Consider the following 57671-nt stretch of genomic DNA (forward strand, 5'->3'; position numbering starts at 1 on the left):
GACCTTCTTCACGCCGACGGTGGAAGGCTATGTCAACGTCTTCACCACGCGCACCCGGCTTTCGACCGAGCAGTTGCAGGCGCTGGGCGAGCCCACCACCTGGTACGACAAGCTGGTGCGCAAGGACGGGCTCGTCATTTCCGGCCCCTCGCGCTTTGCCGAACGCTTCACCAATTCCGTCATCATCGGCTTCGGCTCGACGGTGCTCTGCATCGTGCTCGGCACGGCGGCTGCCTATGCCTTCTCGCGCTTCAAGGTGCCGCTGAAGGACGATCTTCTCTTCTTCATCCTCTCGACGCGCATGATGCCGCCGATCGCCGTCGCCATCCCGATCTTCCTGATGTTCCGCTCGCTCGGCCTCAGCGACACCCATGCCGGCATGATCCTGCTCTATACGGCGGTCAACCTGTCGCTCTCGGTCTGGCTCTTGAAGGGCTTCATCGACGAGATCCCCGTCGAATACGAGGAGGCGGCGCTGATCGACGGCTATACCCGCTTCCAGGCGTTCTACAAGGTCGTGCTGCCGCAGGCGGCGACCGGCATCGCCTCCACCGCGATCTTCTGCCTGATCTTCGCCTGGAACGAATATGCCTTCGCCGTGCTGTTGACATCCGGCAACGCCCAGACGGCCCCGCCCTTCATTCCCACCATCATCGGCGTCAGCGGCCAGGACTGGCCCGCCGTCGCCGCCGGCGCGACGCTCTTCCTCGTGCCGGTCATGGTGTTCACCATCCTCCTGCGCAAGCATCTCCTGCGCGGCATCACCTTCGGAGCAGTCCGCAAATGACACGATTTTTCAACGGCCTCCTGCATTTCCGGCGCAGCGCCTGGGAAATGCTGGCCTCGGTGCTGATCGCGGCGGGCGTCGTCATGCTCATGCAGCCCTTCGCGCTCACGCTCTATTCCTGGTCCTTCGTCGTCACTCTCCTCGGCACGGTGATGTTCATCATCGTCAGCCATTTCCCGGAATAGGCCGATGGCGCAGATAAAAATCCAGAACGTCCGCAAGGAGTTCGGCGCCTTCACCGCGGTGCGCTCCTCCTCCTTCACCATCGAGGACGGCGAGTTCTTCATGCTGCTCGGCCCCTCCGGCTGCGGCAAGACGACGACGCTGCGCATGATGGCCGGCCTCGAACTGCCGACCTCGGGCGAGATCTTCATCGACGGCGAGGAGGTCGGCATGAAGCCGGCCAGCCAGCGCGACATCGCCTTCGTCTTCCAGATGTTCGCGCTCTACCCGCACATGAACGTGCGCAAGAACATCTCCTATCCGCTGGTCAGCCAGGGCATGAAGCGCGAGGAGGTGAAGACGCGCGTCGCGGAGGTCGCCCGCATCCTCAGAATCGAGCATATCCTCGACAAGCCGGTCGGCGGCCTTTCGGGCGGCGACCGCCAGCGCGTGGCGCTCGGCAGGGCCATCGTGCGCCGGCCGAAGGCCTTCTTCATGGACGAGCCGCTCGGCGCGCTCGACGCGGAATTCCGCGAGCACATGGCGGAAGAACTGCGCGCGCTGCACGACCGCATGGGCGCGACCACCGTCTATGTCACGCACGACCAGCTCGAAGCCATGCAGATGGGCGACAAGATCGTCGTCATGAACCATGGCGTCGTGGAACAGTTCGGCCGGCCGCAGCAGATCTACGACTGGCCGGCGACGAAATTCGTCGCCCAGTTCATCGGCTCGCCCTCGATGAATTTCCTGGAGTTCGAAGGCATGATCGGCATCGGCGGCAGCAGCGTCGATCTCGGCGGCGTCACCGTCGCCGTGCCCGCCGCGCGCGAAGGCCGCGACGGCCGCCTGACGCTCGGCGTCCGGCCGGAACATGTGAAGTTCCGCGACGATGCCGCCTATCGCGGCCGTGTCAGCGCCGTCGAATATCTCGGCACGACGCAGATCGTCACCCTTTCGACGGAACACGGCGAGGTGAAAGCCCGCATCTCCTCGGCGCAGCTGGTGCGGGAGGAGGAGCTTGTCGGCCTCGATTTCGACGCGCGGACCCTCTCGCTCTTCGATGCGGAAAGCGGCAAGGCCCTCCTCTCGGAAGGCAATGAAGGAGTGCTCGGACATGGCTGAGGTCGTGCTTGAAAACGTCACGAAACGCTTCGGCGGCACCGTCGCGCTCGACAACGTCTCGCTGACGGTGCCGGACGGCTCCTTCGTCGTCCTCCTCGGCCCGACCGGCGCGGGCAAGACGACGGTGCTGCGCATGGTCTCCGGCCTCGACGCGCCCGACGGCGGCGAGGTCTTCATCGGCGGCCGGCCGATGAAGGGCCTGTCGCCGGCCGAGCGCAATGTCGCCATGGTCTTCCAGCAATATTCGCTCTATCCGCACCTCACCGTCCGCCAGAATCTGGAGTTCCCCCTGAAATCCCCGCTCCTGAAGACGCCGAAGGCGGCGATCGACCGGAAGGTCCAGGAGGTCGCGGAGGTGCTGCAGATCGCCCACAAGCTGGAGAACAAGGCGACGGCGCTTTCGGGCGGCGAGATGCAACGCGTCTCCATCGGCCGCGCGCTGGTGCGCAATCCCGAGATCTTCCTGATGGACGAGCCGCTGAGCTCACTCGATGCCAAGCTCCGGGCGGACCTGCGCATCGAATTGAAGCGCATCCAGGCGAAATCCGGCGCAACGCTGCTCTACGTCACCCACGACCAGATCGAGGCGATGACCATGGCGACCCATGTCGGCGTGCTCAATGAGGGCAAACTGGTGCAGTTCGGCTCGCCGCGCGAAGTCTACGAAGAGCCCGTCAGCGTCTATGCCGCGACCCGCCTCGGCCAGCCGCGCATCAACGTGCTGCCGGCCGACCTCTTCGCCGGCGCGCCATCGGGGGCGAAAAGCATCGGCCTTCGCCCGGAGCACATCGCGCAAGGGGAGGGGGAGGAGGCGCTGGTCAAGCGCGTCGAGCATCTCGGCGACCAGACGCGCCTGCACCTTTCCTTCAAGCGGCACGACCTCATCACCGTCACCGACGCCCACACGCCGCTGAAAGGCGGCGAGACCATCCGCATCCAACCGTCGCGGCCGCTCTATTTCGACGCGGCCGGCATGCGTTTAGCCTGAGGAGAGAACAACCATGGCGCAATTCATCAACAAGCGCGAAGACGTCGTCACCGAGGCGATCGACGGGGTGCTCGCCCTTTCGGGCGGCGCGCTGACCCGGCTCGACGGCTATCCGCATATCCGCGTCGTCAAGCGCAGCGACTGGGACAAGTCGAAGGTGGCGCTCGTCTCCGGCGGCGGCTCCGGCCATGAGCCCGCCCATGTCGGCTTCGTCGGCAAGGGCATGCTGACCGCCGCCGTCTGCGGCGACGTCTTCGCCTCGCCCAGCGTCGATGCCGTGCTCGCCGGCATTCTCGCGGTGACCGGCCCCGCCGGATGTCTCCTCATCGTCAAGAACTATACCGGCGACCGCCTCAATTTCGGCCTCGCCGCCGAGCGGGCGCGTGCCTTCGGCCTCAATGTCTCGATGGTCATCGTCGGTGACGACATCGCCCTGCCCGACCTGCCGCAGGCCCGCGGCGTCGCCGGCACGCTCTTCGTGCACAAGATCGCCGGCGCGCTCGCCGAACGGGGCGCCGACCTCGACACGGTCACGGCGGCCGCCAGGAACGTCATCGCCGGCACGCGCTCCATCGGCATGTCGCTCGACACCTGCCGCGTGCCCGGCTCGCCGAAGGAGGACCGCATTCCCGAGGGCAAGGCCGAGCTCGGCCTCGGCATCCATGGCGAGGCGGGCGTCGAGCAGATCGATTTCGCCGGCGCGCGCGCCTCGGTCGCCACCATGGTCGAGCGGCTTGCCGCCGTCATGGGCGAGGGACCGCATGTCGCGCTGATCAACAATCTCGGCGGCGCGTCCGTCTTGGAAATGTCGGTGCTCGCCCATGACCTGCTCGGCTCCTCGGTCGGCGCGCGGATCACCCATGCCATCGGCCCCGCGCCGCTGATGACCTCGCTCGACATGCAGGGCCTTTCCATCTCCGTCTTCCCCGCCGACGCGGCCGAGCTGGAGCTCCTGAAAACCCCCGTGCCGATCGCCGCCTGGCCCGGCGTCTCGGAAGTCCGGCCGATCGCGGTCGCGGCCCTGCCGGACGGCCTGACGCCGATCACGCCGATGCCCTCGAACCACGAGGCGACACGCGCCTTCGTCATCAACTGCTGCAACGTGCTGATCGCCGCCGAACAGGACCTCAACGCGCTCGATGCCAAATCCGGCGACGGCGACACCGGCTCGACGCTGGCGGGCGCCGCCCGCGCCCTGATCAACGCCATCGACCGCCTGCCGCTCTCCGACCACACGCAGCTCCTGCGCGCCATCGGCCAGGAGCTGAGCCAGACGATGGGCGGCTCCTCCGGCGTGCTGCTCGCCATCTTCTTCGCCGCCGCCGGCGACGGCGCCTCCAGCGGCCTGCCGATGCGCGAGGCCCTGCGCGCCGGGCTCGCCCGCATGCAGGAGATCGGCGGCGCCAGCATCGGCGACCGCACCATGGTGGACGCCCTCTCCCCCGCCCTCGAAGCGCTCGGTGAGAGCGTGGCGGCAGCCGCCGGCGCGGCCCGCGAGGGCGCGAACTTCACCGCGACGCTGACGCGCGCGAAGGCGGGGCGGGCGGCCTATATCAACGCGAAGCAGCTTGAGGGGCATGTCGATCCCGGCGCGGAGGCGGTCGCCCGGCTGTTCGAGCATCTGGCGGCTTGAGGGGCGTCGAAAAAATCAAGGCTGGGGCGGCGATGGTGCCGCTCCGGCCTTTTCGTTTGCGGTGAAGACCCCCTCTGCCTGCCGGCATCTCCCCTTGAGGGCAGGCGAGTTGCATATGGAATGAGGCGACGCGTCTTGCCCCTTCTCCCCCGCGGGGAGAAGGTCGCGGCAGCGGGATGAGGGGGTGGCGCAGATGTCGGACGGTGTGCAAGCCCCCTCATCCGGCCCTTCGGGCCACCTTCTCCCCGCGGGGGAGAAGGGGAAAGCAGCAGCGTGCTGCCATATGCAATTCGCCTGCCCTTGTGGGCAGGGGCCTTCCGCTTTACACCGCCTGCGTCTCTCCCTCCATCGTCGACTTGCCATGCTGCACCAAAGGACGGTTGCCCGCCAAACGCCGCAGCAGCACGTAGAAGACCGGCGTCATGAAGATGCCGAAGAAAGTGACGCCGATCATGCCGGAGAAGACGGCAAGGCCCATGGCGGCGCGCATTTCCGCGCCCGCGCCGGTGGACAGGACCAGCGGCACGACGCCCATGATGAAGGCCATCGAGGTCATCAGGATCGGGCGCAGGCGCAGGCGGCTCGCCTCGATCGCGGCCTTGATCGGCGTCCTGCCCTCGAATTCCAGCTCGCGCGCGAATTCGACGATCAGGATGGCGTTCTTCGCCGACAGGCCCACCAGCACCACGAGGCCGATCTGGGTGAAGACGTTGTTGTCGCCGCCCGTGTACCAGACCCCGGCGAGCGCGGCGAGCACGCCCATCGGCACGATCAGGATGATGGCGATCGGCAGCGTCAGGCTTTCATATTGCGCGGCGAGCACCAGGTAGACCAGCAGCAGCGCCAGCGGGAAGACGACGATGCTCGAATTGCCGGCGAGGATCTGCTGGTAGGTGAGGTCCGTCCACTCGAAGTCGATGCCGGGGGGCAGCGTCTCGGCCGCGATCTTCTCGACGGCTTCCTGCGCCTGGCCGGAGGAGAAGCCGGGGGCCGGGCCGCCGTTGATGTCGGCGGCGAGGAAGCCGTTGTAGCGCGTGGTGCGCTCCGGCCCGGTCGTCGCGTCCACCTTGAGGAGGGCGGCGAGCGGGATCATCTCGCCCGTCTGCGAGCGCACTTTCAACTGGCCGATGTCCTCCGGCTTGGCACGGAACGCCGAATCCGCCTGGACGCGCACGGAGTAGGTGCGGCCGAACGCGTTGAAGTCGTTCACATAGAGCGAGCCGAGATAGATCTGCAGCGTCTCGAACACGTCGGTCACGCGCACGCCGAGCTGCTGGGCCTTGGAGCGGTCGAGGTCGGCGTAGAGCTGCGGCACGTTGATCTGGAAGCTGGAGAACAGGCCCGCCAGCTCCGGCGTCTGGTAGGCTTTCGCCAGGAACGCCTGCGTCGCTTCGTTGAGCGGCCCGTAGCCGAGGCCGGCGCGGTCCTCGATCTGCAGCTTGAAGCCGCCCGTCGTGCCGAGGCCGTTGACCGGCGGGGGCGGGAACATGGCGATGAAGGCATCCTGGATGGCGCCGAACTTCTGGTTCAGCTGCATGGCGATCGCCCCGCCGGAAAGCTCCGGCGTCGTGCGCTCCTCGAAGGGGGCGAGCGAGGCGAAGACGATGCCGGAATTCGAGCCGATGGTGAAGCCGTTGATCGACAGGCCCGGGAAGGCGATGGCGTGCTCGACGCCCGGCTGCTCCAGCGCGATCTCGCTCATCTTCTTGATGACCTCTTCCGTGCGGTCGAGCGTCGCGCCGTCCGGAAGCTGGGCGAAGCCGATGAGGTACTGCTTGTCCTGCGCCGGCACGAAGCCGCCCGGCACGGCGTTGAACACCGCATAGGTCGCGCCGACGAGGGCGAGATAGACCGCCATGACCAGGGACTTGCGCGTGACGAGCCCGCCGACGCTGCGGCCGTAGCCGTTGCCGGCGGCGCTGAAGGCGCGGTTGAAGCCGCGGAAGAACCAGCCGAACAGGCCGTCCATCACGCGCGTCAGCCAATCCTTCGGCGCATGGTGGTCCTTCAGGAGAAGGGCGGCGAGCGCCGGGGAGAGCGTCAGCGAGTTGATGGCGGAGATGACCGTCGAGATCGCGATGGTGAGCGCGAACTGGCGGTAGAACTGGCCGGAGAGGCCGCTGATGAAGGCGAGCGGCACGAAGACGGCGACGAGCACCAGCGCAATGGCGATGATCGGGCCGGAGACCTCGCGCATCGCCCGGTAGGTGGCTTCGCGCGGGGACAGGCCGTTCTCGATGTTGCGCTCGACGTTCTCGACGACGACGATCGCATCGTCCACCACGATGCCGATGGCGAGCACGAGGCCGAAGAGCGTCAGCGCGTTCACCGAGAAGCCGAAGGCATACATCACGGCGAAGGTGCCGATGATGGAGACCGGGACGGCGAGCAGCGGGATGATCGAGGCGCGCCAGGTCTGGAGGAAGATGATGACGACGAGCACGACGAGCGCCACGGCCTCGAGCAGCGTGTCGACGACCTTGTCGATCGAGGCGCGCACGAATTCCGTCGTGTCGTAGACGATCTCGTATTTCACGCCCTCGGGCATGGCGATCTGGAGCTGGTCCATCGTGGCGCGGACGTTGTCGGCGATCTCGATGGCGTTGGAGCCCGGCGCCTGGAGCACGGCGACGGCGACGGCCGGCTCGCCGTCGAGCAGCGAGCGCAGCGAATAGTCGGCCGCGCCCATCTCGATGCGGGCGACGTCGCGCAGGCGGGTGATCTGGCCCTCCGCGCCGGTCTTGACGATGATGTTGCCGAATTCCTCCGGCGTGCGCAGGCGCCCCTGCGCATTGACGTTGAGCTGGAGGTTGACGTCGTTGGCGGTGGGCGAGGCGCCGATGATGCCGGCGGCGGCCTGCACGTTCTGCTCGCGGATGGCGTTGGAAATGTCGCTGGCGGCGAGCGCATGCTCCGCCGCCTTCTGCGGATCGATCCAGACACGCATCGCATAGTCGCCCGCGCCAAAAACCTGGACCTGGCCGACGCCCTCGATGCGGGCGAGGCGGTCCTTGATGTTCAGCGTGGCGTAGTTGCGCAGATAGGTGATGTCGTAGCGGTCGGTCTTCGAGACGAGGTTCACCACCATGATGAAGTCCGGCGAGCTCTTGACCGTGGTGACGCCGAGCGCGCGCACTTCGGCCGGCAGGCGGGGTTCGGCCTGCGACACGCGGTTCTGCACGAGCTGCTGGGCCTTGTCCGGATCGGTGCCGAGCTTGAAGGTGACCGTCAGCGTCAGCACGCCGTCGGAGGTCGCCTGGCTGTTCATGTAGAGCATGTCCTCGACGCCGTTGATCTGCTCTTCGAGCGGTGTCGCGACGGTTTCGGAAATGACGACCGGGTTTGCGCCGGGATAGGTGGCGCGCACGACGATCGAGGGTGGCACGACCTCCGGATATTCGGAGATCGGCAGGGCGCGCATGCCGATCAGGCCGGCGACGACGATGAGGATCGACAGCACCCCGGCGAAGACCGGGCGATCGATGAAGAAACGGGAGATGTTCATGGCAATACCCCTCTCCAGGGACGAACGGGCCCATCCGGCGGGCGATGCGCCGCCGGCGGGCATGGAATTGTTGGTATTGGCGGCCTCTAATCTTGGCCGTTTGCCGTAGCACCCCCCTCTGGCCTGCCGGCCATCTCCCCCTCAAGGGGGGAGATCGGATGGAGCAGCCTCTCGCCCATCTCCGACGTCGCGGATTGAGCGGGGTTCTTGCCTCCTGCCAATCTCCCCCCTTGAGGGGGAGATGGCCGGCAGGCCAGAGGGGGGTGTCATGGCACCGTTGGAATATGCTTATGAGACGCCGCGGCTGCGGCGGCCCGCCTACTTCGCCGAAGCGACGTTCTCCTGCACCTGCGGGTCGACGACGACGCCGGGGCGGATGCGCTGCAGGCCGTTGACGACGATGCGGTCGCCGCCGGAAAGGCCGCTTTCCACGACACGCTCGTTGCCGGACAGGCTGCCGAGCACGACGGGCCGGTAGGCGACCTTGTTGTCCTTGTCGACGACGAAGACGAACTTCTTGTCCTGGTCGGTGCCGATCGCCTTCTCGCTGACGAGGATCTTGCTCTCGGCCTTCGGCTCGCCCATGCGGATGCGCACGAACTGGCCGGGGATCAGCCTGCCGCCGGGATTGTCGAAGACGGCGCGCACGGTGATCGTGCCGCTCGCCGCGTCCACCTCGTTGCCGATGAGCTGGAGCTTGCCGCGGATCGGCGTGCCCTCGTCGGCGAGCGTGCCGACCTCGACCGGGATCTGGTCGATCGGCGGCAGCGCGTCCGTGGAGGCCGGCAGGGCGGCAAGGGCTCTTGCGACCGTCTCCTCGCTGACATTGAAGCCGGCATAGATCGGGTCGACCGAGACAAGCGTCGTCAGCGCCGGCGAGGTCGAGCCGGCGGCGACGAGGTTGCCGGTGGTGATCTCCACCTTGCCGACGCGGCCGGAAACCGGCGCGCGCACTTCCGTATAGCCGAGCTCCAGCTTGGCGGCGTGCAGCGTGGCCTCTGCCGTCTTCAGCGCGGCGCGGGCCTCGGCCAGCGCGTTCTGGCGCGTGTCCACCTCGCTTTGCGAGATGCTGTTGCTCCTGGCGAGGCGCTGGCCGCGCTCAAGCTCGGTCGTGGCGAGCTTGGCCCGGGCCTCGGCCGAGGCGTACTGGCCCTCCGCCTGCGTCACCGCGGTCTTGAAGGGCTCCCGGTCGATGGTGAAGAGCAGGTCGCCCGCCTTCACCAGCGCGCCTTCGCGAAAGTTCACCGCCTCGATGGCGCCGGCGACGCGCGAGCGGATCTGCACGCGGTCGATCGCCTCCAGACGGCCGGAAAATTCCTGCCAGGTCACCACGTCGCGGTTTTCCACGACCGCGACCGTCACCGGAACGGCGGGCACTTCCGCCGTCACGGTGGCTTCGGCCTGGGCGACATTGCCCGGCAGTTGGAAATAGAGGGCTGCGGCGGAAACGGACACAGCCAGTCCCAGGCCGGCGCCCGTCAGGGCCCAGCGTTTGCGCTTCGACGTCATTTTCTCGTTCTCCTTGCGGCCCCCCTGGGCCGCGGGTTCAAATTAAATTAGTGAATGCTTATATCCCGAACAAAACCCGAAAACTGGCGGCCGACCTCCTCTTGCCAGGGGGAGGGCCGGTTGGGAGACCAGCCGGGGGTTTCGCCTTCGCTCCCGCCGTAAATCTCCGGCCAGCCTGCTCCGGCGGGAAGCACATGCTGGCGAACCTTCACGCCCGCCGCCCTGAGGCAGTCGGCGTAACCGAGGGCTTCGTCGCGCAGCGGATCGTCCTCTGCCGACATGACGAGGGCGGGTGCGACGCCTGCAAGCCGCGAACAGAGGCAGGGCGCCGCATAGGGGTGGCAGACGCCGCCGCTGAGATAATGGCTCCAGCCGTCCGCCCAGCGCTGGTGCATGCCGAGCGCCTCGGACTCGCGAAAGGAGGCGGTGCCCATGAAGGGATCGAGCAGCGGCGAGAACAGCACCTGGCCGTCCAGCTCGTTGGCGAAATGGTCGCGGGCCTTCAGCGCGACGCCGGCGGCGATGTTGCCGCCGGCCTCCTCGCCGCCGATGATGAGCGGCGACTTGCGGTCGCCGAGGCCGGCGCGCTTCTTGGCGAGATAGGAAAACATGGAAAAGCCGACTTCGAGCGGCTTGGGAAAGACACCGCCGCCCGGCGCGCCATAATCCAGCACCGCGACGATGGCGCCCGTGGAGGCGATGGCCTCGGCGACGGGGGAGGGGCGAAGGCCCTCTTCCAGGAACGCGCCGCCATGGAAGTAGAGGAGGATCGGTGCGCCCTTGGCGAACTCCGCTCCCTGATAGACGCGCGCGGACACGGGGCCGATGGCCACCTTGTCGAACGTCATATCCTTGATCTCTACCGACATTGCCGTGTCCTCGGGCCCCCTGGAATTAGGATGGGGCCTCACCATTTATATCGTGCCTGATCTCTGCGATATAAGTGCGCTAAAATTGACTTCACTATCCAGATTTTCGAACAATAGCAGCTTCCAACGTGGGAATGTTCCATGGATCAGCTTTCCGCAATGCGTGCCTTCCTCCGCGTGGTGGAGACCGGCAACTTCACCCGGGCCTCCGCCGCGCTCGGCATGCCCAAGGCGACGGTGAGCAATCTCATCCAGAACCTCGAGACCCACCTCCAGACCAAGCTGCTCAACCGCACGACGCGCCGGGTGGTGGTGACGACGGACGGGGCGCTCTATTACGAACGGGCGATCCAGATCGTCGCGGAGATCGACGAACTGGACGGCAGCCTTTCCCATTCCCATGCAAGCCCGCGCGGGCGCCTGCGCGTCGAGATGGCGGGGGCCTTCGCCGACCTGCTGGTCATCCCGCGGCTCGGCGATTTCCACAGGAAGTACCCCGACATCCATATCGACCTCGGCGTCGGCGACCGGATGGTGGATTACCTGGCGGAGAATGTCGACTGCGCGCTGCGCGGCGGGGCGCCGGGCGACCAGTCGCTGATCGCCCGGCGCGTCGCCGAGATCGACGTCGTGACCTGCGCCGCCCCTGCCTATCTCGAGGCGTTCGGGGCGCCGGACCATCCGCTGGACCTCGGCGGGGAGCACCATTGCGTCAACTATTTCCTGGCGCAGGCCAATCGCATCATGCCCTTCGCTTTCGAGAAGGATGGCGAGAAGGTCGAGGTCAACGGCCGCTACATCGTCTCGGTCAACGACGCGCGCAGCTATCTTGCCGCGGCGCTCTCCGGCCTGGGCGTCGCGCCGCTGCCGCGGTTCATGGCGACGGAGGCGCTGGCAAGCGGTGCGCTCGTGCCGGTGCTGCCGGGCTGGCGCTGCGAGCCGATCCCGCTCTATATCGTCTATCCGCCGAACCGGCACCTCTCCAACAAGGTCCGCGTCTTCGTCGACTGGCTGGTGCGGCTTCTCGCCGACGCCGAGCTCGGCGCGCCGGCAAGGGCTGCGGGGCGGATGAAGGGGTGATCCTGCGGGCTTGAAGCAGGCTTGTGGTGCGCGGGGACTACCCCCCTCTGCCCTGCCGGGCATCTCCCCCACAAGGCAGGCGAATTGCATATGGAATGAGGCGACGCGTCTTGCCCCTTCTCCCCCGCGGGGAGAAGGTCGCGGCAGCGGGATGAGGGGGGCGGCGCAGACGTCAGACGGTGTGCAAGCCCCCTCATCCGACCCTTCGGGCCACCTTCTCCCCGCGGGGGAGAAGGGGAAAGCAGCAGCGTGCTGCCCCTCACCAGCGTTGCGGTTTGAGCAAGTTTTCGCATCTTGCCGATCTCCCCCCTTGAGGGGGAGATGCCCGGCAGGGCAGAGGGGGGAGGTCGCAACCCGCCCGCCGCTCTCCCGCAATGGCCTCAGTGCTGGTCGAGCACCCGTGTCAGGGTGAGGGCGGCGATGGTGCAGATGGCGCCGGAGATCAGGTAGCCGCCGATGAAGACGATGCCGAAGCTGGTGGCAAGGCCGAGCGCCACGAGCGGGGCGAAGCCCGCGCCGACGAGCCAGGCGAGGTCCGAGGTCAGCGCCGCGCCGGTGTAGCGGTAATGCTGCGTGAAGCGCGAGGAGACGGCGCCGGACGACTGGCCGAAGGTGAGGCCGAGGATGAAGAAGCCGATCAGGATATAGGCATCCTGCCCCTTGCCGCCGGCATCCAGCAGGAAGGGCGCGGAGAAGGAGAAGATCGCGATGAGGATGGCGCCGGCCATCAGCTGGTTGCGCCGGCCGATCCGGTCGGCGATGACGCCCGACAGCACGATGCCGACCGCGCCGACGGCCGCGCCCGCCACCTGCACCCAGAGGAATTCCTGCACCGACTGGCCGCCGGTGAGCGTGATCCAGGACAGCGGGAAGATGGTGACGAGATGGAACATGGCGAAGCTTGCGAGCGGCACGAAGGCGCCGAGCACCACGTCCATGGCGTGCTTGCTCAGCATCTCGAAGACCGGCCGGGCCTGCAGTTCCTGCGCCTCCATGGCCGCGCCGAACTCCTTGCTGGCGACGATGCGCAGGCGCGCGAAGAGCGCCACGACATTGATGGCGAAGGCGACGAAGAACGGATAGCGCCAGCCCCAGGCGATGAAATCCGCCTCGGACAGGCTGGTGACGAAATAGGCGAAGAGGACGCTGGCGAGCGCGAAGCCGATGGGCGCCCCGAGCTGCGGGATCATGGCGTACCAGCCGCGGCGGTTCTCCGGCGCGCTGAGGTTGAGCAGCGAGGCAAGCCCGTCCCAGGCGCCGCCGAGCGCAAAACCCTGGCCCAGCCGGAAGAGTGCGAGCAGCGCGACGGCCCAGTAACCGATCGTCTCGTAGCCCGGCAGGAAGGCGATGGAGGCGGTCGAGCCGCCGAGGATGACCAGCGCCACCGTCAGCTTGGTGCCGCGGCCGTAGTTGCGGTCGATCCACATGAAGACGAAGGAGCCGACCGGGCGGGCGAGGAAGGCGAGCGGGAAGAGCGCGAAGGACATCAGCGTCGCGGCGACCGCGCTGCCGGCGAAGGGGAAGATCAGCTTCGGGAAGACCAGGATGGAGCCGAGGCCGTAGACGAAGAAATCGAAGAATTCGGAGGTGCGCCCGATCACCACGCCGATGGCGACGCTGCCGGGCGAAAGCGGCTTGTCGTCGTCATGCATGCGGCGGGCGTCCCGCTCGAGGCCCGAGGACGAAGGGTTAGCGACCGAACTCATGAATTTCTCCGAGCGATGTGCGCCATGTCGTTAGAGTGTTGACTATTCGGCGTCCAATATCAAGAATTAGGCGAAACGTGCGCGCTGCGGCAGGGTTGCGTCCGAACCTTCGACCCGTCGCAGCGGGTGTGCGAGACCCGCGACGATTATTGCGCTAGATCAATTTTGCGGCGGCGGACAGCCCAAAAGTTTCTACCGCACTGCGACAGAATGCTGCGCTGCGACGAAGCACCTCACTTCCAAGCGCGACGATGCCCGCTTATTGCCGACTAGACAGAACGCAAGTTGAGGCCGCAATGCCGAAGCCATTCAGTTTAGCCCGAGTCTCGATCCTCCCCCTGATGCTGGTCCTGCTTTCCGGATGCAACATGGTCGTCATGTCGCCTTCCGGGGACATCGCCACGCAGCAACGGGACCTGATCGTCATCTCCACCATCCTCATGCTGGTCATCATCATCCCGGTGATCGCCATGACGCTCTATTTCGCCTGGCATTACCGCCAGTCGAACACGGCGGCGAAATATGATCCGGAGTGGCACCACTCGACGGGCCTGGAAGTCGCCATCTGGTCGGCCCCGCTCGCCATCATCATCGCGCTCGGCGCCATCACCTGGGTCAGCACTCACAAGCTCGATCCGTACCGGCCGCTGGAACGGCTCGACGCGGCGCGGCCGGTGACGGAGGAGATGAAGCCGATCACCGTCGAGGTGGTGGCGCTCGACTGGAAATGGCTGTTCTTCTACCCGGACTACGGCATCGCCACGGTCAACGAGATGGCCGCCCCCGTCGACGTGCCGATCAACTTCAAGCTCACGGCCTCCTCCGTGATGAACTCCTTCTACGTGCCTGCGCTCGCCGGCATGATCTACACAATGCCCGGCATGGAGACGAAGCTGCACGCCGTCATCAACAGGCAGGGCGAATACGAGGGCCTGTCGTCCAACTACAGCGGCGACGGCTTCTCGCACATGCGCTTCAAGTTCCACGGGCTCGACCAGGCCGGTTTCGACGCCTGGATCGCGCGGGTGAAGCAGAACGGCACGGCGCTCAACCGCGACGCCTACCTGAAGCTCGAAAAGCCGAGCGCGAAGGAGCCCGTGCGCTACTATGCCACCGTCGACGACGGGCTCTACGAGGCCGTGCTCAACATGTGCGTGCGCGAAGGCCAGATGTGCATGAAAGACATGATGCATATCGACATGACGGGCGGGGCGGGCAAGGAGAGCCACGAGAACAAGGCCAAGCTCGAACACGACAACCGCCATGCGAAGGACGAGGCGCCCGCCGCCACCTTCCCCGAGACCGGCAATCCCGCGCGCAGCGAGGAACCGGCCGAGGGCGTGGAGGAGAACCCGGCCACGATGAACCACGACGCGCACCAGTCGCACTAGCTTTCATTGCGCCCGCCGGCCGCGGCGGGCGCGCAAGGCCCTCGAATGCACCGGGCCGCCTACGAAACGATATTGGACGATCCCATGTTCGGCGACATCAGCCTCACGCAATTCCTCTTCGGACGGCTCACCTGGGAGGCAATCCCCTACCACGAGCCCATCCTCGTCGTGACCTTCGCGGTCGTGGCGCTGGGTGGCATCGCGCTTCTCGGCCTGATCACCAAGTTCAAGCTCTGGGGCTATCTCTGGCACGAATGGTTCACATCCGTCGATCACAAGAAGATCGGCATCATGTACATCATCCTCGCCATCATCATGCTGCTGCGCGGCTTCGCCGACGCCATCATGATGCGCATCCAGCAGGCGATCGCCTTCGGCGGCAACGAGGGCTACCTCAACCCGCACCACTACGACCAGATCTTCACCGCGCACGGCGTGATCATGATCTTCTTCGTGGCGATGCCCTTCGTCACCGGCTTCATGAACTATGTCGTGCCCTTGCAGATCGGCGCGCGCGACGTCTCCTTCCCTTTCCTCAACAATTTCTCCTTCTGGATGACGACGGGCGGGGCGGTCATCATCATGATGTCGCTGTTCGTCGGCGAGTTCGCCCGCACCGGCTGGCTCGCCTATCCGCCGCTCTCGGGCGCGGACTACAGTCCCGGCGTCGGCGTCGATTATTACATCTGGGGGCTGCAGGTCGCCGGCGTCGGCACGACGCTGTCGGGCATCAACCTCATCGCGACCATCGTGAAGATGCGCGCGCCGGGCATGACCTTCATGAAGATGCCGGTCTTCACCTGGACGTCGCTGTGCACCAACATCCTGATCGTCGCGACCTTCCCGATCCTCACCGCCACGCTCGCCCTCCTGTCGCTCGACCGCTATGTCGGCACGAACTTCTTTACCAACGACCTCGGCGGCAACCCGATGATGTACATCAACCTCATCTGGATCTGGGGCCATCCGGAGGTCTACATCCTCGTTCTGCCGGCCTTCGGCATCTTCTCCGAGGTGGTGGCGACCTTCTGCGGCAAGCGGCTCTTCGGCTACACCTCCATGGTCTACGCGACCTGCGTGATCATGATCCTCTCCTATATCGTCTGGCTGCACCACTTCTTCACCATGGGCTCGGGCGCCTCGGTGAACGCCTTCTTCGGCATCACCACCATGATCATCTCGATCCCGACCGGCGCGAAAATGTTCAACTGGCTGTTCACCATGTATCGCGGCCGCATCCGCTACGAGGTGCCGATGCTGTGGACGGTCGGCTTCATGGTGACCTTCGTCATCGGCGGCATGACGGGCGTCATGCTGGCCATCCCGCCGGCCGATTTCGTACTGCACAATTCGCTCTTCCTCATCGCCCACTTCCACAACGTCATCATCGGCGGCGTGCTGTTCGGGCTGATGGCCGGCGTCGTCTACTGGTTCCCCAAGGCCTTCGGCTACAAGCTCGATCCCTTCTGGGGCAAGATGAGCTTCTGGTTCTGGCAGATCGGCTTCTTCTTCGCCTTCATGCCGCTCTACGTGCTGGGCCTGATGGGCGTCACCCGCCGCGTCAGCCAGTTCGAGGACCCGTCCCTACAGATCTGGTTCGTCATCGCCGCCTTCGGCGCGGCGCTGATCGCGCTCGGCATCGCCTCCTTCGTCATCCAGCTCGTCGTCAGCTTCCTGAAGCGCGACGAGCTGCGCGTCACCTCCGGCGATCCCTGGGACGGGCGCACGCTGGAATGGTCGACCTCCTCGCCGCCGCCGGACTACAACTTCGCCTTCACCCCCGTCGTGCACGACCATGACAGCTGGTACGACATGAAGAGCCGCGGCTACGAGCGCCCGCTGGAAGGCTTCAAGCCGATCCACATGCCGAAGAACACCGGCACGGGCGTCGTCCTGTCGGCCATCAGCGTCGTGCTCGCCTTCGCGCTGATCTGGTACATCTGGTGGCTGGCGGCGCTCTCCTTCATCGCGCTCATCGCGGTGTCGATCGCCCACACCTTCAACTACGACCGCGACTTCTTCATCCCCGCCGAGACCGTGACGGCGACCGAGGACGCGCGCACGAAACTGCTTGCGGAACGGACCTGAGCCCATGAGCGCGACCCAAGTCCACGATACCGGCGAAAAGCCGACCTTCTACCTGACGGAAGAGCATCATCCGGAAAACAGCACCATGCTGGGTTTCTGGCTCTACCTGATGAGCGACTGCCTGATCTTTGCCGTGCTCTTCGCAACGCATGGCGTGCTCGGCCGCAACTATGCGGCAGGCCCGTCGCCGGCCGATCTCTTCGACCTGTCGCTCGTCGCCATCAACACGGCGATGCTGCTCCTCTCCTCCATCACCTACGGCTTCGCGATGCTCCAGATGGAGCGCAACGCCAAGATGGAGACGCTCGTCTGGCTCGGCATCACCGGCGTCTTCGGCGCGGCCTTCCTGGCGCTGGAGCTCTACGAGTTCTACCACCTGATCCATGAGGGCGCCGGGCCGACGCGCTCGGCCTTCCTGTCGTCCTTCTTCACGCTGGTCGGCACGCACGGCCTGCACGTCACCTTCGGCATCATCTGGCTGGTCACGCTGATGGTGCAGGTCAGGAAGCACGGCCTCACCCATGAAAACCGCCGCCGGCTGATGTGCCTTTCCATGTTCTGGCACTTCCTCGACGTCATCTGGATCGGCGTCTTCTCCTTCGTCTATCTCCTGGGAGTCCTCGGATGAGCGCCCACCCCGCCCACGAAAACGCCGCCGAGGCCCACCACGCCCATAGCCATGGCCACGATGCCGGCCACGGCTCGTTCAGGGGCTACATGATCGGCTTCGTGCTCTCGATCGTCCTGACGGCCATTCCCTTCTGGCTGGTCATGGGCGACGTCATCGACAGCAAGCTCTTCACCGCCGTGCTGGTCATGGGCATCGGCGTGGTGCAGATCGTCGTGCACATGGTCTACTTCCTGCACATGAACCCGCGCTCGGAAGGCGGCTGGACGCTGATGGCGCTGATCTTCACCCTCATCATCGTCGGCATCGCCATTGCCGGCTCGCTCTGGGTCATGCATCACCTCAACACGAACATGATGCCGATGACCCACGAGATGATGAAGACCATGCCCTGACCGAGGGATGTTATGGACAGGCAGGCACGGGACGGAGACGTCTCCCTCGGCCCCTCATCCGGCCTGCCGGCCACCTTCTCCCCGCTTGCGGGGCGAAGGGGATATGCCGCGCCGGTTTCCCCGAGAATTGCCCTTTCGTGGGCCGCGTCCCCTCTCCCCGCTTGCGGGGAGAGGGTCAGGACGAGGGGCACTTTCCTGATGAGATGCCCGGCAGGGCAGAAGGGGGCGGCCTAGCCCATGTCCGAGCCCTCCGCCCGCGCCCGGCGCCTCCTCACCGGCTTCCTCCTCGTCCTCGTCGCCGTCTTCCTCGCGCTCGGCACCTGGCAGGTGCAGCGCCTGTTCTGGAAGCTCGACCTCATCGCCCGCGTCGAAAGCCGCGTCCACGCCGACCCCGTGCCGGCCCCCGCCCGTGCCGAATGGCCGGCCGTGAGCCGGGAGAAGGACGAGTACCGCCGCGTCACCGCCACCGGCCTCTTCCAGCACGACAAGACGGTTTTGGTGCAGGCCGTGACGGAGCGCGGCGCCGGTTTCTGGGTGCTGACGCCGCTCCTGCTGCCGGATGAGACGGCCGTGCTGGTCAACCGCGGCTTCGTGCCGGCGGACCGGCGCGATCCGGCCGCGCGCGTGGCAAGCGAACTGGCCGCCGGTCCCGTCACGGTGACGGGGCTGCTGCGCCTCAGCGAACCCGGCGGCGCGTTCCTGCGCGCCAACGATCCGGCCGCCGACCGCTGGTTCTCCCGCGATGTCGCTGCGATTACCGCCGCGAAGGGCCTTTCCGGCGCGGCGCCCTATTTCATCGATGCGGATGCGACGCCCAATCCCGGCGGCCTGCCGGTCGGCGGGCTGACGGTCGTCGCCTTCCGCAACAGCCACCTCGTCTACGCGCTCACCTGGTATGCGCTGGCGGCGATGAGCGCGGCCGGCGCCTGGGCCGTCCATCGCCGAAGGCTCGGCTGACGCTCAGTCCAGGCTTTTCGCCAGGATGCGGGCGAGGGCGGCGACCTCCCTTTCCAGGCGCTCCGGCGTGATCCCCACGAAACGGCCTTCCAGGCTGACGGCGATGACGCCGTGCACGGCGGAGAAGAAGGTGCGGGCGCGGATGGCGATGTCCTCGGCGGACGCGCCCGGCATGCGGCCGGCGAGCGGCCCGGCGATGAGGCCGATCAGGAAGGCATGTTCGGCAAGGTGCCAGTCCGGCACGGGCACGCCCTCCGGCATGCGGTGCTCGAAGAGGGCGGCCCAGAGGTTCTTCTCGGCCTGCGCGAAGCCGAGATAGGCAAGCGAGAGACTGAGGAACGTCTGCTCGATGGTGGCGTCCGGCGGGATCGCGCGTTCCAGCGCCACCTCCAGCCGCTTCAGCGTGCCGGAGTTCACGGCAAGGATCAGCCCGTCGAGATCGTCGAACACCGTGTAGAGCCCGCCGAGCGCCGCGCCCGCCCGTTCGGCGATGTCGCGGGCGCGCAGGCCCTTCAGGCCCTGGTCGCGGATCAGTTGCGTCCCGGCCGTGACCAGCCGCGTCCGCAAGTCCTCCTTCTTCGCCTGCCGCTTCGCCGCCATCGATCCCGTTCTCCTATTTTTGAACGTTGTTCATTTTCTATATTGAACATCGTTCATTTTTATGCGACAAGATTATTGAACATTGTTCATACAGGGAGAGAGAAAAATGTTCAAACAGATCCTGACATTGGTGCGCGGCCGCGCGCACGAGGCGGAGGAAGCCTTCGGCGACCGCCATGCCCTTCCCGTCCTTGCCCAGCAGATCCGCGACGCGGCCCGCGGCGTCGAGGCGGCGCGCCGGGCGGTGGCCGTCGCCATCGCGCAGAACCGGCTGGAGGCGGAAAACGCCGAACGCCTCGCCGCCCGCATAAAGGATCTCGAAGCCCGCGCCATCGCCGCGCTCGAGAAGGGCCGCGAGGACCTTGCCATCGAAGCCGCCGGCTCGATCGCCCGCCTGGAGACCGAATTGCAGAATGCCCGCCAGGTCGAGGCCGAATTTTCCGGCGGCATCGACCGTCTGAGACAGGCGGTGCGGCAGAGCGAGATGCGGCTTTCGGCGCTGCGCCGCGGCGAGCGGCTCGCCTTGGCGCGCGACCGCACCCGCCGCCTCGCCCACGACGCGCCGGGTGAAAACACGCTTGCCGATGCCGAGGCGACGCTTGCCCGGCTGGAGCGGCGCCAGCGCGAGGCGGAACTGACCGCCGAGGCCCTCGGCACGCTGGAGACCGGCCCGGACCCGGCCGCGCTCGCCGAAAAGCTGGCCGCCGCCGGCTGCGGCCGCCCGCTGGTGACAAGCGCCGACGAGGTGCTCCAGCGCCTGCGCAGCCGCATGAACGCCCACTGACAAACGGAAGGGACCACTGCCATGAACGACAGCCTGATGAAACATTCGCCCGCCTGGACGACCTTTTCCTATGCCAGCTTCGGCCTTGCCGCCTTCATGCTGGCGCTCGGCCTCTATCTCATGCCGCTCGATCTCTGGGGCAAGGGCTATCTCGCCATGGGCATCCTGATGCTGGTGCAGACGACGGTGAACGTCACGAAAACCCTGCGCGACAACCAGGAAGCCGAGAAGCTGCTGCGCCGCATCGACGATGCCAAGACGGAAAAGCTGCTGCTCGGCATCAAGAGCGACGAGGCTTGACCGGAAAATCGGCCCTGCCGCCCGATCGGTGAACGAAGCGGCAAGGCTTTTTCCCTAGAGCAGTTCCAGCAAAAGCGCGCAGCGGTTTGCGTCCGGAATTGCGTAAGACAAACAGACAGGGCGTTTTCGCGAAAGCGGAGATGCTCGAGAAATCCCGCAGGATGGGAGACACGCCGTGCAACAGAACCTCATGACCTCCCGGCGCTTCGCGCCGCTCTTCTGGACCCAGTTCCTGTCGGCCTTCAACGACAACTTCCTGAAGAACACGCTGGTCTTCCTCATTCTCGCGACGATGGCGGCGGAGGAGGCGGGATCGCTGGTGACGCTCGCCGGCGCCGTCTTCATGGCGCCGTTCCTGCTGTTCTCCGCCCTCGGCGGCGAGCTTGCCGACAAGTTCGACAAGGCCGTCATGGCCGAGCGGCTGAAGCGGGTGGAGCTCGCCGCCGCCGGCGTCGCGGTGGTCGGCCTCGCCTTCCACTCCGTCGCGGTGCTGATGGTGGCGCTCTTCCTCTTCGGCGTCATCTCCGCCTTGTTCGGCCCGGTCAAATACGGCATCCTGCCCGATCATCTGGAGCGCAGGGAGCTGCCGCGCGCCAATGCCTGGATCGAGGGCGCGACCTTCATCGCCATCCTCGGCGGCACGCTGGTCGCCGGCCTTGCCGCCGCCGATGGCGTCAACCCCTGGCTCTTCGGGCCGATGATGCTGGGCCTGGCGCTTGCCTGCTGGCTGTCGAGCCGCTTCATCCCCCGCGTCGGCGCGAAGGCCCCGGACCTTGCCGTCGAGCGCAACGTCTTCCGCTCCACCGGCCGCCTCGTCAATGCGCTGCGCGGCGACAAGCGGCTGTGGCGCGCCGCGCTGATGGCCGCCTGGTTCTGGCTGGTCGGCGCCATCGTGCTCTCGCTGCTGCCGCCCATGGTGAAGGGCAATCTCGGTGGCAGCGAGACGGCCATCACCGCCTATCTCGCCGTCTTCGCCGTCGCCGTCGGCGTCGGCTCGGCCATCGCCGCCTGGATGTCGGCCGGCCGCATCGTGCTCCTTCCGGCCCCGCTCGGCACGCTGATCATGGCGCTGTTCGGCCTCGATCTCGCCTGGAGCGTCGGCCATGCCGGCGCCGCCGCCCCGGCCGAAACGCTCGCCGCCTTCTTTTCCGGCCCCTATGCGATCCGCATCGCCATCGACCTTGCCGGCATGGCGATCGCCGGCGCCTTCCTCGTCGTGCCCACCTTCGCCGCGCTGCAGGCCTGGGCGGAGGAGGACCAGCGCTCCCGTGTCATCGGCGCGGCCAACGTGCTCTCCGCCGGCTTCATGACGGTTGGCGGCGGCCTCGTCGCGGCCCTGCAGGCGGCGGGCGCCTCGACGCCGATGCTGCTCGCCGGCCTCGCGCTCGCCAATATCGCCGCCGCCTGGATCATGCTGAAGACGCTGCCGACCAATGCCTTCCGCGATTTCATCTCCATCCTCTTCCGCGCCTTCCTGCGGCTGGAGGTGGACGGCCTCGACAACCTGAAGAAGGCCGGCAAGGCGCCGATCATCGCGCTCAACCACGTCTCCTTCCTCGACGGCGCGCTGGCTTTGGCCCTCACCGACGAGGAGCCGACCTTCGCCGTCGACTACACCATCGCCAAGGCCTGGTGGGTGAAGCCCTTCCTCAAGATGTGCAACTTCCTGCCGCTCGACCCTTCCAAGCCGATGGCGACGCGCACGCTGATCAAGACGGTCAACAACGGCGAGCCGCTGGTCATCTTCCCGGAGGGCCGCATCACCGTCACGGGCGCGCTGATGAAGGTCTATGACGGCGCCGCCATGGTGGCCGACAAGACCGGCGCGATGGTCGTGCCCGTGCGCATCGACGGGCTGGAGAAGAGCTATTTCTCCCGCCTCTCCTCGCTGCATGTGCGCCGCCGGCTGTTCCCCAAGGTGAAGGTGACGATCCTGCCGCCGGTGCGCCTTTCCGTGCCGGCCGAGCTGAAGGGCCGCAAGCGCCGCATGGCGGCGGGCGCCGAGCTCTACCAGGTCATGTCCATGCTGATGTTCAGCACCACGGACACCGGCACCACCGTGCTCGAAAAGGTCATCGAGACGGCGAAGGAACGCGGCATGCGGCGCCTTGCCGTGCAGGATCCCGTCACCGGCTCGCTCACCTATGGCAAGCTTTTGATCGGCGCCGCCGTGCTGGGCGCGAAATTCAGGGCGCTCTACCCGCAGGACAAGACCCTCGGCGTGCTGCTGCCCAACGCCAACGGCTCGGTCGCCACCCTCCTCGGCGTCATGTCCGCGGGCAAGGTGCCGGCCATGCTGAACTTCACGGCCGGCGCGGCGAACATCCTCTCGGCCTGCAGGGCCGCCGAGGTGCGCCGCGTGCTCACCTCCCGCGCCTTCGTCACCCAGGCCAAGCTCGGCCCCGTCGTCGAGGAGCTGGCCAAGGCGGTGGAGATCGTCTGGCTGGACGACCTGCGCCAGACCATCGGCGTCAGGGACAAGGCGCTCGGCTTCCTGCGCAGGGGCCGGCCGCTCGCCAGGCGCAAGGCGGACGACCCGGCCGTCGTGCTCTTCACCTCCGGCTCGGAGGGCACGCCGAAGGGCGTGGTGCTGACCCACCGCAACATCCTCTCCAACGCCGCGCAGGCCGCCTCCCGCATCGATTTCCATTCGGGCGACAAGGTGTTCAACATCCTTCCGGTCTTCCATTCCTTCGGGCTGACGGCGGGCACCATCCTGCCGCTCGTCTCCGGCGTGCCGGTCTATTTCTACCCCTCGCCGCTGCACTACCGGATCATCCCGGAGCTGATCTATTCTTCCAACGCCACCATCATCTTCGGCACGGACACCTTCCTCAACGGCTATGCCCGCACCGCGCATCCCTACGATTTCCGCTCGATCCGCTACTGCTTCGCCGGCGCCGAGCCGGTGCGCGCCACCACGCGGGCGCTCTACATGGAGAAGTTCGGCGTGCGCATCCTGGAAGGCTACGGCGTCACCGAGGCGGCCCCGGTCATCGCGCTCAACACGCCGATGTTCAACAAGGCCGGCAGCGTCGGCAAGATCATGCCCGGCATGGAATACCGGCTCGATCCCGTTCCCGGCGTCGAGGAAGGCGGGCGCCTCTTCGTGCGCGGCGCCAATGTCATGGCCGGCTATCTGCGCGCCGAAAACCCCGGCGTTCTGGAGCCGACGCCGGACGGCTGGCACGACACCGGCGACATCGTGACGGTCGACGAGGAGGGCTTCATCACCATCCGCGGCCGCGCCAAGCGCTTTGCCAAGATCGGCGGGGAAATGGTCTCGCTCGCCGCCGTCGAGGCGCTGGCCGGCGAACTCTGGCCGGGAAGGCTCTCCGTCGTCGTCTCCCTGCCGGATGCCAAGAAGGGCGAGCGCCTGGTCCTCCTCACCGACGCCCCGGACGCCACCCGCGCCGCCTTCCTGCGCTTCGCCAAGGAGAAGGGCGCGATGGACATGATGGTGCCTTCGGAGGTGACGGTCGGCCCGGTGCCGGTGCTAGGTTCCGGCAAGGTGGATTTCGTGACGGCGCAGAAGCTGCTGGCGGAACGGGCGAAGGCGGAAGCGGCGGCCTGAGGCTTCGGCGGTCGGCCGCGGAGCTGCCCCTCATCCGGCTATCTCCTTCTCCCCGCGCGCGGGGAGAAGGAGATAGCCGCACCGGTTTCCCGCAAGCAAAACCTTCATGCTTGCGGAAAAGCATGGCCCAAATGCCCTTCTCCCCTTCTCCCCCGCGGGGAGAAGGTGGCCCGAAGGGTCGGATGAGGGGGTGGCTCATGCGGATCGTTTGCGCCTTCGACACCCCCCTCATCCGCCTGCCGTCCCCTTCTCCCCGCGGGGGAGAAGGGGACGGGGCAGCGGTTTCCTTCCAGAGGCGATCTTCTTGCATTTACGGGGAGAAGGTGGCGGTGGGCGGATCAGGGGTGGGCCTTCAGGCGTCGAGCACAAGTTCCCCCGCCGGCAAGCGATATTTCGGCAGCATGACAGGCGCCGGGCCGACGCGCAGCACGTTGACCAGCCGGTGGTTCGCCGGCAATGCGAAACGCCGGCGCAGGGTCTCGGCGGCCTCTGGCACGTCGGCGAGAACCGCCATCGGCCAGCCGGCAAGGCCGAAGCGGGTGAAATCCAGCCAGAACCGATAGAAGGCCCGGCCCGTCGCGACCGGGCTTTCGTCTTGCGGGCGGTGGAACAGCAGGCAGGCCGCCGCGGTCATCGTCCTGCCGGCCTCGGAAACCAGCGTCCTGGCAAGGCCGAGGCGGTCGGCGAGGGCGAAGAGCGGCGAGGCGAGCACCATGCCCGCCACGGCGCCCTCCAGCCGGCCCATGTGCAGGGCCTCGAGATTGAGGCCGTCGAGGGCATAGGCGGGGTGGCGCGGCGAAAGGCGCATCCAGAGGACGAGTTCGTCGCGGAAGGCGCGCCCGCGCATGACGGTCAGGCTCGCCTCGTCGTTGAGCGCGGCGATGAAGGCGAGGGTGTCCTTTCCGCCGGCGAAGGCCACGTCGTCCTTCCGCCCAGCCCAGCCCTCGAGGCTTGCCGGCGTCTCCGGCGGTGCGGGCGAGAAGGCGCCGCGCCAGGTGAAGCGTTTCTCCGTCCATGCGGCGAGCGGCGAGGGCGCCGCGTCCCTGCCCGGGGTGATGCGGGCGGCCAGCCGGTAGCCGGGGCGCCATTGCGCGTCTTCCGGCCAAAAATCCTCCACCGCGGCCCCGAGACCGCGCCCGGCGAGCGCCATCACCAGCCCCTCCAGCGCCGCGCCGCAGGAAAGGCCCATGTCGCGGTTCGTCGGATCGCCGACGGCAAGGCGCCGGGAAAGATCGGCGAGGACGAGGATGCGGCCCTCCGCGTCCAGCGCAAAGCGCGCCGGCTGGGTGTTGTGCGTGGAGGGCGCGCGGTTCGCCTCGGCGGCGAGGGTTGTCAGCATGGTGCGGTCGATCACAGCGTCCTCCCGAAAAGATGCAGCCGGTGCAGCGGGCGGGCGCCGGCCTTTTCGGCCTGGCGCAGGCTCGCGGCATTGGCGTCGGCGATCCAGGTGCCGCCGGCGGTCTCATAACCGGCGGCTTTCATTTCGCCGAGGATGTGGGCGAGCATCAGCGGGTTGAGGCCGCGACCCTGATAGGCCGGCTTGACGCCCTGGAAGATGACGACGGCGCGGCGGCGCCGGAGGCGATGCTTGAGGAGATGCCAGGGCGCGGAAAGGCCGAGGCGCGACCCCATCGCCGTCAGCATCGGGTTGACATCGGGAATGGCGATGACCGCGCCCGCCGGCGCACCGTCCTTTTCCGCGACGGCGGAGATACGCGGGTCCATGATCCACTTCATCTCCTTCGCCTGGAATTCGTATTCCGCGCGGCTGACGGGCACGAACATCGGGTTGCCGGCAAAGCTCTCGTTGAGGATGAGCCGCGAATCCTCCAGCCGGCGGTCCAGCGTTTTCCGCCGGATCGGCGAGAAGGAGAAACCGTCGGCGCGCAGCGCCCGCATCTCCGCACCGTCGAGAATGCCGCCGAGCGGCGCGGCGCGGATGTCGATCTCGAAGGTGGTCATGGGAAAGGACGGCGAGTAGCCGCGCTTTTCCAGAAGGCGCGGCAGGTGCGGCGGTCCCCAGACCTGGTCCGTATAGGGCGCGTGCTCGAAGCCGCCGGTCATGATGCCGACCTGCTGCATGGCCGTGAGGTTGAAATTGCCGAGGATCTCGGAAAAGCCCCTCTGCCGCGCCCAATCCTCCGCTCGTTCGAGAAGGGCGGCGGCGACGCGCTCGTCGTCGGCGCAGTCGAAATAGCCGAAGTAGCCGCGTTTCAGGCCGAAGCGGGCATTGGCGGCGCGGTGCACATGGGCGGTGACGCGGCCGCGCACCGCGCCGTTCTCATGGGCGGTGAAGACGGCGAAATCATCCGGCGCTTCGAAGAGCGGGTTCGTCCTTGCCGACAGGAAGCGCTTGAGGTCGCTCCGCATCGGCGAGACATAGGGCGTGCCCGCATAGACCGCGAAGGGCGCGGCGAAGAAGGTGTCGATATCGCCCTCACGGATCTCGATCATGCGTTCTCTCCGAAATCAGGAGCGCCATGCGCTGGACGACCTTCAGTTCCGCCTCGGCGCCCGGCGTGGCGGAGACGGAGGGCATGTTGAGCGCGATCAGCCGGAAGGGCTTTCGCGAGACCAGCATCACGTGGGTCGCCTCGTATTTCTCGGTCAGCCAGGCGAGCTGCTCGGCGTCCGCTTCCGAAAGGCCGGATGTCTCCGTGGCGCGCAGCAGCGGGCGGGCGGCGGTGAGTTCCTTCAGGCCGGCAAGGTCGAGATCGGCGAGCTCCGCCTCCCCGAGCAGGAGCGCCCCCTCGACCAGCGGATGGTTCTGCAGTTCCTTCAGGAAGCCCAGCGTGTCGTCGATGCGGTCCTCGGCAAGGTGGCGGATGAGGCTCTGGCGGCGCTGCTCGGTTCTGAGGCCGATGCCGTCCTTCCAGATGACGCCGAGCAGCGCCGCCGCCGTGACGACGCTGGCGGTGCGGGCGAGCGCGGCGGCGTCAAGGTCGTTCTCGATGCCGATGGCGAGCGCGGCGATGAGGGCGACGGCCGTGAGGATGACGAAGGAGACGACGGTGTCGCGGTGGCCGACGGCGCGCTGGCCGAGGCTGATCAGCAGCCAGCAGAGGAAGAGGATGGCGAGACCGCCGAGCCGCACCGGCAGGTCCACATAAGCCGAGCGGAAATCCGTGACGAGCAGCGGCAGGATGAGCAGCAGCGACAGGGCGATGCGGTCCACCGCCTGGTTTTCCGCCCGGGAAAGGCTCTTTCGGTCGCGCGTGACGGCCATGTGGCCGGCGAGCGCGAAGGTGACGAGCTGGTAGAGGAAGAGGCCCACCAGCCGCCAGGGATCGGCAAGGGAGGCGGGCAGGAAGGCGAGGACGGCGAAGGCGGCCGCGCCGCCCGCGGCGATCCATTTGGTGAGGCGCGGGGCGTGGCGGCGCATCAGGCCCTCGGCGACGAGCACCGTGGCGAGCGGCACGAGGCCGGCGGCGATGATCGTCGCGGCCTCGAAGAGGAAGAGGCCGGTCCACCAGGCAAGGACGCGGCCGATCATCAGCGCGGCGAGCACCTTGAGGCCGAAGAGGAAGCGGCGCGTCAGCGGGCTTCCGGCATCGAAGGTGCGGATGGCGCGGATCAGCACGACGAGCCCCAGAAAGGCGGCGAGCGAGATGAACGTGTCGGCGACGGTCGGCGCGATCATGGCGCGGCGAGCCGGTTGAGGAAGCGCCGCACCAGGGGGCGCAGGAGCGCGGCGACGAGGGCGCTCCGCGGACGCTCGACGCGGCCGGCATAAGGATTGAAGAACCAGCCGCGGCAATCGGCGCCGTGCTTCCTGCCGAGCACGGCGTTGATCGCCTCATAGGCCATCAGCATGCCCGTCGAGATGACCATGGGCGCGAAGGACATGCGGCTGCGCGTGCCGGCCACCACCTCGCCGGCAAGCTTGAGGTCGACATGGTGGCGGGAGGAGGAATGCACCATCACATGCTCCGCCTCGCGCAGGAAGGCCTGCGCGCGCTGGTCGGGCGTGAGCGCGTTCCAGGCGGTGCCCGTCGTCGGGTAGCCGAGGCGCTCCTCCGGCATCGGGTCCGCGGGGCGCGTCACATAGACGGAGGGCAGCGGCGCGGCATAGGCGTCGATCACCGTTTTTTCGTGGCGGCGGGCGGTGCGGTAGAGGAGCAGGCTCGCGCCGAGATCGTCCGTGCCGTTGATCACCACGTCGGCGCCGGACACGATTTCTTCCGCATGCTCCGTCCAGTCGGGGCCGAAGACGGTGATGGCGAGCGCGGGATTGATCTTGAGGCACACGTCGCGTGTCGCCTTGGCCTTCGGCTGGCCGACCGTGTCGGTGAAGCAGAAGACCTGCCGGTTGAGGTTGGACACTTCGAAACGGTCGATGTCGGCAAGCACCAGGCGGCCGATGCCGGCGCGCGCCAGGGCCTGGATGGCCGCGCCGCCCATGCCGCCGGTGCCGCAGATAAAGACGGTGGCGCCCTGCAGCCGGCGCTGCTCCGCCGCGCTGACGAAGCCGATGTTGCGGGTGGTGAAGGTCTCGTAGGAAAAGCTCATCGGGAAGGCCTCAGGATGCCCCATTGGCGGCGGCCGTCCGCCCAGTGCATGAGGGGCAGCACCAGCCGCTGCACGAGGATGACGAAGCTTGCCACCGCGAGCCGGCCGAGCGCATTGCGCGGCACGCTTTCGAGGAGGTAGCGCTGGGCGGCGTTGAGATCGAGCTGGCCGATCTGCAAGAGGTCGTCGCCGCGGTCGTAGTCGAGTTCGGCGGCGCAGAAATCATTGTACTCGGCCTTGCGGTGTTTCGGTGCCGCCTCGAATGTCTTCTTCAGGTTGTCCGAGCCGCCGGTATAGGCATCGGTGATGACGAAGCGGTCTGCATCGAAGCCGGCCTCCTTGCCGACGCCGAAGACATGGCGATGGCCGGCCATGATCTCCGTCGCGATCAATTGCTGGCGCAGCGAGCGCCGCGCGCCGCGGGTGGGCGAGGGAAAGACGTCGGAGAAGGTCTCGGCCACCATGCCGGCGACGGCGGGCACCTGGGTGACGTTGGAAATCCAGAGCGGGCGCAGCTGGTTGCGCAGGAAGAGCAGGAAGCAGGTGAGGCCGTAGAGCACCCAGGAAAGGCCCTGGCTGCGCACGGCGGGGTCGATCATGACGAGGCCGAGATGCAGCACCTCGACCGGCTTTCCCGACAGCGAGAGCGAGATGACCGGCAGCGCATTGAAGGCGACGGGCGTGCCGTCGGAAACGCGGTAGACGAGCGTGACGATGGTGCGCTGGAGCACGTCCTCGCGCTCGGAAAAGACGCCGTAGTCGAGATCGCCGCCCGGCACCGCCCGTCCCGCCACCTTGCGCAGCTCCGCCCGCAGCCCGGCGATCTCCCGCTCGCTCATCCACAGGCCGGGAAACTCGACGATCCGGGCGCGAAAATCGGACGATGTCTTGAAATCGAGGTCGAGGCGCTTCTTCAGGACGACCGAGATGAGATTGTACAAGGGACCGATCCGATGAACGAGGGCAAGCGCTGGCCGCGCAGTGTGGCGGCCGAGAGGTAAGATTTGGTTTAACGCGGCGGGTAGGTGGTTTGTAAGGGGGTATTGTGTGAAACGCATGGAGCGGGTGCACGGCTGCACCCCCCTCTGCCCTGCCGGGCATCTCCCCCTCAAGGGGGGAGATCGGCAGGAGGCGAGAGCCTTGCCCGATCGGCAACACTGGAGATGGGCGAAACGGTGCTCCATCCAATCTCCCCCCTTGAGGGGGAGATGCCCGGCAGGGCAGAGGGGGGTATCAGCGTGCACCACGCCCTATTCGGGCAGAACGCCCGCCTACCTCGACGCCCGCGCGAGGCTGCGGCCGAGGACGCCGAGGAAGATGGCGAAGAACCGCTTCGGCCCGTCCTCGGCCGCCGGCGTGAGGTCGCCGAAATGCGCGGCAAGGGACCGGTAGCAGGCGAGCCTTCCGGGGGCGACATAGGCGGGAGCCGCCGCGGGGGACTGGCGCAGGCAATACCAGTCGACGACGAGATCGAGGAGGGGGATGGCCTCCAGCAGGCCCGTATCGAGACTGCCCGCCGGCGTGCCGTCCGCCATCAGCCGGGAGAGATCGGCGAGCGTCATGCGCCGCGCCATGTCCGCCATGTCCGCCGGCCACTCCTTCGGCAGGAAGTGGTGGACGACGAGGGCGCGCATGTGGCGGTGCAGGAAGTCGCCGTAGTCGCGGACGGCGAGCGCCGGGTCCGGGGCATGGCCGGCACGGGCCTGCTCGGCCCGGTAGAGCGCGAGGAGATCGTCATCGAGCGGCGTTTCGGCAAGCGAGACGGTCTCGACGGACGGCGCCCCATCCCCCGTCCCGATCACGACGAAGCCGGCGGGAAAGGCGACGAGCGAGGGCACGGCGATGTTGACGAGGCGGCGGCCACCGGCATCGTGGCACGAGCGGGCCTCGACATGCAGGTGCCCGCTGAAATGCAGCGACAGGCCGGCGGCGGCAAGCGTTTCGGCGACGAGCGGCCGGGGCGTGCGCTTCGCGACGGTCGTTTCGCCGAAGAGCGCGCGCTCGCTGTCCGTCTCGTCCTCGAAGGGATCGAGCACGGGATAGTGCGAGAAGGCGAGGAGCGTCTTGCCCTTGCGCGCCGCCCGCGCCGCGACATCGGCGATCCAGGCGAGGAGATAGGGTTTTACGCGCAGGAGCGCGTTCCAGCCGGCATCGGAACTGTCGAGGAAGGCCTTCTTGCGGGCGATGTCGCGCCGGCCGTTGCGCGGCTCGAAGACATTGGCGTCGATCATCAGGAGCCACAGGCCGTCCTCCGGCTCGACCAGGTAGGAGGCGTCCATCAGCCGCCGCACGGTGCCGCCGTCGGCGGAGCGCAGGTCGTGCTCGCGCGCGGCGGGCGCGTCATCGGCGCCGAAGGGCGTTTCGAAAAGAAGGTCGCCGGGGCGGCGGAAGTAGCCGAACTCGCCGAGCGCGCGGATGCCCGCCGGCACGCCGTCGCAATACATCTTCTCCGTCACCACCGGATGGCCCGGATCCTCCGCCGCCTTCTCCGTATCGCTCGTCACCAGCACCGTGCCGCCCCCGGCATGCACATAGCGGGTGTCGCGGTGCTTGCCGAGCGGGCCGAAGACGTCGTGGTTGCCCGGTGTGGCGTAGAAGTTGAGGCCGTGGCGGTCGCGATAGGCGGCAAGCAGCCTCACGAGGCTCGCCACCGTGCCGCGCTGGCCGTCGTCGGTATAGTCGCCGAGCAGGACGACGTGGCGGATGCCCATGGCGACGATCCGGTCGAGCGCCGCGGGGAGGGCGGTAAAACTCTCGTTGAAGACGCGGGTGGAGCGGACGGTGTCGGCGAAGGTGCGCACCGTCAGCCTGCGCCCGTTCACGACGATGCCGGGAAAATCGTAGTCGCCTTCGATATCGTGGAAATGGGCGTCCGCGATGACGGCGACGCGGGCCATGGGGCTCAGGCCCGCCTGCGGTAGAGGAAGTAGCGCTTGCTGTCGACGGTGGCGGGCAGCGCCAGGGGCTCCAGAGCCGCGTGGTCGAGCGGCAGGCCGCTGATGGCGATGCCGCCGGCGCCGAGCGCGCGGGCGACGATGTCGGGCAGCCAGGTCAGCGTGACCGCGTCCCTGTCGTCATAGCCGGTGCCGATATCGGCGTGGACGAGCGCGGCATCCGTGCCGGCAAAGGCCCTTGCCGTCTCGACGATCTCGCCGAGCACCAGGTCGCCCGGCGGCGGCGTGGAGGAGGCATGCGCGCCGAGCGCCCGGTCGAAGGCGACGATGCGCCGGCCGGGGAATTTCTCGCGCAGGTGATCGAAGGTGCGGCCGTTGCCGAGGCCGATCTCGAGGATCGCGCCGTCCTCCGGCAGGGGCAGGGCCTGCGCGACATGGTCGATGACGTCGCGCTGGGCGGACATGCGGCGGATGAAGCTTTCGAGGCGGCTCATGCGGGATCTCAGGCCTTGAGGATCGTGTCGGCGGCGATGCCGCGCCGGGCGAAGACGTTGCGCGTGTCGACGATCAGCGCGCCCCATTCGGCCAGCGCCGCATAGTCGACATCGTCATGGTCGGTGGCGATCAGGATCGCGTCGAAGGCGCGGATATCCGCCTCGTCCCAGGCGATCGACGGGCGGCCGCGGAAGGCGCCGTATTCGCGGGTCGGCGGGATTTCCGGCACATGCGGATCATAGTAGCTCGCCGCGCCGCCGCGCTCCTCGATCAGCTCGATCAGCTTCAGCGAGGGGCTTTCGCGGATGTCGGGCACGTTCTTCTTGTAGGCGAGGCCGATCACCAGCACCTTCGAGCGGCTCAGCGCCTTGCCGGCGCGCCGGTCGAGCGCCTCGGCCAGCCTGCCCACCACATGGCGGGGCATGGAAGAGTTGATCTCGCCGGCGAGCTCGATGAAGCGGGTCGGCAGCTCGTGGGCGCGCGAGGCCCAGGTGAGGTAGAAGGGATCGATCGGGATGCAATGGCCGCCAAGGCCCGGGCCGGGATAGAAGGGCATGTAGCCGAAGGGTTTTGAGCTTGCGGCGTCGATCACCTCCCAGATGTCGATGCCCATGGCCTCGTAGACGACCTTCAGCTCGTTCACCAGGGCGATGTTCACCGCGCGGAAAATGTTCTCCGTCAGCTTCACCGCTTCGGCCGTGGCGGTGGAGGAGACGGGCACGACCGTCTTGACCACCGCGCCGTAGAAGGCGGTGACGAGCGCCTGCGCCGCCGCGCCGTCGCCGGCGACGACCTTCGGGATGGTCGAGGTCTGGAACTGGCGGTTGCCGGGATCCTCGCGCTCCGGCGAGAAGCCGAGGAAGAAATCCGTGCCGGACGTCAGGCCGCCGGCCTCCAGCGTGCGGCGCACCAGGCCGTCGGTCGTGCCGGGATAGGTGGTCGATTCCAGGACGACGAGCTGGCCGGGGCGCAGCGTCGCGGCGATGTCGCGGCAAGTCTGCTCCACATAGCGCATGTCGGGGTCGCGGTGGCGCGTCAGCGGCGTCGGCACGCAGATGGCGATGACGTCGCATGCGCCGAGCCGGGAGAAATCGCTCGTCGCGGCAAATCGGCCGGCGCGGTGCTCGGCGGCAAGGATATCGCTCGGCACCGCCTCGATATAGCTGCGCCCGGCCTCGATCGCGGTGATCTTGCTGGGATCGATGTCGAAACCCGTCACGGCAAAGCCGGCGCGGGCGGCGGTGATGGCGAGCGGCAGGCCGACATAGCCGAGGCCGATGACGCCGACGCGCGCTTCACGAGACGTTATTCGGGCCAGCAGCGTCTCGTGGGAAAGCAAGGCAGTTGGCATCGGCACTCCGCGCACATATACAGGACCGCGCGTTGAGATGGGAGAGTTTGGCCGGCCTGTCAACCCTTGCCGTCCGGCCCCGCCGGGCGCGCAGCATGGTGGGCCGCAAAGCCGTGCCGCAGCTCGCGGCGCCAGGGCGACGATGAGAAAGGGCCTGCGGGCGAGCATGAAGATCGCGTTCTACGCCCCGCTGAAATCGCCGGACCATGCCGTGCCCTCGGGCGACCGGCTGATGGCCCGCCAGCTTATGGACTGCCTGAGGCATGCCGGCCATGCGGTCACGCTCGCCTCGCAGCTGCGCGCCTTTTGCGGCGACAGCGACGATGCGGCGGCCTATGCCGCGCTCGGCGCGCGGGCGGCGGCGGAGGTCGAGCGGCTTTCGGCGCGCTGGCGGGCGGAGCGCGCGCCGGACCTCTGGTTCTGCTACCATCCCTATTACAAGGCGCCGGACCTGATCGGCCCTCCGCTCTGCAAGCGCTTCGGCGTCGCCTATGCCACGGCGGAGGCCTCCTATTCCGGGCGCCGCAATGTCGGCATCTGGCGCGACATGCAGGCGCGGGTGCTGGAGGCGGTGCGCGGCGCGGCCGTCAATATCGGGCTCACCGCCCGCGACCGGGCGGGCCTTGCCGCCGCGGCGCCGGATGCGGTCATTGCGCCGCTGAAGCCCTTCATCGACGCGGCGCCGTTCGCCGGGCAGGCCGCACGGCCGGAGCCGGGCCACCTCGTCACCGTGGCGATGATGCGGGCCGGCGACAAGCTGGAGAGTTTTCGCGCGCTCTCTACGGCGCTGCGGCTGATCGAGGACCGGCCCTGGCGCCTTTCGGTGGTGGGCGACGGGCCGCTCAGGGCCGAGGTGGAGGCGCTGTTTTCCGGCTTTGGCGACGGGCGCATCACCTGGCTCGGGCAGAAGCCGCAGGCCGCGGTGGCGGAGGTCCTGGCCGGGGGCGCGCTCTATGTCTGGCCGGGCTGCGGCGAAGCCTATGGGCTCGCCTATCTGGAGGCGCAGGCCGCCGGCCTTCCGGTCGTCGCCTGGCAAACGGCGGGCGTTCCGGAAGTGGTCGAGGACGGCGAGACGGGGCGCCTCACCGCGCCGGGCGATCCCGCCGCCTATGCGGCGGCCATCGCGGCCCTCCTGGACGATACGGCGGAGCGCCGGCGCCTTTCGGAAAAGGCCCGCGCCCGCGTGCTGGCCGAGCATTCGCTGCCGGCCGCCGCCGCGGTGCTGGATGCCGTCCTGCGGAACACGGTTGGAGAGACGGGATGACGCTGCCTGCCTGCGCAAGACCCCTTACCGACGAGATCGCCCGCCGGGCCGCGGCCGGCAGACCGCTCCGGCTGTGGCTGCGCGACGACGATGCGGTGGCGCCGACCGCGGCGCTCGACACGCTCCTGGCGCTGACGGCGCGCCACGCGGTGCCCGTGCTCATCGCCGTCATCCCGGCCTTCACCGGCGCGGCGCTGGCGGCGCGGCTGGCCGAGGCCGCGCTGGCGCGCGTGGCGGTGCACGGCTGGGCGCATGAGAACCATGCGGGACCCGGCGAGAAGAGCCAGGAGCTCGGCGCCCACCGGCCGGCGGAGGCGGTGCTTGCCGAGCTCGGCCAAGGCTTCGAACGGCTTTCCGCGCTCCATGCCGGGCGCTTCGTGCCCATGCTGGTGCCGCCGTGGAACCGCATCGCGCCGGCCGTCGTCGTCGGCCTGCCGTCCCTTGGCTTCAAGGCGCTCTCCGTCTTCGGCCCGGAAAAGCCCGCGCCGCTCGCCGTGTGCAACACCCATGTCGACATCATCGACTGGCGCGGCACGCGGGGCGCCCGGCCGGCCGAGGCGGTGATCGCCGATCTCGTGCGCGTCTCGCAGACCCATGACGGCCCGATCGGTCTCCTGACCCACCACCTCGTGCACGACGCGGCGGCCTGGGCGCTGATGGCGCTGATTTTCGAGGCGACGGCCGGGCAGGCGGGGTGCGTCTGGGAGCGTGCGGAGGATCTGGTCGGGTAGGGCGGCGGGTTGCCGGGGGGACTTCTCCAGCGCCGCTTTGCCCTTCTGGCGCTGCTTGCAAGGGCGGTGGGTTGGCCGCGCCGGAAAGAGGCGAGGGCGCCATGACCACCTCCTCTGCCCTGCCGGGCATCTCCCCCTCAAGGGGGGAGATTGGATGGAGAGCCGTTTCGCCCTTTCCAGCGCTGCTGATGAAGCGAGGCTTTCACCTCTTGCCGATCTCCCCCCCTTGAGGGGGAGATGCCCGGCAGGGCAGAGGGGGGTGCCCGCCGCCTGTCGCGCGCCGCAGGAAACGACACCCCGCAAGTAGCCCGCCGCTCCTACACCGGACGACATGCCCAGATCGCAGCCTTCGCAGGCGGCGAGCGGATGATCACAGAAATATGAAGGCGCAAGAGCGCGGCGAAGGCGGCTAGTCCCTTGTTTCTGCCGCAATTCCTTGGCAAATCCAGCCGGCACCGCAAGGTGCTTCGCTGCTTCGCGGAACGGGGTCCTCCCGCCGCAACGGCGGAAAATCCGGCAACGGAACGCCTTTGCAGCGCGCGAAAGGGCTTTCGGAAAAGGATGAGGAAAGAGGCCGCAGGCAACAGCCGTCCGGTCGGCCCGAAAGGGACGTTCAGGAGATGCCGGCAGTAAAGGCCGACGGAGCGGTCCTCAGTGCGCGGTGGCGAGCCGTTCGCCCATCACGCGCATGGTTTCGGCCATGCTGCGGGGGCAGGACGAGAGGACCTTGAGGAAGCAGTCCTTGCGGATGCGCAGTGCTTCCACGACCGTGGAGGCCTTGACGGTGGCATTGCGGGTCGTGCCGCAAAGGATGGCGATCTCGCCGACGACCGAGCAGCTGCCGGTCGATGCGATCTTCTCGTCTCCCGAGGGCCCTTCCTTGTAGACGTCGACGACGCCCGAAAGGACGACATAGGCGGCGTCGCCCTCATCGCCCTGGTGGAAGAGTTCCTGGCCTTCACGGTAGCTCACCCGGTCCGAAGCGAAGGCGAGCAGCTTCAGCTTGCTTGCATCGATGCCCGAGAACAGCGGGACCCGTCGTAACATCTGCACTTCGTCGTTCAAGCTCATAACAGTCAACCGCCTCGAATTCCGGTTATCTGATCACTTCATACCAGTCATGCTATCAGTTGCTTGTATACCGTACCGCTTTCGACGATCGTGTCGTAGGTTCCGTCTTCCACCAAACTTCCGCCATCAAAAGCAAGCACCCTTTTAAAGTGTTTTGCAAGCGGGGTATTTGACAAAACCCAGACAACAGCCGGATTATCACCGCTCTTGGCCAGGAACGCAAGGGCGGCCTCCACGATGTGCTCCTGCAGGTGGTGGTCGACGCCCGAGAACGCACGGTTGAAGATGTAGTAGTCCGAGCGGCGGATGAGGGCGCGGGCCAGGCCCAGCTTCAGGCGTTGCAGGTTGTTCAATCGCCGGCCGCCGGCCCCGATATTCGATTCCAGCCCCAGCGCCATCAACGCGCGGTAGAGTTCCGGCCGCTTGGCCAGAAGCTCCCCGCCGATCTCCCTCAGCTTGGAAATCGCGTCGCTGAAGCGATGGTTGAGCTTGCCGAACACGATATTGTCCACCAGCGTTCCCGATGTCAGATAGGCATCCGGATTGTAACGTTCAATGTGGGCCTGGAGTTCGACCGGCAGGTTCGCGTGGAACTGGTGGCGCACCTCGACGATCTTGCGCATCAGCTTCTCGTCGAGCACGCCGAAACGGTGCCGCGGCTCGACATAGAAGAAGCTGAGCTTGATCAACGCGATCCGGTCTTCCTCGCTCGGTGCGGCATTGTGCCGCAGCTTCTGCAGCAGGTGCTGATAGGTCGGGATCTCCTCCGCCCGCATGAAGGTCAGCTGCTCGAAGAACGGGTGGTCGGGCGGCAGGTCCTTGAAGAGTTCCACCGTGCTCTCGGCGATCGCCTTGCCCATTTCGAACAGCGCCGTGCCGAGGCCGCTCTCGCGCATGATGTTGCGGAAATAGGGCGTCTTGACGATCGCCTTGGTGGAGGCCTTCGGGTCGGGCATCATGCCGAAGAACAGGTTCTCGGCGACCGGCGCCTCGGTGTTGTACTCGTTGTCGCGGAACGGCACGATGAGGTTGTTGAGGTCGCGGCGGTCCAGCTCCTCGCGCAGGTCATGGCGCATCTCGACGATCTGGGCGGCGACGTCCGGGTCGTTGTTGACCGCGATTGAGGAATGCAGCGCCAGCTGCAGCACGTCGTCGGACAGTTCCACCACGTCCAGCACCGCCATCATCGCGCCGAAGAGCCCGTCCTTGCCGTTGGCATTGAGCGTGGCGAGGTCGATCCAGTTGCCGTTGAGGTCGAAGTCCGGATTGCCGGAGCGGCGCGCCTCCAGCACGTCCCATTTGCGCTGGTCGGCGGCCTGGCCCTTGTAGGCGGCCGGCTCGATCGGCGCGTGCTTGAGGCCGTAGAGCAGGTTGTCCTTCAGGCTGCCGTGGAAGAAATAGGCCTCGGGCGAGGCATAGGAGATGCGCCGGCCGGTCACCGCCTCCGGCAGGGCGAAGAGGTCGTCGTCGCCCGCCGTCACCTTGCCGCCGGCCGGCCAGACGACGCGGGCCAGCGCCTCGGCGAGGCGATCGCCGCCGCTGGCCGCCGTGCCGATGATGGCGACGGTCTCGCCGGGGGCGATCTTCACCGTCACATGCTCCAGCGCCCGCCCGCCGATATCGTCGTCGACCAGCAGGTTCGTGGTGCTGAGCGGATGGTGCAGCACCGGCTCGTTCCCCGCGTCGATGGCCTGGATCTCGGGGGCGATCATCTCGTCGGCCTCGAACTGCTCGACGACCTGCTCGTATTTGACCTGCACGTCCTGGCGCACCAGCTCCCAGTCGATCAGCTCCTTCAGCGGGCCGGGCAGTTCCTTGTAGGCGTTGATGACGGCGACGAGCTGGCCGACGTCCAGCTTGCCGACGATCGTGAGGTAGCCGCCGATGCAGTAGAACAGGAACGGCGTCAGCTGGGCGAGGAAGTTGTTGAGGAACTTGACCAGGAATTTCCACTGGTAGATGTCGTAGCGGATCTTGAAGATGCGGCCGAGGCGGGCGGCGATGTCGGCGCGCTCGTAGTTGGAGGTGTCGTAGGCGTGGATCGTGCCGATGCCGTCGACGATCTCCGCCACGCGGCCGGCGAGCTGGCGGGCGGTGAGCTGGCGCTCGCGGCCGAGCTCGATGAGCCGGCGGCGCATGCGCGGGATGATGCCGACCTGGATGGCGGCCATGGCGAAGGCGATGAAGCCGAGCCAGAAATGCTGGATGAAGATGAAGACCAGCGCCGTCAGCGCCTGGCCGCCGAGCAGCGCCGGCTGCACGAAGGCATCCGCGGTGAAGCCGCCGAGCGGCTCCACCTCGTCCTTGACCATCGAGGAGACCTCGCCGGCCTTGATGTGCTTGAAGTAGCGCGGCGGGAAGCGAAGGATGCGGTCGACCAGCTCGTAGCGGATGCGCCGCAGCAGCCGCTCGCCGAGACGCCCCTTGTAGGTGTTGATAAAATACTTGAACAGGCCGTTGATGATGACGAGCACGAGGAACGTCAGGCTGAGGGCGAGCAGCGAGGGCATGCGCTCCAGCGGCAGGCCGGCGAAAAGCTCGACATGGCCGAAGAACGGCAGGTCGAAGGCGATCGGCATGAAGAGCTGGGTGTTGCCGGGCTGCTCGAACCCCGTTCCCTGGATCGGGCCGTTGACGATCTGCTTGGGCAGGTCGAAGGCCATGTAGTAGGGGATCATGGACAGGGCGACGATCAGCAGGATGAAGAGCTGCTGCGGCCGGGTGTGATCCCAAATGTACCGGGCGAGACTTTTTTCCATGAAGAGCTTCTGTGCGTGAACGGCCGCTGTCGCGTGTGAAGATTATAAGACAGCCGCAATACCGCAAGAGCTAGGAAGTCACCCGCCGTTTTAGTAGGTCCCTCAGGATTTTCGCGGTACGATTGGCGCCATCCAGTTGCAAAACAGGCACATTTTTCTCCGTCTCGGCCTCTTCGGCCCGCAAGATTGCGTCCGCCAGCGTTTCCCCGGAAAGAATGTCCTCGCGCAGCACGACCGCCCGGCCGAGCCGTTCCAGCCGTTCGGCGCGCGCCGTCTGCTCGCTCTCGCCGCCCGAGGCGAAGGGCACCAGCACCGCGCCGCAGCCGGCCTGCAGCACGTCGCAGACCGTGTTGTAGCCGGCCTGCGAGACCGAGAGCCTTGCCGCCGCCAGCAGGTTGCGGAAGTCGGTGCGGAAGCGCACGAGATCGACATGCGCGGGGCACGCGGCGGACAGCCGCGCGAAATCGGCCTGCGGCAGGTTGGGGCCGGTGATGACCAGCCAGCGGCCGCTGCCGGTGCGGCGGCCGGATGCCGCGAGCGCGGCCTCCACGAGGCCGGCGCCCACCGCCCCGCCGCCGGCCGAGACGACGACGTCGTAGCGTTCCGCGGCGGGTTCTGCCGCCGGGCTGCCGACGAGGCCGGTATAGACCACGCGTCCGGCAATGGCATCGGCCAGCGGAAAGGTGTCCTCCAGGCGCACGAAGGCGGGGTCGCCATGCACGAGCACCCCGTCGAAATGCCGCAGCACGAGGTCGATCGTCTCCTCGTCGCGGCCCGGCTTGGCGCGCTCCTGCAGGATGTCGCGCAGCGAGGTGAGGAGAAGGGGACGCGGCGTGCTCGCCTCGATCGCCGCGATCAGCGGCAGGAGCTCGAAGCGCACCTGGCGGCGGCCGAAGGGGAAGGCCTCAACGATGACGATGTCGGGCCGCATGGCGTGATAGGCGGCGAGCAGCCGGTCGCGCCGCGCGGCCTTGAAGGCCTCGTCGATGACCGTGCCGTTCGCGTCGACGAGCGCGGAAAAACCGCCGTCGCCCACCGCGATGGCCGGCAGGGCGACATGGTCGATGCCGGGGCCGGGAAAGCCGTCGACCGGCATGCCGCCGGTGACGAGGGTGACGGCAAAGCCGTCGTCGACGAGCGCGCGCACGATGCGGCTGGCGCGGGCGAGATGGCCGATGCCGAGCAGGTGCTGGACGTAGAAGAGGACGCGCGGGCCGCTCATCGGCGGGCTCCGGTCGTAAACAGCGCCTTCAGCTGCGCGATGCTGGTATGGTGGTCGAAGCTCCCGCGCACCTTCGCCTCGGCGGCCGCGCCGAGCCTGTGGCGAAGGGCGGGATCGCGGATCGCCCGCTCCAGCGCGCGGGAAAACGCCGCCGCATCCTCGGAGGGCACGAGCAGGCCGTTCTCCTCGGTCTCGAAAAGCTCGGGAATGCCGGAAATGTCGGTCGCCACGCAGGCGAGCTGCTGGCTTGCCGCCTCCACCAGCACGTTCGGCAGGCCGTCGCGGTCGCCGTCCGGCGTGATGCGGCAGGCGAGCGCGAAGATATCGGCGCGGCGATAGGCGGCGAGCACGTCCTTCTGGTCGACCGCGCCGAGCCAGGTGATCTTTTGCGCGATGCCGAGTTCGTCGGCGAGTTTTTGCAGCTTCACCCGCTCCCCGCCGTCGCCGGCATGGACGAAACGCCAGTGAAGATCGGCCGGAAGCCGGGCGAGCGCCTTCAGCAGCACGTCGTAGCCCTTCTTCGGCACCGCGCGTCCGACGCTGATGACGGTGACGGGATTTTCCGGGTCGGAGCCGTCGCGGGGCGGGCGGGGGGTTGCGGCCCCGGCGCAGTCGCAGGCTTCCGGATGCGGGGCGTGGCGTGCGTCACCCCCCTCTGGCCTGCCGGCCATCTCCCCCTCAGGGGGGGAGATCGGATGGGAGTGAAACCCTTGCTCAATCGGCAACGTCGGAGATGGGCGGGACGATTCCCCATCCGATCTCCCCCCCTGAGGGGGAGATGGCCGGCAGGCCAGAGGGGGGTAGGCCCCGTCCTCCAGCGGCGGAAAGCGGTCGAGATCGAGGCCGTGGTAGCTGAGATGCACCCGCTCGCGGTTCGGGCCGGCGAGCGCCTGGAGGTGGGCGTGGCCGGATTTGGTGCAGGTCACCGCCCAGTCGGCGGTCGAGAGCTTGTCGGCGAGTTCCCAGTCCTTCGACGTCCAGATGTCCTTGGCATGGGCCGAGACGGAGAAGGGCAGGGCGAGCATGCGGGCCGCGTAATTGGCGACGGAGGCGGGGGTGTGGATGAAATGGGCGTGCAGCCAGCCGCCGGCCTCGGGAAATTCACCGACGAGCACCGCCGCCTGGCCGAAGCGGCGGAACCGGTTGCGGCTGAAGTCGCGCGGCAGGTCCTTCAGGAACTGGCGGATGGCCGCGCCGAAGCCGGGGGCGCGAAGACTCTTGAACAGGCCGCGCAGCACGCGAAAAGGCTCTTCATGCAGGTATTCCGGCAGGTAGGACACCGGGGCCTTGATCTCGTCGTGCACGGGATGGCGTTTCTTGTCCGTCGGGCGGCGGAGCGAGACGAGCACGAGGTCGAGCCCGGCGCGCTCCAGCCCGAGCAGTTCCTGGGCGATGAAGGTTTCCGAAAGGCGCGGATAGCCCTTCAGCAGCACGACGATCTTATGCGGCAGCGACACGGCGGACGTGGCCTCTTCAAGCGACGGAGGGCGGGGTGAGCTCCCGCGCGGAAAGCTCCTCGCCGACGATGCGGGCGATGTTGCGCAGGCCTTCGAGCCGGAGCTCCGGGTTGCCGCTGGAGGGCGGGCGGCGTTCCGGCAAGGTCCTCAGCGCGGCGGCAAGGCGCGCGGGATCGGCCGATTCTTCCGGCAGCAGCATGTCGACGAGGCCGAGCTCGGCGGCGCGGGTGGCGCGGATGAGCTGTTCCTCGCGCGGCTGCACGCGCGGCACGATGAGCGCCGGCTTGTCGAAGGAGAGGATCTCGCAATAGGTGTTGTAGCCGCCCATCGCCACCACCGCCTTCGCGCCGGCGACGAGGTCCTCCATGCGCGAATCGAACTCGATCACCTCGACATAGGGGATCTTCGCGGCTTCCTGCGTCAGCTTGGTGCGCTCGCCCTGCGGCATGTAGGGGCCGAGCACGATGAGGGCGCGGTGGGTGAGGCCGGCATCGTGCCGGTAGGCGCGCAGCACGTCCTCCACCAGCTCCGCCCCGTCGCCGCCGCCGCCGGTGGTCACCAGGATGTAGTCGCCCGACGGCTGGTACTGGGCGCGGTCCATCTTCAGCGCGTTGCGCTGCAGGAAGCCGACGAAGTTCAGCCTGTCGCGCACGCTCTGCGGCACGTCGAGGCCGACCAGCGGATCGTAGAAATCCGGCGGGCCGTAGACCCAGATGTCGTCGTAGAACCGCGCGATCTTGTGCATGACGTCCTTGCGCTTCCACTCGGCGTCGAGCAGGTGCGGGGAATCCATCACCTCGCGCAGGCCGAGGATCAGCCGCGTGCCGCGGCCCTTGAGGTAGGCGAGCGTCTCCTCCACCTCGCCGGAAAGGCCCATCGGCTCCTTGTCGATGATGAAGATGTCGGGATTGAACGTCTCGGCCGTGTGGCGGATGATCGACCGGCGCATGGTCAGCGTGTCCTCCAGGTCGATATGGCGCTCCAGCGAGGTGTATTCGCCGTTGCGCAGCTTGATGACGCTGGGGATCTTCACGAAATCGACGCGGGCGCGATAATCGAAGGCGCCGGCGATCGTCGCGCCGGAGATGATGAGGACGTTGAGGCCGCGATATTCCTCCACCAGCGCATGGGCGATCGTGCGGCAGCGGCGCAGGTGCCCGAGGCCGAACGTGTCGTGGCTGTACATGAGGATGCGGGCGTGCTCGAAACTGCGGCTCAAGGGCACGACCTCCCGGTATCCGCCGGGCCCGCCGTCGAGGAGGGGCGATTCTTCTGCATTCGTAATCCCGATTTCACTTATAGGGGTCAGCCGCATCACGCAGTCCATCGCCAAGGAAGTTGAAAGCCAGAATGACCAAAACGACGGGTACCACCGGAAAGAGCAGCCAAGGATAGAGAGCGATAATGTTGATGCTGCGGGCTTCCGTCAGCAGGATGCCCCAACTGGTGATGGGCGGCCTGAGGCCGAGCCCGAGGAAACTCAGTGCCGTCTCCCCGAGGATCATGCCCGGAATGGTCAGCGTCGCGCTGGCGATCAGGTGGGACATGAAGCCGGGTATGAGATGGCGGCGGATGATGCGGGCGCTGCCCGCGCCCATGACCTGGGCCGCCAATACATAATCTTCCTCGCGCAAGGCAAGAAGTTTCGAGCGCACGGCGCGCGCAAGTCCGGTCCAGTCGAGCATGCCGAGGATGATCGTAATGCCGATATAGACGAGAATGGGGCTCCAGGTGACGGGGATGATCGCGGCGAGCGCCATCCACAGGGGAATACTGGGGATCGATTGCAACACCTCGATGACGCGCTGCACAATGAGGTCGAAGACGCCGCCGTGATAGCCGGCAAGCCCGCCGATGACGATGCCCAGCACGAAGCTCATGGCAACGCCGAGCGCGCCGATGGTGAGCGAGATGCGCGCGCCGTAGAGGATGCGCGAGAGCATGTCGCGCCCCAGCCGGTCGGTGCCGAGGAAGAAGAACTGGCCGTCTTTCGCCGGGCAGACGAGGTGGACGTCGGAGGTGAAGAGGCCCCAGAACCTGTACCTGTCGCCGCGGCAGAAGAAGCGCAGCTTCTGCACGTCCGTCCTGTCGTCGGTGTAGACGCGCCGGAGGTTGTCCATGTCGAGCGTCATCGTCTGGCCGTAGACGAAGGGACCGACGAACTGGCCCTCATGCATGAAGCGCAGGGTCTGCGGCGGGGAATAGATGAAGTCGATGTTGCGGGTGTGCAGGTTGTAGGGCGCCAGGAACTCGCTGACGGCGATCATCAGGTAGATGACGATGAGGAAGATGCCGGAGACCAGCGCCATCCGGTGGCGGCGGAACTGCCACCACATCAGCTGGAACTGCGAGGCCTGGGCGACCTTCTTCAGCTCCTCGGTCTTGCGCTCGGCGGCATAGGGATCGAACGGCTTGTCCGAGACGAAATGGCCGAGCGGGGCGCCGGGTTCGGGAAGGGGCGTCTTCACTTGCGGGCGCCTCCGCCGAGCCGGATGCGCGGGTCGAGGATGGCGAGCGCGATATCGGAGACCAGCACGCCGATGACGGTCAGGAAGGCGAGGAACATCAGGAAGGAGCCGGCGAGATACATGTCCTGCGTCTGCAGGGCCTTGATCAGCATGGGACCGGTCGTTTCCAGCGACAGCACGATGGCGGTCACCTCCGCGCCGGAGATGATCGAGGGCAGGATGGAACCGATGTCGGAGATGAAGAAGTTGAGCGACATGCGCAGCGGATATTTGGTGAGGACCCGCATCGGATGCAGGCCCTTGGACCGCGCGGTCACCACATATTGCTTGTTGAGCTCGTCGAGCAGGTTGGCGCGCAGGCGCCGCACCATCGCCGCCGTGCCCGCCGTGCCGATGATGATGACCGGGATCCAGATATGCGAGAGGATGGAGCGGAATTTTTCCCAGCTCATCGGCGCGCCGAGGAACTGGCGGTCCATCAGCCCGCCGATCGAGACGCCGAACCAGATATTGGCGAAATACATGACGACCAGCGCCAGCATGAAGTTCGGCACGGCGATGCCGATGAGGCCGGCGAGCGTCAGGCCGTAGTCGCCCCAGCTGTACTGGTGGGTGGCGGAGTAGATGCCGATCGGGAAGGCGATGAGCCAGGTGAAGATGATCGTGACGAACGAGACCAGCACCGTCAGCCAGAGCCGGTCGCCCACCACCTCGGAGACGGGCAGGCGGTATTCGAAGGAATAGCCGAAATCGCCGGTGAGCATGCCGCCGACCCAGTAGACATAGCGCAGCGCCGGCGGCTTGTCGAAGCCGTAGCGCTCGCGCAGCTCCTCGATCTCGGCCATGTCGGTGGCCTCGCCCATGGCGCGCAGCTCGGCGATGTAGCTCTCGAAATAGTCGCCCGGCGGCAGTTCGATGATGGTGAAGACCAGCACCGAGATGAGAGCCAGCGTCGGAACCATGACGGCGATGCGCCAGAGGATGTAGCGGATCATCGGGGGGGCTCCTCGGCAGCGCGTGTGGTGGTCAGCACCCCCCTCTGCCCTGCCGGGCATCTCCCCCACAGGGGGGGAGATTGGATGGAGTGGGGGGCCTGCCTCACTGCAACATCGCGATGTGAGCCATGGTCCGGCCTCTTGCCGATCTCCCCCCCTGTGGGGGAGATGCCCGGCAGGGCAGAGGGGGGTAATGCGGCGTTGCACCCCATGTTCGCAACCGCCATCACGCCTCCTCCTCGTACCAGAACGTGTCCGGCATGTAGACGCCGAGGAAGCTGGTCGGCTGGAAGCCGCAGAGGGCCTTTTCCGGCATGTTGCGCAGCCGGCGCGACCGCACGACGGGCTGCGAGATGCCGTTGACGGTGCCGATGGTGAAGACCTGGTCGGCGTGGTGGGCGAGCATGTCGTGCCAGATCGCCGCGCGTTCCTCCTCCGTCGTCGTCATTTCCCAGGCGGCGAGCTTGTCGACGAGATATTGCACCTCGGGCATGTCCGGCGGCTCGCCCTTGGTCTTGACGGTCGCGTAATACATGCCCCAGACCGGCCACTGGTACTGGTCGTCGGCGCTCGGGGCGAGCTCGGCGGGCGACATTTCCGGCGTCGGCACGCCGTTGTCGAGCCCGTACCAGACGGACATCACCACCTCGCCGCCGATGGCGCGGCTGCGGAAGATGTCGCGCTGGGAGACGCGCACGAAGAGGCCGAGGCCGATCTCGCGGAAATAGTCGGTGACGAGCTCCAGCACGTCCGTTTCCAGCGTGCTCTCCCCGGCGCTCTCGATGACGACATGGGCGGGGCGGCCGTCCGGCAGGAGGCGCGTACCTTCCTCGTCGCGCTTGTCGAGGCCGGCCGCGTCGAGCAGGCGGTTGGCCTCCTCCGGGTCATAGCCGGCATAGGCCCTGGCATAGTCCGGCTTGAAGAGGGGGCTTTCCGGCAGCACCGTGTTGGCGCTTTCCTGGCCGAGGCCGTAGAAGACGGCCTTGTTGATCTCCGTGCGGTTGATGGCGAGCGACATCGCCCGGCGCACGCGCACGTCGCGCAGCATGTCGCGCCAGCCCTTGTCGCCGCAGTTGAGATTGGGGATCAGGGCGACGCGCGAGCCGAGCGTGCGCTTCCACAGCATCACCTTGATCGGATACATCGTCTCGGCGTTCTTCAGCAGCGTGTAGTCGGTGAAGTCGAGATTGGCGAGCTGGAGGTCGCTCTCGCCCGTCGCCGTCTTGGCCGAGATGAGGTCCGGCGAGGAGACGTTCAGCACCAGCCGGTCGACATAGGGCAGCTGCGTCCCGTTCTCGTCGACGCGGTGGAAGAACGGATTGCGCTCGAAGATGAACTGCTCGGCCGGCGGTGCGGTGCGCGGCCGCCAGGCCTCCAGCGTCGGCAGGTCCGGGTTTTCCGGGCGCGTCTGGCGCGACATCTTGATGTGCAGGCCGCGCCAGTCGTCGACGCGCTGCGTCTTGATGTGCTTTTCCAGCTCCTCCGCGGTCTGGAACTTCTTGTGGAACTGCCGCATGTAGGCGGACGGCAGCGCCAGCACCAGCGGAATGGGCGCGGCGAGCTTCGGCAGGAAGTCCGGGATCGGCTTTTCCCAGGTGTAGCGCACCGTGACGGGGTCGATCACCTCGAAGGCCGGCGGCTTGCCCTCGACGAGCAGATCGGTCGGCGGGCCGCCCTTCAGAAGCTCGCGGTTGAGGATGACCTCCTCCCAGCAATAGCGGAAATCCTCCGCCGTGAAGGGATCGCCGCTCGACCATCTGTGCCCTTCGCGCAGGCGGAAGGTGAAGATGCGCTCCTCCTCCACCGTGAAGCTCTCGAGGATGTCCGCCTGGAGCTTCAGGTCCCGGTCGTAGCCGACGAGGCGCGAATAGCTGTTGATCGGCACGAGGCGCACGTCGCGCTGGCCGCCGATCAGGATGCGCAGCCTGCCGCCCTGGGTGCCGGGGGCGCCGCCGAGCGCGGCAGTGTCGATGACGCGCGGCACCTTCGGCAGCCGCTCGGCGACCGGCGGCAGCTCGCCCGCCGCGATCTTCTCCTTGAAATAGGCGGTGTCGCCGGCGGCGGCGCTGCGGGCAAGGCCCGGAACGAAGGCGGTGGCCAGCAGGCCGAGGGTGGCGCGGCGCGTGATCACGAGGAGAGTTCCCGCATGTCGGCATTCCTGCGGGCGAGCACGAAATGGCCGCCGCCGAGATCGGCCGGCGCCAGGCCCTCGCTGCCTTCCTCGTCGCGGAAGACGCGCGCCCAGCTCTCGCGCGAGACGGCGCTGGTCCGGCCGGCCGTCTCGAAGTTCAAGGGGCGCTCGAGGTCGGGGAAGGGCACGGCGTCGAGCAGCGCCCGCGTATAGGGATGCACCGGCGCGGTCATGATGATCTCGCGCGGCGCGATCTCGACGATGCGCCCGGCCCACATCACGGCGACGCGGTCGGCCATGTAGTCGACAACGGCGAGGTTGTGCGAGATGAAGAGATAGGTGAGCCCGAGATCCTTCTGCAGGTCCTTGAGGAGGTTGAGGATCTGCGCCTGCACGGAGACGTCGAGTGCGGAGACCGGCTCGTCGCAGATGATCATGCTGGGCCCCAGCGCCAGCGCCCGGGCGATGCCGATGCGCTGGCGCTGGCCGCCGGAAAAGCTGTGCGGGTAACGCTTCAGCGAGGCCTCGTCGAGGCCGATGGCGCGGATCAGCGCCCTGGAGGCCATCCTGCGCTTGGCCGCATCGCCATAGTCGTGGATGTCGAGGGGCTCGCGCAGGATGTCGCCGACCGTCATGCGCGGCGAGAGCGAGGATTGCGGGTCCTGGAACACCATCTGCATGCGCGTGCGCAGCGATTGCAGCTCCGCGCCGCTGGCGTTCAAGACGTCGACCGGCCCCTTGCCGTCGTCGAACAGCACGGAGCCGGCATCCGGCTTTATGGCGCGCATCAGGATTTTGCTGACGGTGGTCTTGCCGCAGCCGCTTTCGCCGACGAGGCCGAGACATTCGCCGCGCCGGATGTCGAAGCTGACGCCGTCGACGGCGGGCCGGGGCTTTTCCTTGTGCCGGCCCGGCAGGCCCCAGTTGTCCTTGCGGGTCGCGAAGGTCTTGCTGAGGTCGCGGACCGACAGGATGACATCCGGCCCGGTGCGGGCCTGGTATTTCTTGGAGAGCAGGCTGTCCTGGTCGACCTCGATCTCGCGCAGCGGCTTCAGCCGGTCGCCGCGCTGCATGCCGAAATGCGGGATCGCCGCCATCAGGCCCTTGAGATAGGGATGGGCGGGCCGGTGGAAGATCGTCTCGACCGGCCCCGCCTCCATGATCTCGCCCTGGTAGATCACCACCACCTCGTCGGCGATGTTGGCGACGACGCCGAGATCGTGCGTGACGAGCAGCACGGCCATGTCCATCTGCTGCTGCAGGTCGCGCAGGAGTTTCAGGATCTGCGCCTGGATCGTCACGTCGAGCGCCGTGGTCGGTTCGTCGGCGATGAGGAGCGCCGGGCCGCAGACGAGCGCCATGGCGATCATCGCGCGCTGGCGCATGCCGCCCGACAGCTCGAAGGAGTACATGTCGTAGACCTTGCGCGGATCGGCAAAGCCGACGCGCGACAGCATGTCCTCGCAGCGCTCGCGCATCTCCGCGCCGGCAAGACCGCTGTGGATGGCAAGGGACTCGCTGATCTGGTCGCCGATCGTGTGCAGCGGCGAAAACGAGGTCATCGGCTCCTGGAAGATCATGCCCATGCGCCCGCCGCGGATGGAGCGGATCTTCCGGCCGTCGCGCGGCAGGGGCAGGATGTCGATGGGACCCTCGTCGGAGAGCGGGTCGTCGAAGAGGATCCTGCCGGAAACGCGCGCGGTCGGCGGCTGCAGGCCCATGGCGGTCTGGCTGATGACGGACTTGCCGGAGCCGGATTCGCCCACCAGGGCGGTCACCTTTCCCGGCAACACCCTGAGACTTGCGCCCCTGACGGCGGTGATCCTCGCGCCCATCAGGGAGAAGGAGACGTGCAGGTCTTCGATCCGCAGCAGGTCCCTCGGCCGGCGCCTCGCATTCGAGTTCATATGTGCTTTCTCGCCTGACGGATTTTTATCCACGCGGCCTTTTCTTGATGTTCCCCACAGCGACACTAGCGCGCGCACTTTTTTCTGTCCACGCCTTACTCCGGGCAAGGTTGGGGGGTTGTCGTTGCTTCGGCCGGGGCCGAATATGAAGGAACGTCTCCGGCGGGCGGGCCTGCTCTTGCCTTGCCCCCGGCGCCGGATGCAAAACCGCGTCGCACTTTTGCCGGACTTCCTCTAGGACAGCTTGATGTCAGCCAAGCAACGATTGAACGAACAACTGGAAAAAGCCGCCGAATATCGCGAGGCCGGCGATTTCGGCGCTGCCTGGCAGGTGCTGGAAGAGGTCTCCATCGATCCCGAGCGGGCCGCCCTCGGGCCGGAAACGGCGCTCGGCCTGCCGCGCCGCCTGCATTCGGCCTTCCTCAAGCTCGCGAAGGCAGAAGGCGATCCCCTCGAGCGCATCGGCTACCAGTATCACCTCGTGCCCGATCCGGACCTGCTGTCCGCGCACGGACGCTTCGCCTCGGCCGAGCGGCGGGCGATCGCCGAGGCGAACCGCGCCGCGATCCCGCCCGTCATCCACCAGGTCTGGATCGGGGACGGGGCCGTGCCGCCCGCGGCCAAGGCCTGGGAGCAGCACGCCAAGGCCCATGGCTACGGCCATTTCCTCTGGCGGGAAAAGGACCTGGAAGAGGCCGGCATCCATGAGAACACGGCGTTCCGCGCCATGCTGGAGCGGGGGGACTATCCCGGCGCCGTCGATATTGCGCGCTACCTGCTCGTCGAGCAGGAGGGCGGCGTCTACCTCGACTGCGACTGGTATCCCGCCCGCGCCGACATCAGCTTCCACGATCTCCTGCCGATGACCGGGCTGACCGCCATGGCGGAGGACATTCCGCGCAAGACCGGCCGCGGCAGCCTGCTGCTCGCCAATTCCTTCCTGGCAGCGCCGGCCCATCACCCGGTCCTGGTGCGCCTCAACGCCGTGCTGCCCGAGGTCGTCGCGGCGATGCCCGGGGCGCCCGCCTGGTGGTCCACCGGCCCGCTGATCTTCACCGTCGTCGCCCGCGGCGGCGCCGTCACGCTCGCCGATGCCGGGCTGGTCGCCGGCACCCTGCCGCGCGGCGCGCCGCCTGCCGATGTCGAGGCAGCCTGCCGGGCGGCCGAGCGTGATGATGGCGGGTTGTTGCTGGCGTGGAAGTCGTGGTGAGGCATTTTCTGGCCTGCCGGATATCTTCCCTGAGGGGCAGGGTACTTGCCTGTGGACGGAAACCGTTGCCCCATCCCCTTCTCCCCCGGGGGGAGAAGGTGCCGGCAGGCGGATGAGGGAGAGACCGAAGGCGTAAATGATTGCAATATCGCGCCTGCCTCACCCCCTCATCCGACCCTTCGGGCCACCTTCTCCCCCCGGGGGAGAAGGGGATGGGGCATCGTCCTCCCCTATACGCGATCTCTTGTCTTCAAGGGGAGATGCCCGGCAGGCCAGAAGGGGTGGCAAAGGCCGGGACCTCTTCCTAGATAACCGCCCGCATTGCCCTTGAAGCCGGCCCTGTTCCGTGCTTTGCCCGGCACCATATTCCATCTGTGACGAATGACGGCCAGGACAGCCGCGACAAAGGTCCCATCCGGAGAAGAAGCACCATGAAGATCGCGATGATCGGTTCGGGTTATGTCGGCCTGGTATCGGGCGCCTGTTTTGCCGATTTCGGCCACACCGTCGTGTGCATCGACAAGGCCGAGGCGAAGATCGAGGCGTTGAAGCGCGGCGAGATGCCGATCTTCGAGCCGGGCCTGGAGGCGCTGGTGGCGGAGAACGTCAAGGCGGGGCGGCTCTCCTTCACCACCGAGTTCGCGGGCCCCGTCGGCGAGGCCGACGTCGTCTTCATCGCGGTCGGCACGCCCTCGCGGCGCGGCGACGGCCATGCGGACCTTTCCTATGTCTACGCCGCCGCCCGCGAGATCGCCCGGTCGGTCAAGGGCTTCACCGTCGTCGTGACGAAATCGACCGTGCCCGTCGGCACCGGCGACGAGGTGGAGCGCATCCTGCGCGAGACCCGCCCCGAGGCGGACATCGCCGTCGTGTCGAACCCGGAATTCCTGCGCGAGGGCGCGGCGATCGGCGATTTCAAGCGGCCGGACCGCATCGTCGTCGGCATCGAGGACGAGCGGGCGCGCGAGGTGATGACCGAGGTCTACCGGCCGCTCTATCTCAACCAGTCTCCGCTGCTCTTCACCACCCGCCGCACCTCCGAGCTGATCAAATACGCCGCCAACGCCTTCCTCGCCATGAAGATCACCTTCATCAACGAGATCGCGGACCTGTGCGAGAAGGTCGGCGCTGACGTGCAGCAGATCTCGCGCGGCATCGGCCTCGACGGGCGCATCGGCGCGAAGTTCCTGCATGCCGGCCCCGGCTATGGCGGCTCGTGCTTCCCGAAGGACACGCTGGCGCTGGTCAAGACCGCGCAGGACAATGACAGCCCCGTGCGGCTGATCGAGACGACCATCGCCATCAACGACACGCGCAAGCGCGCCATGGCCCGCAAGGTCGTCGCGGCGCTCGGCGGCGAGGTGCGCGGCAAGAAGATCGCCGTGCTCGGCCTCACCTTCAAGCCGGAGACCGACGACATGCGCGACGCCCCGTCGATCTCCATCATCCAGGCCCTGCAGGACGGCGGCGCGAAGATCTTCGCCTACGATCCCGAGGGCATGGAGGCCTCGAGGGCCGTGCTCGACGACGTGACCTACGGCGCCTCGCCCTACGACATCGCCGAGGGCGCGGAGGCGCTGGTCATCGTCACGGAATGGAACCAGTTCCGCGCGCTCGATTTCCAGCGGCTGAAGGCGAGCATGGCAAGGCCCGTCCTGGTGGACCTGCGCAATGTCTACAAGCCGGAGGAGGTGGCCCGCCACGGCTTTGCCTATTCGAGCATCGGCCGCGGCACATGCGCCATGGTCGCGCCGGTCTGCGAGGCGGCGGAATGACGCATTTCCTCGTCACCGGCACCGCGGGCTTCATCGGCTTCCACCTCGCGCGGCGCCTGCTTGCGGACGGCCACACGGTCACCGGCTTCGACGGCATGACGCCCTATTACGACGTCACGCTGAAGGAACAGCGCCTCGCGCTGCTCACGCCCCACGAGGGCTTCCGCCAGGTCACGGGCCGGCTGGAGGACCGCGCCGCGCTCGATGCCGCGGCCGCGCTGAAGGCGCCCGACGTCATCCTCCACCTCGCCGCGCAGGCCGGCGTTCGCTACAGCCTGGAAAATCCCGGCGCCTATGTGGACTCCAACCTCGTCGGCTCGTGGAACGTGCTGGAACTGGCAAGGGCCCTGCAGCCGAAACACCTGCTGCTCGCCTCGACCTCGTCGATCTACGGCGCCAACGAGAAGATCCCGTTCGCCGAGGCCGACCGCGCCGACGAGCCGATGACGCTCTATGCCGCCTCGAAGAAATCCATGGAGCTGATGGCGCATTCCTACGCCCATCTCTACGGGGTGCCGACGACGGCCTTCCGCTTCTTCACGGTCTACGGTCCCTGGGGCAGGCCCGACATGGCGCCGATCAAGTTCTCCGACGCCATCCTCTCCGGCCGCCCGATCGACGTCTACGGCGAGGGGAAGATGAGCCGTGACTTCACCTATGTCGACGATATCGTCGAGGCGATCGTGCGGCTCGTCGACGTCGTGCCGCGGGAGGAAAGCCGTGTCACGGCACCCGGCATCCTCGACACGCTCTCGGCCGGCGCGCCCTTCCGCACCGTCAATATCGGCGGCGGCCAGCCGGTCGGGCTGATGACCTTCATCGAGACGATCGAGAGGGCGCTCGGCCGGCCCGCCCTGCGCAACTACCTGCCGATGCAGCCCGGCGACGTGCCCCGCACCTTCGCCTCCACCGAGCTCCTCGCCCATCTCACCGGCTTTTCCCCGCGCGTGACGCTGGAGGAGGGCATCGCGGCCTTCGCGGCCTGGTATCTGGAGTGGCGGGCCCGGTAGCGCCGCAGGCCCCTTGGCGAACGGGACGCCACCCGGCCCGGTCACGGGGTTGCATAAGGCGATTTATGGAACTTGCCCGCCGCCAGGCCCTTATCGCCCCGGCAAGCCCGGCCGGCGGCGGGAAAAGGCTTTTTCGAAATTAGTCTATATAGATGATAGAATTCCTATGCCCGGTGGCCGGACGCTGTATCCTCCCGATATGCCGTCGCCTGCGGCGATCCCCGCCGTGGCGCCTGGAAAGGCAAAGGAGGCCGCCATGCCGTCGCTCGATATTCCCGTCGATACGCTCATCCTGCCGGGCCTCAACGGTTCGCCGGAGGCGCACTGGCAGCGTCACTGGGCGCGCGACAACCTGGAGAGCCGCGTCGTCGAGCAACATGACTGGTCCTGCCCGGAGCAGCGGGACTGGCTCGTGCGGCTGGAGCGGGTGGTGGAGATGGTCGGCAACGACGTCTGGCTGGTCGCCCACAGCCTCGGCTGCCTCCTGGCGGCGCATTTCGCCGAAAGCCGGCTGGCCGGGCGCATCCGCGGCGCGCTGCTGGTGGCGCCCTGCGACCTTGAGACGACGGAGGCGCTGCATCCCTGTATCGTCAGGTTCGGCGCCATGCCGGCGCGGCGGCTGCCCTTTCCCTCGCTCGTCGTCGGCAGCCTCGACGATCCCTACATGCCGGTCGAGCGGCTGCGCCAGACGGCGCGCGCCTGGGGCAGCGACCTCGTCGATATCGGCCATGCCGGCCATATCAACATCGCCAGCGGTTTCGGCCGCTGGACGGCCGGCTACGATTTCCTCGACCTCCTGAAGACGCGGGCGAGCGACGCGGACTTCGGCCGCGTTCCCCTTCCCCGCCCCTCCCCCGCGGCCCTTGCCGGCAGCGGGCCGGTTCCCCACTGAACGGCGCGTGCGGCCTTGACGCATGCCGCGTAAAAGCGTGCAGCGGTTCTGCTCAGCCCCGCGCCTCGCGCACCAGCGCCAGCGTTTCGAGCCGCGTGATCAGGCGCTCCGCCCGCGCGGCGCCGAGATGATCGCGCGCGGCCGCCGGCCAGAGGTCGAGCGCCAGGAGCACGGTCTCGCGCACCTCCCGCTCGATCCAGTCCGGATCGAGCCCGAGAAACGCGGCGACGCGGCGGAAGCGATGCAGCGTGACGGCGGCGAAGGCATGGGTGCCGACGAAGCGCAGCGCCAGCTGGTCGGCCGGCGCGAAGAGCACGGTCGGCACGATGTCGTAGGCCGGCGACAGGCGCACCGCGCCGCCGCCGGGAAACAGGAAGGACCAGTTCTTCAGGTGGTTGTCGCCATTGCCGACGAGCACGTCGGCGACGATGCGGCGGATGCCCTCCAGCACGTCGGCGCGCCAGTCGGTGCTGAAGCGGCGGATCATATTGAGGATCGTCTCGTAGGTCGCCATCGTGTATTTGCGCTCGCCGACGGCGCCCACCACCTGGCCGGCATCCTCCATGTGCAGGCGCCTGCCCTCCCCCGGCCGGTCGAAGCGGTCGACGGAAAGCGCCATCGCGCCGTCCGGGAGGAAGCCCGCCGGCAGGCCGTCGATCGCGTCCACCGGCACCAGCCGGCAGTCGGCCGTCGTCGCGCCGATCATCCGGCAGAGCGTCATGGCGGCGAACTCGGCCTCCGGCAGGCCGGGATAGCGCGCCGCCGGCACCTTGAGGATCGCCCTCCCCTCCCCTCCCCGCGCCGGCACGGTCAGCCGCGCGCCGGCGGGGGCGGCGGAGAATTTCAGCTGCACCCCGGCCAGCGAGAATTTTATCAGCCCCTCCGGCTGCGGCAGGTCGAGCCCGGCGAGCCGTTCGAGATGGAGCGGGCCGGCGGTTTCGGGCGGGGCCGTCTCGGGCGTCACCAGCACGGCGCCGGGCAGGTCCGCGCCGAGCCGCGTCAGGAGGTCGAACTGGTCGTGCCGGCCCGGCCCCATCTCGGCGAGCACGAGGTCGCGCAGCGCCCCTTCCGGCAAGAGCCCGGCGAACCAGGGCGGCAGGTGGCCGTTGAGGCCGATCTTGTCGCCGCGCGCGGCAAGCCGGCCGCGCGTCGCCGCCGCGTCGCCCGGCACCTGCCAGCCGAGGCTCAGCACCGGCCGCGCCGGATCGCGCAGATAGGCCTCGTCGATAAGGAAGGCCGTCGCCCCCTCCCCGTCGCGCGTCAGCGTGCCGACCCGCCGGGGCAGGCCTGCAGGATCGAGGAGATGCACCCCGAGCACCGCCGCGCGCGCCATCACGCCTCTCCGTCGGAAAGATCGACGAAGACGTCGTCGAAGGCGGTGCCGCCGGGGGCCGCCGCGCCCTCCCCCGCCCCGTCGGGCGCAAGCAGCGCCTGCACGGCCGCCAGCCTTTCGGCCGGCACCAGAACGGGCGCAAGATCCAGCGCGTCGCAGATCTCCAGGAGCAGCGCCAGCCGGTCGCGCCCGCGGCGGGCCTGCAGGAGGTCGCGCTCCAGCTCCGAAATGCGCGCCCTGTCCCGTCCCAGCCGCGCCGCCAGCGCCGGCTGGGTGAGGCCGCGGCCCTTGCGGGCCCGGCGCAGCTGCGCGCCCAGTTGTTCTGCTATCGGTGACTTCATGCGGAAAAGCGCTCTTTTTCTGAGAACAAGCGGAATTCCGCATATCACAAAAAAAGGCCGTCGTAGAAGCGGAATTCCGCTTTCTAGAACAATAAGAGCGGAATTCCGCATGTTATCGGGAATTTTCTATCCGTTCAGCAGGCCGTTCACCGCCTCCGCCGCGGGCCGGCCGTCCAGCGTGGTCACGCCGTCGAGCCAGGGCTTCACCGCGTCGGGATGGGCCTTCAGCCATTCGGTGGCGGCGTCCTTGGCGTCCTTGCCGTCGTTCAGGATGGCGCCCATGATCTCGTTTTCCATGTCGAGCGTGAAGCGCAGGTTGGTCACGAACCGCGCGGCGTTCGGGCATTCCTGCGCGTAGCCGGCACGGATATTGGTGTAGATGTCGGCGCCGCCGTAATTGGGGCCGAAATAGTCGTCGCCGCCGGAAAGATAGTCGATGGCGTAGACCGAGTTCATCGGATGCGGCGCCCAGCCGAGGAAGACGATCCACTGCTTCTCGCCGATCGCCCGGCCGACCTCGGCCAGCATGCCCTGCTCCGAGCTCTCGACGAGCTCCCAGCCGCCGAGGCCGAAGGCCTTCTTCTCGATCATCTCGGTGATCATGCGGTTGCCGTTGTTGCCGGGCTCGATGCCGAAGATCTTGCTGCCGAACTTCTCGGCGAATTTCTGCAGGTCGGCAAAATCCCTGACGCCGGCATCCGCGACGTATTTCGGCACGGCGAAGGTATATTTGGCGCCCGTCAGGTTCGGGCCGAAGACCTCGATCGACTTGTCCTCGAGGAAGGGCTTGCGGTCGGCCTCCATGCTCGGTTGCCAGTCGCCGAGATAGACGTCGATGTCCTTGTTCTTCATGCTGGTATAGGTGACGGGGATGGAGAGCAGCTTGCTCTCCGGCGCATAGCCGAGCGCTTCCAGGATCGCCGAGGCGACGGCGGTCGTCGAGGTGATGTCGGTCCAGCCGACATCGGAGAAGCGCACCGCCTTGCAGCTTTCCGGATCGGCGGCCTCGGCCGCGCCGAGGGGCGCAAGCAGGCCGGCGGCCATGGCGAGGATCAGTCGGGCAAGCGTCATTGTCCTCAGTCTGTACATCTGCTGTTCCCTTTCTTGTTTTCTCCGTTTCATGCGAAAGGGCGGCTCACCAGAGTGCGCCGCCCGAGATCTGTATGTTCTCCATGGTGATGCCCCTGGCCCCCTCCCCCGAGAGGAAGACGGCAAGGGCGGCGATTTCGCTCGGTTGGATGATGCGGTTCTGCGGGTTCTGCCGGGCGATGTCGGCCATGGCGTCCTCCAGCGTGCGCCCGCCGCCCTCCCGGTCGATGACCTGCTGCACGTTGCGGCGCATCAGCTCCGTCTCCACCCAGGTCGGGCTGATCATCACCGCCGTCACGCCGTGCGGCGCGCCCTCCAGCGCCACGCAGCGGGTGAGCCCGAGCAGGCCGGCCTTCGAGGCGCAGTAGGCCGGGTTGTCCTTCCAGCCGACCGTCGCTGCCGTCGAGCCGATATTGATCACCCTGCCCCAGCCGCGCGCGATCATGCCCGGCAGGTAGGTCCGGATCATGCGGAAGGCGCCGTTGAGGTTGGTGTCGATGATCTTCAGCCACAGCTCGTCCGAATGGCCGCTGACCGGCTGCTCGGCCGTCGTGCCGGCGGCGTTGACGAGGATGTCCGCCGGCCCGCAGGCGGCCTCCGCCGCCGCCGCAAAACCGGCGATACCCGCCGCGTCGCGCACGTCGAGATGGCCGGCATGGACCTTCGTGCCGAAGCGCTCCAGCCTC

General features: G+C 67.5%; 46 protein-coding genes (2 of these 46 only partly in view). 20 read left to right on the top strand and 26 right to left on the bottom strand.

Going from position 1 to position 57671, the window contains the following annotated elements; genetic code table 11:
• The 5 genes in view from WMC41_RS29090 to WMC41_RS29110 are tightly spaced (at most 13 nt apart) and all read left to right on the top strand, a layout consistent with a single transcriptional unit that may run on beyond the window.
• Positions 1-787, top strand: the 3' portion of a protein-coding gene (locus WMC41_RS29090; RefSeq protein WP_244768947.1) for a carbohydrate ABC transporter permease. Its footprint begins 155 nt before the window's first position; the window shows 787 of its 942 coding nt (coding positions 156-942); its start codon lies beyond the left edge, outside the window; it ends in the stop codon at positions 785-787.
• Positions 784-972 carry a hypothetical protein gene (locus WMC41_RS29095; RefSeq protein WP_244768948.1) on the top strand — a complete coding sequence of 63 codons (189 nt, stop codon included), beginning with the start codon at positions 784-786 and terminating at the stop codon, positions 970-972. The genes WMC41_RS29090 and WMC41_RS29095 overlap by 4 nt, the downstream gene beginning before the upstream one ends.
• A 4-nt stretch (positions 973-976) precedes the next feature.
• Positions 977-2074 carry an ABC transporter ATP-binding protein gene (locus WMC41_RS29100; RefSeq protein WP_432349700.1) on the top strand — a complete coding sequence of 366 codons (1098 nt, stop codon included), beginning with the start codon at positions 977-979 and terminating at the stop codon, positions 2072-2074.
• The gene (locus WMC41_RS29105) at positions 2067-3062 is read left to right on the top strand and encodes an ABC transporter ATP-binding protein (protein WP_432349701.1); all 996 of its coding nucleotides are present in this window, start codon (positions 2067-2069) and stop codon (positions 3060-3062) included. Before WMC41_RS29100 ends, WMC41_RS29105 begins: the two co-directional genes overlap by 8 nt.
• A 13-nt stretch (positions 3063-3075) precedes the next feature.
• Positions 3076-4695, top strand: coding sequence for a dihydroxyacetone kinase subunit DhaK (locus WMC41_RS29110; RefSeq protein ID WP_244768951.1), 1620 nt, complete (start codon positions 3076-3078; stop codon positions 4693-4695).
• A gap of 322 nt (positions 4696-5017) precedes the next feature.
• On the opposite strand, the gene WMC41_RS29115 is transcribed toward WMC41_RS29110, so the two are convergent.
• The 3 genes from WMC41_RS29115 to WMC41_RS29125 all read right to left on the bottom strand — a co-directional run bounded on the left by WMC41_RS29115 (position 5018) and on the right by WMC41_RS29125 (position 10578).
• Positions 5018-8200 (bottom strand): efflux RND transporter permease subunit, encoded by a 3183-nt coding sequence (locus tag WMC41_RS29115; protein WP_244768952.1) that lies wholly within the window; start codon positions 8198-8200, stop codon positions 5018-5020.
• A 318-nt stretch (positions 8201-8518) separates the two neighbouring features.
• Positions 8519-9709, bottom strand: coding sequence for an efflux RND transporter periplasmic adaptor subunit (locus WMC41_RS29120; protein WP_432349702.1), 1191 nt, complete (start codon positions 9707-9709; stop codon positions 8519-8521).
• 47 nt (positions 9710-9756) lie between these two features.
• Positions 9757-10578, bottom strand: a complete 822-nt coding sequence (locus tag WMC41_RS29125; RefSeq protein ID WP_432349703.1) for an alpha/beta hydrolase fold domain-containing protein — start codon at positions 10576-10578, stop codon at positions 9757-9759.
• A gap of 141 nt (positions 10579-10719) precedes the next feature.
• On the opposite strand from WMC41_RS29125, the gene WMC41_RS29130 reads away from it, so the two are divergent.
• Positions 10720-11658 (top strand): LysR family transcriptional regulator, encoded by a 939-nt coding sequence (locus tag WMC41_RS29130; RefSeq protein ID WP_272808975.1) that lies wholly within the window; start codon positions 10720-10722, stop codon positions 11656-11658.
• A 380-nt stretch (positions 11659-12038) separates the two neighbouring features.
• On the opposite strand, the gene WMC41_RS29135 is transcribed toward WMC41_RS29130, so the two are convergent.
• Positions 12039-13364 (bottom strand): MFS transporter, encoded by a 1326-nt coding sequence (locus WMC41_RS29135; protein ID WP_432349704.1) that lies wholly within the window; start codon positions 13362-13364, stop codon positions 12039-12041.
• 296 nt (positions 13365-13660) lie between these two features.
• On the opposite strand from WMC41_RS29135, the gene cyoA reads away from it, so the two are divergent.
• The 5 genes from cyoA to WMC41_RS29160 all read left to right on the top strand — a co-directional run bounded on the left by cyoA (position 13661) and on the right by WMC41_RS29160 (position 18823).
• The gene (gene cyoA / locus WMC41_RS29140) at positions 13661-14755 is read left to right on the top strand and encodes a ubiquinol oxidase subunit II (RefSeq protein ID WP_244768957.1); all 1095 of its coding nucleotides are present in this window, start codon (positions 13661-13663) and stop codon (positions 14753-14755) included.
• Positions 14756-14839: 84 nt separating this feature from the next.
• Positions 14840-16843, top strand: coding sequence for a cytochrome o ubiquinol oxidase subunit I (cyoB, locus tag WMC41_RS29145; RefSeq protein ID WP_432349705.1), 2004 nt, complete (start codon positions 14840-14842; stop codon positions 16841-16843).
• Positions 16844-16847: 4 nt separating this feature from the next.
• A complete protein-coding gene (cyoC, locus tag WMC41_RS29150; RefSeq protein WP_432349706.1) occupies positions 16848-17471 on the top strand; it encodes a cytochrome o ubiquinol oxidase subunit III in 624 nt (207 codons plus the stop codon).
• Positions 17468-17866: a cytochrome o ubiquinol oxidase subunit IV gene (gene cyoD / locus WMC41_RS29155; RefSeq protein WP_244768960.1), complete on the top strand. Its 399-nt coding sequence runs from the start codon at positions 17468-17470 to the stop codon at positions 17864-17866. The genes cyoC and cyoD overlap by 4 nt, the downstream gene beginning before the upstream one ends.
• A 237-nt stretch (positions 17867-18103) precedes the next feature.
• Positions 18104-18823: an SURF1 family protein gene (locus WMC41_RS29160; protein ID WP_432349707.1), complete on the top strand. Its 720-nt coding sequence runs from the start codon at positions 18104-18106 to the stop codon at positions 18821-18823.
• 3 nt (positions 18824-18826) lie between these two features.
• On the opposite strand, the gene WMC41_RS29165 is transcribed toward WMC41_RS29160, so the two are convergent.
• Positions 18827-19423 (bottom strand): TetR/AcrR family transcriptional regulator, encoded by a 597-nt coding sequence (locus WMC41_RS29165; protein WP_432349708.1) that lies wholly within the window; start codon positions 19421-19423, stop codon positions 18827-18829.
• Positions 19424-19529: 106 nt separating this feature from the next.
• On the opposite strand from WMC41_RS29165, the gene WMC41_RS29170 reads away from it, so the two are divergent.
• From WMC41_RS29170 to WMC41_RS29180, 3 genes are all read left to right on the top strand, one after another.
• Complete coding sequence (locus WMC41_RS29170; protein ID WP_272808980.1) at positions 19530-20207, top strand: PspA/IM30 family protein; 678 nt, start codon at positions 19530-19532, stop codon at positions 20205-20207.
• Between the two features lie 21 nt (positions 20208-20228).
• Positions 20229-20507, top strand: a complete 279-nt coding sequence (locus WMC41_RS29175; protein ID WP_244768964.1) for a YiaA/YiaB family inner membrane protein — start codon at positions 20229-20231, stop codon at positions 20505-20507.
• 175 nt (positions 20508-20682) lie between these two features.
• Positions 20683-24081 carry an acyl-[ACP]--phospholipid O-acyltransferase gene (locus WMC41_RS29180; RefSeq protein ID WP_432349709.1) on the top strand — a complete coding sequence of 1133 codons (3399 nt, stop codon included), beginning with the start codon at positions 20683-20685 and terminating at the stop codon, positions 24079-24081.
• A 352-nt stretch (positions 24082-24433) separates the two neighbouring features.
• Here WMC41_RS29180 and WMC41_RS29185 read toward each other — a convergent pair whose 3' ends face one another.
• From WMC41_RS29185 to WMC41_RS29220, 8 genes are all read right to left on the bottom strand, one after another.
• Positions 24434-25435 carry a hypothetical protein gene (locus WMC41_RS29185; RefSeq protein WP_432349710.1) on the bottom strand — a complete coding sequence of 334 codons (1002 nt, stop codon included), beginning with the start codon at positions 25433-25435 and terminating at the stop codon, positions 24434-24436.
• A complete protein-coding gene (locus WMC41_RS29190; RefSeq protein WP_432349711.1) occupies positions 25432-26535 on the bottom strand; it encodes a GNAT family N-acetyltransferase in 1104 nt (367 codons plus the stop codon). The genes WMC41_RS29185 and WMC41_RS29190 overlap by 4 nt, the downstream gene beginning before the upstream one ends.
• Complete coding sequence (locus WMC41_RS29195) at positions 26519-27721, bottom strand: hypothetical protein (protein WP_432349712.1); 1203 nt, start codon at positions 27719-27721, stop codon at positions 26519-26521. The genes WMC41_RS29190 and WMC41_RS29195 overlap by 17 nt, the downstream gene beginning before the upstream one ends.
• Complete coding sequence (locus WMC41_RS29200) at positions 27718-28590, bottom strand: HesA/MoeB/ThiF family protein (protein ID WP_432349713.1); 873 nt, start codon at positions 28588-28590, stop codon at positions 27718-27720. Before WMC41_RS29200 ends, WMC41_RS29195 begins: the two co-directional genes overlap by 4 nt.
• On the bottom strand, positions 28587-29531 hold the full coding sequence (locus WMC41_RS29205; protein WP_432349714.1) for a hypothetical protein: 945 nt from the start codon (positions 29529-29531) through the stop codon (positions 28587-28589). The genes WMC41_RS29200 and WMC41_RS29205 overlap by 4 nt, the downstream gene beginning before the upstream one ends.
• A 330-nt stretch (positions 29532-29861) precedes the next feature.
• A complete protein-coding gene (locus WMC41_RS29210; RefSeq protein ID WP_432349715.1) occupies positions 29862-31487 on the bottom strand; it encodes a metallophosphoesterase in 1626 nt (541 codons plus the stop codon).
• 5 nt (positions 31488-31492) lie between these two features.
• Positions 31493-31978: a class I SAM-dependent methyltransferase gene (locus WMC41_RS29215; RefSeq protein ID WP_288082053.1), complete on the bottom strand. Its 486-nt coding sequence runs from the start codon at positions 31976-31978 to the stop codon at positions 31493-31495.
• A gap of 8 nt (positions 31979-31986) precedes the next feature.
• Positions 31987-33330, bottom strand: coding sequence for a nucleotide sugar dehydrogenase (locus tag WMC41_RS29220; RefSeq protein WP_432349716.1), 1344 nt, complete (start codon positions 33328-33330; stop codon positions 31987-31989).
• A gap of 166 nt (positions 33331-33496) precedes the next feature.
• On the opposite strand from WMC41_RS29220, the gene WMC41_RS29225 reads away from it, so the two are divergent.
• Positions 33497-34594 (top strand): glycosyltransferase family 4 protein, encoded by a 1098-nt coding sequence (locus WMC41_RS29225; protein ID WP_432349834.1) that lies wholly within the window; start codon positions 33497-33499, stop codon positions 34592-34594.
• Positions 34591-35325: a polysaccharide deacetylase family protein gene (locus WMC41_RS29230; protein WP_432349717.1), complete on the top strand. Its 735-nt coding sequence runs from the start codon at positions 34591-34593 to the stop codon at positions 35323-35325. The genes WMC41_RS29225 and WMC41_RS29230 overlap by 4 nt, the downstream gene beginning before the upstream one ends.
• A gap of 651 nt (positions 35326-35976) precedes the next feature.
• Here the strand turns inward: WMC41_RS29230 and WMC41_RS29235 are convergent.
• The 9 genes from WMC41_RS29235 to WMC41_RS29275 all read right to left on the bottom strand — a co-directional run bounded on the left by WMC41_RS29235 (position 35977) and on the right by WMC41_RS29275 (position 49335).
• A complete protein-coding gene (locus tag WMC41_RS29235) occupies positions 35977-36396 on the bottom strand; it encodes a cyclic nucleotide-binding domain-containing protein (RefSeq protein WP_432349718.1) in 420 nt (139 codons plus the stop codon).
• Between the two features lie 47 nt (positions 36397-36443).
• Positions 36444-39155 carry an ABC transporter transmembrane domain-containing protein gene (locus WMC41_RS29240; RefSeq protein ID WP_244768976.1) on the bottom strand — a complete coding sequence of 904 codons (2712 nt, stop codon included), beginning with the start codon at positions 39153-39155 and terminating at the stop codon, positions 36444-36446.
• A gap of 70 nt (positions 39156-39225) precedes the next feature.
• Complete coding sequence (locus WMC41_RS29245) at positions 39226-40377, bottom strand: glycosyltransferase family protein (protein WP_432349719.1); 1152 nt, start codon at positions 40375-40377, stop codon at positions 39226-39228.
• The gene (locus WMC41_RS29250) at positions 40374-41834 is read right to left on the bottom strand and encodes a glycosyltransferase (protein WP_432349720.1); all 1461 of its coding nucleotides are present in this window, start codon (positions 41832-41834) and stop codon (positions 40374-40376) included. Before WMC41_RS29250 ends, WMC41_RS29245 begins: the two co-directional genes overlap by 4 nt.
• A gap of 16 nt (positions 41835-41850) precedes the next feature.
• Positions 41851-43053: a glycosyltransferase family protein gene (locus tag WMC41_RS29255; RefSeq protein WP_244768978.1), complete on the bottom strand. Its 1203-nt coding sequence runs from the start codon at positions 43051-43053 to the stop codon at positions 41851-41853.
• 73 nt (positions 43054-43126) lie between these two features.
• Complete coding sequence (locus tag WMC41_RS29260) at positions 43127-44302, bottom strand: ABC transporter permease (RefSeq protein ID WP_432349721.1); 1176 nt, start codon at positions 44300-44302, stop codon at positions 43127-43129.
• On the bottom strand, positions 44299-45297 hold the full coding sequence (locus tag WMC41_RS29265; RefSeq protein WP_244768980.1) for an ABC transporter permease: 999 nt from the start codon (positions 45295-45297) through the stop codon (positions 44299-44301). The genes WMC41_RS29260 and WMC41_RS29265 overlap by 4 nt, the downstream gene beginning before the upstream one ends.
• Before the next feature lie 226 nt (positions 45298-45523).
• Complete coding sequence (locus WMC41_RS29270; RefSeq protein WP_432349722.1) at positions 45524-47428, bottom strand: ABC transporter substrate-binding protein; 1905 nt, start codon at positions 47426-47428, stop codon at positions 45524-45526.
• Positions 47425-49335 (bottom strand): ABC transporter ATP-binding protein, encoded by a 1911-nt coding sequence (locus tag WMC41_RS29275; protein ID WP_432349723.1) that lies wholly within the window; start codon positions 49333-49335, stop codon positions 47425-47427. The genes WMC41_RS29270 and WMC41_RS29275 overlap by 4 nt, the downstream gene beginning before the upstream one ends.
• A gap of 247 nt (positions 49336-49582) precedes the next feature.
• Here WMC41_RS29275 and WMC41_RS29280 point away from each other — a divergent pair, with 247 nt between their 5' ends.
• The 4 genes from WMC41_RS29280 (at position 49583) to WMC41_RS29295 (ending at position 54222) form a co-directional block, all read left to right on the top strand.
• Positions 49583-50545, top strand: coding sequence for a glycosyltransferase family 32 protein (locus WMC41_RS29280; protein WP_432349724.1), 963 nt, complete (start codon positions 49583-49585; stop codon positions 50543-50545).
• Positions 50546-50976: 431 nt separating this feature from the next.
• Positions 50977-52320 carry a UDP-glucose dehydrogenase family protein gene (locus WMC41_RS29285; RefSeq protein WP_244768984.1) on the top strand — a complete coding sequence of 448 codons (1344 nt, stop codon included), beginning with the start codon at positions 50977-50979 and terminating at the stop codon, positions 52318-52320.
• Complete coding sequence (locus WMC41_RS29290) at positions 52317-53330, top strand: NAD-dependent epimerase (protein ID WP_432349725.1); 1014 nt, start codon at positions 52317-52319, stop codon at positions 53328-53330. Before WMC41_RS29285 ends, WMC41_RS29290 begins: the two co-directional genes overlap by 4 nt.
• 256 nt (positions 53331-53586) lie before the next feature.
• Entirely contained in the window at positions 53587-54222 is a 636-nt protein-coding gene (locus WMC41_RS29295; RefSeq protein WP_432349726.1) for an RBBP9/YdeN family alpha/beta hydrolase, read from the top strand.
• A 52-nt stretch (positions 54223-54274) separates the two neighbouring features.
• Here WMC41_RS29295 and WMC41_RS29300 read toward each other — a convergent pair whose 3' ends face one another.
• From WMC41_RS29300 to WMC41_RS29315, 4 genes are all read right to left on the bottom strand, one after another.
• Entirely contained in the window at positions 54275-55555 is a 1281-nt protein-coding gene (locus tag WMC41_RS29300) for a type II toxin-antitoxin system HipA family toxin (RefSeq protein WP_432349727.1), read from the bottom strand.
• Complete coding sequence (locus WMC41_RS29305; RefSeq protein WP_432349728.1) at positions 55555-55896, bottom strand: helix-turn-helix domain-containing protein; 342 nt, start codon at positions 55894-55896, stop codon at positions 55555-55557. Before WMC41_RS29305 ends, WMC41_RS29300 begins: the two co-directional genes overlap by 1 nt.
• 126 nt (positions 55897-56022) lie before the next feature.
• The gene (locus WMC41_RS29310) at positions 56023-56985 is read right to left on the bottom strand and encodes a choline ABC transporter substrate-binding protein (RefSeq protein WP_432349729.1); all 963 of its coding nucleotides are present in this window, start codon (positions 56983-56985) and stop codon (positions 56023-56025) included.
• Positions 56986-57031: 46 nt separating this feature from the next.
• A protein-coding gene (locus tag WMC41_RS29315; protein WP_432349730.1) for an SDR family NAD(P)-dependent oxidoreductase crosses the window boundary here: on the bottom strand, positions 57032-57671 show its 3' portion. 191 nt of this gene lie beyond the right edge of the window; 640 of the gene's 831 nt are visible here — the last part of the coding sequence; its start codon lies off the right edge, out of view — the gene reads right to left on this strand; its stop codon occupies positions 57032-57034.

Origin of the sequence: Shinella yambaruensis, from assembly GCF_050859155.1 — a bacterium.
In the GTDB taxonomy this organism is placed as follows: domain Bacteria; phylum Pseudomonadota; class Alphaproteobacteria; order Rhizobiales; family Rhizobiaceae; genus Shinella; species Shinella yambaruensis.

Excerpts from the sequence above, each read along its gene's own strand:
- WMC41_RS29095 (WP_244768948.1), top strand. The coding sequence starts at position 784 with ATGACACGATTTTTCAACGGCCTCCTGCATTTCCGGCGCAGCGCCTGG.
- WMC41_RS29100 (WP_432349700.1), top strand. The coding sequence starts at position 977 with ATGGCGCAGATAAAAATCCAGAACGTCCGCAAGGAGTTCGGCGCCTTC.
- WMC41_RS29105 (WP_432349701.1), top strand. The coding sequence starts at position 2,067 with ATGGCTGAGGTCGTGCTTGAAAACGTCACGAAACGCTTCGGCGGCACC.
- WMC41_RS29110 (WP_244768951.1), top strand. The coding sequence starts at position 3,076 with ATGGCGCAATTCATCAACAAGCGCGAAGACGTCGTCACCGAGGCGATC.
- WMC41_RS29115 (WP_244768952.1), bottom strand. The coding sequence starts at position 8,200 with ATGAACATCTCCCGTTTCTTCATCGATCGCCCGGTCTTCGCCGGGGTG.
- WMC41_RS29120 (WP_432349702.1), bottom strand. The coding sequence starts at position 9,709 with ATGACGTCGAAGCGCAAACGCTGGGCCCTGACGGGCGCCGGCCTGGGA.
- WMC41_RS29125 (WP_432349703.1), bottom strand. The coding sequence starts at position 10,578 with ATGTCGGTAGAGATCAAGGATATGACGTTCGACAAGGTGGCCATCGGC.
- WMC41_RS29130 (WP_272808975.1), top strand. The coding sequence starts at position 10,720 with ATGGATCAGCTTTCCGCAATGCGTGCCTTCCTCCGCGTGGTGGAGACC.
- WMC41_RS29135 (WP_432349704.1), bottom strand. The coding sequence starts at position 13,364 with ATGAGTTCGGTCGCTAACCCTTCGTCCTCGGGCCTCGAGCGGGACGCC.
- cyoA (WP_244768957.1), top strand. The coding sequence starts at position 13,661 with ATGCCGAAGCCATTCAGTTTAGCCCGAGTCTCGATCCTCCCCCTGATG.
- cyoB (WP_432349705.1), top strand. The coding sequence starts at position 14,840 with ATGTTCGGCGACATCAGCCTCACGCAATTCCTCTTCGGACGGCTCACC.
- cyoC (WP_432349706.1), top strand. The coding sequence starts at position 16,848 with ATGAGCGCGACCCAAGTCCACGATACCGGCGAAAAGCCGACCTTCTAC.
- cyoD (WP_244768960.1), top strand. The coding sequence starts at position 17,468 with ATGAGCGCCCACCCCGCCCACGAAAACGCCGCCGAGGCCCACCACGCC.
- WMC41_RS29160 (WP_432349707.1), top strand. The coding sequence starts at position 18,104 with ATGTCCGAGCCCTCCGCCCGCGCCCGGCGCCTCCTCACCGGCTTCCTC.
- WMC41_RS29165 (WP_432349708.1), bottom strand. The coding sequence starts at position 19,423 with ATGGCGGCGAAGCGGCAGGCGAAGAAGGAGGACTTGCGGACGCGGCTG.
- WMC41_RS29170 (WP_272808980.1), top strand. The coding sequence starts at position 19,530 with ATGTTCAAACAGATCCTGACATTGGTGCGCGGCCGCGCGCACGAGGCG.
- WMC41_RS29175 (WP_244768964.1), top strand. The coding sequence starts at position 20,229 with ATGAACGACAGCCTGATGAAACATTCGCCCGCCTGGACGACCTTTTCC.
- WMC41_RS29190 (WP_432349711.1), bottom strand. The coding sequence starts at position 26,535 with ATGATCGAGATCCGTGAGGGCGATATCGACACCTTCTTCGCCGCGCCC.
- WMC41_RS29195 (WP_432349712.1), bottom strand. The coding sequence starts at position 27,721 with ATGATCGCGCCGACCGTCGCCGACACGTTCATCTCGCTCGCCGCCTTT.
- WMC41_RS29200 (WP_432349713.1), bottom strand. The coding sequence starts at position 28,590 with ATGAGCTTTTCCTACGAGACCTTCACCACCCGCAACATCGGCTTCGTC.
- WMC41_RS29210 (WP_432349715.1), bottom strand. The coding sequence starts at position 31,487 with ATGGCCCGCGTCGCCGTCATCGCGGACGCCCATTTCCACGATATCGAA.
- WMC41_RS29215 (WP_288082053.1), bottom strand. The coding sequence starts at position 31,978 with ATGAGCCGCCTCGAAAGCTTCATCCGCCGCATGTCCGCCCAGCGCGAC.
- WMC41_RS29220 (WP_432349716.1), bottom strand. The coding sequence starts at position 33,330 with ATGCCAACTGCCTTGCTTTCCCACGAGACGCTGCTGGCCCGAATAACG.
- WMC41_RS29225 (WP_432349834.1), top strand. The coding sequence starts at position 33,497 with ATGAAGATCGCGTTCTACGCCCCGCTGAAATCGCCGGACCATGCCGTG.
- WMC41_RS29230 (WP_432349717.1), top strand. The coding sequence starts at position 34,591 with ATGACGCTGCCTGCCTGCGCAAGACCCCTTACCGACGAGATCGCCCGC.
- WMC41_RS29235 (WP_432349718.1), bottom strand. The coding sequence starts at position 36,396 with ATGAGCTTGAACGACGAAGTGCAGATGTTACGACGGGTCCCGCTGTTC.
- WMC41_RS29240 (WP_244768976.1), bottom strand. The coding sequence starts at position 39,155 with ATGGAAAAAAGTCTCGCCCGGTACATTTGGGATCACACCCGGCCGCAG.
- WMC41_RS29245 (WP_432349719.1), bottom strand. The coding sequence starts at position 40,377 with ATGAGCGGCCCGCGCGTCCTCTTCTACGTCCAGCACCTGCTCGGCATC.
- WMC41_RS29265 (WP_244768980.1), bottom strand. The coding sequence starts at position 45,297 with ATGATCCGCTACATCCTCTGGCGCATCGCCGTCATGGTTCCGACGCTG.
- WMC41_RS29275 (WP_432349723.1), bottom strand. The coding sequence starts at position 49,335 with ATGAACTCGAATGCGAGGCGCCGGCCGAGGGACCTGCTGCGGATCGAA.
- WMC41_RS29280 (WP_432349724.1), top strand. The coding sequence starts at position 49,583 with ATGTCAGCCAAGCAACGATTGAACGAACAACTGGAAAAAGCCGCCGAA.
- WMC41_RS29285 (WP_244768984.1), top strand. The coding sequence starts at position 50,977 with ATGAAGATCGCGATGATCGGTTCGGGTTATGTCGGCCTGGTATCGGGC.
- WMC41_RS29290 (WP_432349725.1), top strand. The coding sequence starts at position 52,317 with ATGACGCATTTCCTCGTCACCGGCACCGCGGGCTTCATCGGCTTCCAC.
- WMC41_RS29295 (WP_432349726.1), top strand. The coding sequence starts at position 53,587 with ATGCCGTCGCTCGATATTCCCGTCGATACGCTCATCCTGCCGGGCCTC.
- WMC41_RS29300 (WP_432349727.1), bottom strand. The coding sequence starts at position 55,555 with ATGGCGCGCGCGGCGGTGCTCGGGGTGCATCTCCTCGATCCTGCAGGC.
- WMC41_RS29305 (WP_432349728.1), bottom strand. The coding sequence starts at position 55,896 with ATGAAGTCACCGATAGCAGAACAACTGGGCGCGCAGCTGCGCCGGGCC.
- WMC41_RS29310 (WP_432349729.1), bottom strand. The coding sequence starts at position 56,985 with ATGTACAGACTGAGGACAATGACGCTTGCCCGACTGATCCTCGCCATG.